A 56,428-nucleotide genomic window follows, 5' to 3' on the forward strand; every position below is an offset into this window, starting at 1 on the left:
CATGGTCCTGCGCGGTGGTACGCGCAAATTGGACAACCTCCGTGTTCGGGCGCGGATGACGGTTGTCGTCCGTGTCGGGTGGGCGTGGGCGACCGTCGAGGGATCGGTGTGGATCGCGGGTCCCGACGACCCGATGCCGGACATCGACGCCGAACGGCTGCGGCAGTTGCTGCGGGAGGTTTTCACTGCGGCAGGTGGCACCCACGACGACTGGGACGAATATGACCGGGTCATGGCTGCCGAGCGCCGCGCAGTCGTTCTCGTCGTCCCGGATCGCATCTACGGCAACGGCTGAGGCGCCGAAGGGACGGGCGGCTATCCGCTGCCGCCTCGGTAGATAGTCGGCATGGAGCCCAGGTCGGCGAAGTTGAGCTTGTTCTGGCCGTCGGTGCTAGCGACGTGGGTGACCCCGTTGATGGTCGCGACCGCGGGTGGCCACGGGCTGGTATCGGCGAATTTCCACCGCTGTGCTTGCCCCCCGTTCAGGTTGTCGATATCGAAGAGCATGTAGATATTGGTGTTCTTGCCGCGGGCGCGGCGATCGGCTGATCAGACGGCCAGAGTGTGCGTCCTGTGAACATGAGTTCCCCCAATACATTTCCGGAGTCCGAACCACTGATTCGGAACCACTGATGGGGCAGCGTAGGTGCCGCGGAATGCGAGGTCAGGATTTCGTGTCGGTCAGTGGACCGCATTCACGGAGAGAGCGGTCGACATCGACAATTCGTAACGTCGGTGCGGTCGCCGAGCAGCAGCGCCGCTGTTCGGACCATTCGGTCACGAGCGCGACCTTGCGGCGTGCAGGGTTGACCATGATCGGGTACGGCTAGTTCGCGCCGACCGAGTTCTGCGCTGACGCAGCAACATTTCAGCATCATCGGTTCACATGAGTCGTGCGCGTGTAGTCGCGTGACGAGCTGCGGCCGCTCGGAACCAGCGAGCACGACGTCACCGGCATTTCGGGTCACAGATTGGTGTCGACTGTGTACTTCTGCTGAATTGCGTACCAGCACCGCCGGATTCGGCGGCAGCAACCTCGATCCCGTGCGACGCTGTAGGCCCCCGGGGCTCGAGCCGGGGAAGTATCGCAGTGTTCGAAAGGGCAGACAATTATGACAACGACCGACGACCGGGCGCGGACCACCGATGACGCCGAGGAGGAGACGACAGCTACCGACGGCGAGGTGGCGGTGACCGAGCCAGAGACGGCCATTGCGGCCGAGGTCGGAGCGCCGGACGCAGCGGGCGAATCCGCGCTCGCTGCGGGCGAAACGGCGGCTGAGAGTGAAGCGGCGGTTGCTGAAGCTGAAGCAGCCCAGGAGATTGCGGTATCGGTGGCTGAGCACGATGTGGCGGCCGAGTGGGAGCCCGCAGCTGTGACCGAGGGCACCGAAGCGCCGCGAGCTGAATCCGCATTTGCTGAGAGTGAACTGACGGAAGGTGAGACCGTCGCCGACGCTGAGTCGGAACCCGTAGCTGAGGTACCCGACGCCAGTGAATCCTCCACCGAGAGCGATCCGGCTGCTGAGGGTGAAGCGGTCACCGAAACCGCCGCACTCGAGGATGAGGCAGCCGCCGAAGACTCGGCCACAACTGAAGATGAAGTGCCGCAACCCGACTCGACAGCCGAGGCCGAAGTTGCCGACTCGATCGAGGAAACAGCAGCGACCGCCGACGAAGACGAAGACGAAACCACCGCCGAGCCTCAACCTGACGCTGAGGCCGAAACTGCGGCGCCGGTCGCCGAAGCCGAGGGTGAGGCAGCCGCCGAAGACTCGGCCACAACTGAAGATGAAGTGCCGCAACCCGACTCGACAGCCGAGGCCGAAGTTGCCGACTCGATCGTCGAGGAAACAGCAGCGACCGCCGACGAAGACGAAGCCACCGCCGAGCCTCAACCTGACGCTGAGACCGAAACTGCGGCGCCGGTCGCCGAAGTCGATGCTGTTGCCGCCGAGACCGAAGCCGATACAGCAGACGAAAATGTAGTGCCGCAAGTCGCGGGGACAGTCGAGGCCGACGGAGTCGAGGTCGCGGATGCGGCTGAGGAAACGGCCGGCGTGGACGCCGAAGACGATGTCGCTGCCGAGAGTGAAGCTGGCGAGGCCCAACCTGACGCTGAAGGTGCGGAGTCGGTGGCGGATACCGCTACCGTGGCTGCGACTGAGGCCGAAGGTGAAGTGCCGGAAGCCGAACCGGCAGTTGAGCCCGAAGCCGAAGTCGAGACCACGGATGACGCCGACACCGGCGAAGGTGATGTCACGGCGGCCGACGAGGTGGTGGTGATGGTCAGCGCCTCCGGCGAGGTAGCTGAAGGCCGTGCGGACGTCACGACCGAAACACCGGCCGAGGTGGACGTCGCCGCAGAAGACGGCAATGCGGTAGTCGCCGAGGCTGAACCGACCGTTGCGGAGGAGGCGGGGGTCGGAGACGAGCAGATCGCTGTGGCGGAGGTGGTCGCTGAAAGCGAGGCGCCCGCACACGGCGAGGAGGCGCCCGAGGCTGAAACAGTTGTGGGCGCAGCCGACGAAGCACATGCGGCCACCGCCCCCGAGGCGGAAGCGTCCGACGTAACAGAGCTGGCGGACGAGGCAGCCGCGGCGGACTCACCCGATGCTGATGCCGCCGGGGTCTTCGAAGCGGTTGAACAGGGGCAGGTGGTAACCGAGGGTGAGCCACCAGCGGCGGCCGAAGCCGAGGCCGAATCTGGCGCAGTGGGCGTGGAAACGGACGAAGAATACGCAGCAGCGGACGATGAGCAGGCCGAAGCATCCGCCGACGTGGTCGCTGCCGAAACCGACTCACCAACCAAGGACCCAGTGGTCGAGGTCGGTGACATCGACGTAGCTGAAGAAGAGAGCACGGCCCAGCTCCCCGAAGTGGAATTCGCCGCCGAAGCACACGCGATAGCCGAGGAAGACCCCGCGGTTGCGCAGACACCAGAACCAGAAGCCGAACCCGTGGCCGAGACCACACCGGTGACCGAGGAAGAGCCTGCGGTTGCGGAGACACCGGAGCCGGAGGCTGAACCGGTGGCCGAGGCTGAACCCGAGGCAGAGGTCGCGGTTGCGGAGGCAGAGGCGGAGGCAGCAGAGCCGGAGGCCGAACCAGCGGCTGAGGCTGAACCCGTGACCGAGGCCGAGCCCGAAGCGGAATCTGCCGCAGTGGGCGTGGAAACAGACGAAGAATACGCAGCAGCAGCAGACGATGAGGAGACCGAAGCATCCCCCGACGTGGTCGCTGCCGAAACCGACGCACCAACCAAGGACCCAGTGGCCGAGGTCGGTGACATCGACGTAGCTGAAGAAGAGAGCACGGCCCAGCTCCCGGAAGTGGAATTCGCCGGCGAAGCACACGCGATAGCCGAGGAAGAGCCTGCGGGTGCGCAGACACCAGAGCCGGAGGCCGAGGCTGAACCCGTGGCCGAGACCGAACCCGAGGCACAGGTCGCGGTTGCGGAGGCAGCAGAGCTGGAGGCCGAACCGGCAGCCGAGACTGAACCCGTGACCGAGGAAGACCCCGCGGTTGCGCAGACAACAGAACCAGAAGCCGAACCGGCAGCCGAGACTGAACCCGTCACCAAGGAAGAGCCCGCGGTTGCGCAGACAACAGAACCAGAAGCCGAACCCGTGGCAGAGACCGAACCCGAGGCAGAGGTCGGGGTTGCGGAACGCGAAGAAGTAGCCGAGGGCAACACCGCTGGTGCGGTCGAGCAAGAAGCTGAGGACGCAGGCAGCCCCATCGAGAGTGACGTACCCGAAGATGCGATAGCGACCGACGACGAGACAGGCGTCGAGTCCGAAGAGAAAGTGGGATTGGTGGCGGTCGGAGCAGAGGACCTGGTGACGTATTCGAGTTCAGTCGTCCTGGCTACCGAGAAACCGGCATCCGCCGGCGAGGGTGCAGCCGCGAGAATCAGTGATCATGCAGCGATCATCAGCGATCAGGCGAGGATCATCGCGAAACTTCGGCGAAGGGTAACGGTTCTCGAAACCATGATCAAAGCGCAGGAGGCCCAAGCCCACTCACTGGTCGGACTCGCGACAACCTACAAGAACGAATTGTCCAGTCTCGCAGCCGATCTCATGGATCTCTGACCTGCCACCACGAAAACACCGGGAAGCGCCTGCACGCGGTAAAGCCCACGGCGCTTCTCGGCCGATTCGCCGAGGCAAAACACGATCTCCGTGCACACCACGATCAGGTGCACGGCCGCCACCCGAGTGACATCGGCGGTGCCGATGAACACGGGATCGTGGGCACGGGTCCACGCCCGGCGGCGTCAGGACGTGCGGCGAACCCTTCCGAACGCAGGTGGACACGAAAGCCGTTGCACAGCAACGGCTTTCGCTCGCTTTCCGGCTCAGATCCGGCCTGGTTGAGCCGGTCACCGAATCGGACCCGCCAGTGCGATCATCTGCCCCTGGCCACCCGAACCGGCGTCCCGCATACGGATCGGCAGCCGCCTTGATTCCACCCTTGCGCGCGGATCAGCCGAGTTCGGACCACCGACTTCCCATATTCGTACGCATGTGCTTACTATATGCACATGCGTACTATTGAAATCCCCGAAAAGCCGTTCGCGGACGGCATCGTGCTCATGCCGTGGAAACCCGGTCCGCGCCAGGACATTTCCGGGCGTGTGTTCATCAGCGTGACCGACTTCCTGGCCCGGTCCGAGGAGGAAGTCCGCAGCATCTACGAGATCGGGCTCGAGCTGGGAAACACCTGGCCGGTCATGCAGGGCGCGGTGGGCCTGTGGCTGTGGGGCAGGCCCACCGCGTGGCGCGGCGGGTCCATCACGGTGTGGGAATCGGAAGATGACATGCGCCGATTCGTGCGATGGCCGGTGCACGCCAAGATCGTGCGGGCCTGGCGCGGGAAGGTGGGCATTGGCACCGACTCGTGGCAGGCTGACCACTTCGAGCCACGACAGGTACTGGAACGCGCGCGGAACACACTCGAACATCCGCATCGCGAGGCCGCATAACCCCGATCGAAACAACCGCCCTACCGCAGGCCGGCCGCACCTGTCAGCCACGTTCGTGGTGAACCGGGCGGTGGTCGGTTCACCCTCCAGACACGACCAGGAGCGGTCGTGGGTCCATGTCCGAGTGATTCGTTTCCAGCCCGATCCCGCGGTTGGATCGGGAACTCGCGGATCTCGCTTCCCAGCACAACCTGGGTAACGGGCGGATGGAATGGAAGTACCTCTTGGCCACCGCACGCCGATCGGCTGACCTGGTCATATGGCGTTGGCCGGACAGCCGGCAAAGACACGGTGGCCCATGCGAGAGTCGTTGCACGGCGGCTAACTATCAGCAGGCGTCAACGGGCGCGATGAAAGAAGCCGAGCCGACTTGACGTTCGCAGCTGCGCAAGTCGCTGCCATTCCACGAATCCCGCAAGCAGCTCGCATCCGCTACCAGCACAGAAGATGGCGGCCGCGAAGGCCACTGCCTATCGGTGCGACTTCGCGGTTCACCGTTCCGGAACGAACTCAGCGCGCAAAGGACACTTCGGGAGTACGAGCGATGAGAAGGCGCCGGACCTTGCCGTCCGCATCGAGCTGTGCGGTGGCGTTGAAGGAAGCCTCGAACGCGCCGCCCCGGGTTGTCCGACCGAGTACCAACTCGTAATCATCCACCACCGCGCCGGTGTCGATGTGATGGACCAGCGTGCTCTTCTCGCGCTGTGCCAAGTAGCCGACCAACCCCTCGCGGTCCCCCACGAACTCGGCGGACAGCCCGGCACCTTTGGAGAACTGCACCGACATCGCGAAGTCGCCCGAGATCATGCCCAGCACGCGGTCAGGTTCGTCCGAATCCATGTATTCGAACCACCGGGCCAACACCGGTGGCGCTGCAATCGTCATCCGACAACTCCATCGACATCTGTTGGTATCAGCGCGAATTCGGCGCTGAATGACACCTGGTAGCGATCGATCAGCCCGTCGGCATCGATATGCATCGCGCCGACGAAGTAACCGGTCGTCGTCACGTCGTTCTCGGTGACGGCGCCGTGCGCGAACTCCACATCGGTGTCGGCGGCCACCCGCAACAGCCGGTGCTTGCGGTTCACCTTCGGCCGGCCCTGCAGATAATCGAGCATGGCCGCACGGCCATGGCCGAGGTTCACTCCGGTGGGCAACAGCATCGCGAACTCGACGTCTTCAGCGAGTAACGCCACCGCGTCGTCCAATCGCCCGCTGTCCAAGGTTGCGTAGTAACCCTCGATGGCCAAACTCATGAAATGAACTTAGTTCAGTAACTCCCTTCTTGTCCAGCGTTCGGCGCGATACTCTCGAACCATCAAACTGAACTCAATTTAGGTAGGTTGGATGCCCTCACTCGCCATAGAAATGCCCTGGCCCCGCACGGACCCACCTGCATTGACACCCGGACCGGAGCAGTCGGACCTGCGCGCGGCCATCCGCGGCTTACTCGCCGAACACAGCGGTATCGAGCGGGTACGAACGGTCACTTCCGCCGGCCCGGGCTATTCGCCACAGCTGTGGAAAACGCTCGTCGATGACATGTCGGTGACCACATTGACGGTGCCCGAAGACCGTGGCGGCCTCGGCTACGGCATGGTCGAGCTGGGGATCATGCTCGAGGAATGCGGTCGCGCGCTGGCATGCGAGCCGGTGTACACCTCGGCAGTCCTCGGTGTCCACGCACTGCTGTCGGCGGATCCCAGCCAGGACGGGGACGTACTCGCCGGAGTTCTGGACGGAAGCCTGATTGCGACGGTCAGCGCCTTGAATACCGACACCGACCACGTGCGTGCGGAGCCGACGCGGGCCGGGTGGCTATTGCACGGTACGGCGACCCACCTGGTAGTCGGCGGTAACGCCGACGTGGCCGTCGTTTCGGCGCAATGCCCGCACGGCCGCCGCCTATTCGCCACTCTACCGGGCGCACCGCTTGCCAGGACCGAGCGTCGAGTACTCGACCCCACGCGCCGTCGAGCCGATCTCTCCTTCGATCGGAGTCCGGCGATCGCCCTCACCGACGTCGATGTCACCGAGGCGACCGCCGCGCGGCTGGGCGAGCTGGCAACGCTGGCGCTGGCGTGCGAGAACACCGGCATTGTCGACCGCGTGCTCGAGATGACCGTGGAGTACGCGCGGACGCGGCACCAGTTCGGTCGCCCCATCGGCTCGTTCCAGGCCGTCAAACATCGGCTGGCCGATCTGCTGGTCACTCTCGAACGTGCCCGATCGGCCTCCCGTTACGCGGCGGCGATTTATGCACAGGACCCAGCATCGGCCGCGTTGGCCGTCGCGGTCGCCGGCGCCGTATGCACCGACGCGGCAGTGCACGCGGCGGCAGAAGCGATCCAACTGCACGGCGGCGTCGGTTTCACCTGGGAACACCCCGCCCACTCCTACTTCCGCAGGGCAATGGGAAACGAAGCGCTACAGGGTGATTCACGTGCGCACCGAGCGCGAATCGCCACCCTCATCGGTATCTGACCCCGCCTACGGCACTACCGCTCCTGTTGACGCGAAGCGGTGTCCCAGGTAAAACTGAATTGAATCCAGTTCAAGTTAGCGAAAGAGGTTCGAGATGGTGGACACCGACCACATCGTGTTGGAGAAGGACGGTGACGTCGCACGCGTGTGGCTCAACCGCCCGCACAAGAAGAACGCCGTCACCGTCGAACTTCTGCACCGACTCGACGAAATCATCGTCGAGGTCGATAACGACCCGGAGCTCAAGATCCTCGTGCTCCGCGGCCGCGGCAATACGTTCTGCTCGGGCTTCGACCTGGACGAACTGCTCGCCAACTACGTCGGCAGCACCAACGCGATGGATGTCGCGGTGCTCTCGGCCAAGGTGTGCGACCGCCTGTACTCGATGAACACACCGTCCCTGGCGGTGCTCGAGGGGCATGTGACGGCCGGCGGATTCGAGCTGATGATCTCCTGCGACTTCGCGGTCGCATCCGAGGACGCGCTGATCGGTGACTTCCACATTCGCCGTGCGCTTTTCGGTGGCGCGGGTCCGATCTACCGGTTGCCCCGCATGATCGGTATCCGCAAGACCAAGGAACTCATGCTGACCGGAAAGCTGCTGTCCGGCAAGCAAGCCGTGGACTTCGATCTGATCAACGCCGCCGCGCCCGCCGACGAGCTCGACGACCTGGTCGCCGAGTTCATCGCACCGATCGTCGACAAGAGCCCGTTCACCATGAAGCTCACGAAGATGACCATCGACCGCGGTCTGGATGCGGACATCCAATCGCTCATGGTGATGGAGCATCTCGCGGTGGGCAATGCCCTGCAGTCCGAGGACGCACGCGAGGGCGTGAACGCATTCCTCGAGAAGCGCGAACCGAAGTGGGTCGGTCGCTGACCAACGCCGCCGGCGTACGACTCGAAGAGGAGATCGACATGGGCGAGCACGCGACGTCGGTGCTAGCAGGTAGCCGGTGCACGGTCTGCGATACGGTCGCATATCCGGCAACCACCATGTGCGCACGATGCGTCCAGCCGACAGCCGTCGCAATGGAGTTGAGCACGCGGGGAGTGGTGTGGGCCTATACCGTGCAACGGTTCCCGCCGAAGTCGCCACCGTATATTCCGCCCGCCGAAGGCTTTTCCCCATTCGCGGTGGGCTATGTCGAACTTCCGGAAGGTATTCGCATTCAAGCAATCCTGGAATGCGAGGACTTCACCGAGTTGGAACGGGCACCGGTGCACCTCGTCGGCACCGCACCGGTGCCCCGGTTCGCGGTCGATCCACAGCAAAGAGAAGCGCAGTGACACAAACAGTTTCGATCATCGGAGCCGGGCTGTCGAAGTTCGGCAGGCAGCCTGGAATCACCGGCCGTCAGATGGCAGTCAGCGCTATCGCCGCCGCGCTCGACGATGCCGGCGTGACCTGGCCCGATATCGAGGTCGCCTACGGCGGTAGCGACGGTTCGGGGCTCGCCGATACCCTCGTCGCCGAACTCGGTTTCACCGGAATACCTTTCAGCAATGTGCGGAATGGCTGCGCCACCGGTGGCAGTGCATTGTTCTCGGCGGTCAACGCGGTCCGTTCCGGGACCGCCGAAATCGCGCTGGCGGTCGGATTCGATAAGCACCCGCGCGGAGCCTTCGATCCGACACCCGCCGAATGGGGACTGTCCGACGGGTACGGCACTGCTGGGCTCATGGTCACCACGCAATTCTTCGGCGCCAAAATCGGACGATACATGCGCGAATACGGGATATCCGGCACGACCTTGGCGAAGGTTGCCGAAAAGGCGTACCGAAACGGCAGCCTGAACCCGAATGCCTGGCGACGTCAAGCGATTTCGGCTGACGAGATCGCCGCCGCCGATATGGTGAACGACCCGTTGACGCGATACATGTTCTGCTCTCCGGGCGAGGGCGGAGCCGCAGTCATCGTCGCCACCGAGGCCACGGTCCGGCGACTCGGTGGTCGCCCGGTCCGGTTGCGTGCGATCAGCCACCACACCCGCCGATTCGGCTCTTTCGAAGTATTCAGTCCGGCCGTCCAAGGCGGGGGTGAACCGACCAGCGTGAGCGCAGACGCGGCCGCAGCCGCCTTCGAACAGGCGGGCATCTCCCCCGCCGATGTCGATGTCGCGCAATTACAGGACACCGAGAGCGGTGCCGAGATCATGCATATGGCCGAATGCGGCTTCTGCGAGCACGGCGAACAGGAGTCGATGATCGCGGCAGGCGACACCGAGATCGGCGGGCGACTGCCGGTCAATACCGACGGTGGCTGCATCGCCAATGGCGAACCCATCGGCGCGTCCGGTCTCCGCCAGGTGCACGAGATCGTCACACAGTTACGCGGCGAAGCCGGGGATCGACAGGTACCCGGGACGCCGAGGGTCGGCTTCACGCACGTGTACGGGGCGCCCGGAATCAGCGCCTGCACCGTGCTTTCGGTGTGACATGACAACACTTTTCGAGGTGAACAAGTGACCACACAGACGCATCCCGACCTCGTCCGCTTCACCAATGAGGCCCTCGCCTGGTTGAGCAGTGTGGCAGCCCCCCGAGCGGAATCGGTCTGGGGTTCGGGTTCGGACTCGGTAGCCGTTTTCGAGAGTTGGAACGCCGAGGAGGAACGCGCGCATACCGACCGGATCCGCGAGTACGAGCGCGCCAAATTCGACGCGGGCTGGGGCGCACTGAACTGGCCCGAAACCTACGGGGGCCGCGGTCTGCCGCTGTCGTACGTCCTTGCCTTCCGGCGCGCCGAAGCGGATTTCGATGTGCCACGGCGCACCGAAATGTTCTCGGTGACACAACAACTGGTCGCTCCCACCATCGAGCAATGGGGCACCGACGAGCAGCGATCACGCTACGTCCGGGCCATGCTGCGCACGGATATCATTGCCTGCCAATTGTTCTCGGAGACCGAGGCCGGTTCCGACCTGGCAGCGGTGCGGACCCGCGCCACCCGATCCGCCGATGGCACGTGGACGCTCGACGGCCACAAGGTGTGGACCTCGGGCGCGCGAGTGTCCGATATCGGCATCGCCGTATGCCGAACCGATAGCTCGGCAGCGAAACACGCCGGGCTCACCGTCTTCCTGGTGCCGATGACCACACCCGGGGTGACCGTTCGCCCGATCCGGCAGATGACCGGTGGCAGCTCGTTCAACGAGGTCTTCCTCGACGATGTCCGACTCGACGACAGCTACCGGCTCGGACCGGTGGGGCAGGGATGGCCGGTAGCTCTCACCGTATTGGCCGCCGAACGCCTCGACGGCGGCAACCTCGGTCTGGCCAACGCGGATCAGGCGGTAGCGCTGGCACAACATCTCGGACGGGAGCTGACCGAGATCGAACGAGACAAGGTCGCAGACCTCGTAATACGCAGCTATCTACAGCGAATCGGCAATATGCGGGTGGCGGGTGCCGTCGTCGCGGGCAAAGACCCGGGACCGGAGGCCTCGATCGGAAAACTCCTGGCGACCGACACGATGGCTCGCACCTCCGAAGTAGTGCGCCTGCTACTCGGGCGCGACCTCACCGTGGACTCCGGTCGCTGGGGAACCTTCGCGTGGGCCGAGCACATTCTCGGCGCACCCGGCTACCGGATCGCCGGGGGAACCGACGAGATTCAGCACAACATCATCGCCGAGCGAGTTCTCGGACTACCGAGGGAGCCACGCCCATGAGTTCAGGTAGCGATTCCGCAGGGGGTCGGGCGACGGATGGACACGACAACCTCGAACGACGCGTCCGTACCCGGTTGCAGTCGGACCTCGACGTCCTGGTGACCGCATTCGAACCGCTGCTCGGCGGACATTCCGGCTTGACGTACCGCGTGCGAACGACCGGCGGTGACTTCGTGGTCAAGGCCGTACCCGAGGGTCAGCAGGCCATCGGCCGACACGACATGCTGCGCCAGGCCCGGATCATGCAGGCATTGGCGCGCACACCTGTTCCTATACCGGGCATCGTCGCGGTCGACGACAACGAACCCGCCTGGTTCGCCATGGAATTCGTGGCCGGGGCGGCGTTGGAACCGGTGCTGGACGATCCGGCCGTCGAAACCGGTTCGGCCGCGGCCCGGATGCGGCGTGCCGTGGAAACTCTGCCGCGCCTGCACGCGATAGATCCGAATGCCGCGCCCGGCGTACAGGCACCGCTCACGCCGGACGCCGAACTCGCACGCTGGGCACGCACCCTCGGTGCGGTCCCACCCGACCTCGTCGCCGGTGGCGACCGGCTGCTCGAGCTACTCGGCCGGACCACACCCGAACCGATTACACCGACACTGGTGCACGGTGATTACCGCCTCGGAAACATCATCTGCGACGGCGTCGAACCGGTCGCGTTGATCGATTGGGAGATCTGGAGCGCGGGCGACCCTCGGGTCGAATTGGGCTGGTTCCTCGTTTTCGCCGACGGCAGCAACTTTCCAGGTGTCGGCCGGGAGGTACCCGGACTGCCTTCGGCGCTAGAGCTGGTCGACCTGTACGTCGGCGACGGACCGATGCTCACCGATATGACGTGGTTCGACGCGCTGGGCCGCCTCAAGATGGCCGCGATCATGGGCCACAACCTGCGCCGCCACCGCGAAGGTCGGCATTACGACCCCGACCAGGAAAAGCTGCCCGCCACCATCAACCGACTGATCGAGACCGGGACCGCGCTACTCGCCGGTTGATGTCGACCGCACCAGTTCAGGAGCCGCACCGTGGATTTCTCCTATTCGCCCCGCACGCAGGATCTGCTCGGCAAACTCGAATCCTTCATGGACGAGTACGTCTATCCCGCGGAGCAGGTGTTCGACGCTCAGATCGCGGCGAACGACAATGCCCATGAGCAGCCGCAAGTCATGCGAGATATGCAGGTCAAGGCCCGCGAATTGGGTCTGTGGAACCTGTTCATGACCCACGACGGCCTCGGCGCCGGACTCACCAATCTGGAGTACGCGCCACTGGCCGAGGTCGTCGGTCGATCCATCATCGGCAACGAAGCCATCAACTGCTCGGCTCCCGACACCGGCAATATGGAGATCCTGGCCATGTACGGGACCGAGAAACAGCGACACCAATGGCTGAAACCATTGTTGGACTGCACTATTCGCTCCGCATTCGCGATGACCGAACCCGCAGTGGCCAGCTCCGACGCCACCAACATCACCTCCACCATCGTTCGCGACGGCGACGAGTACGTCCTCAACGGCCGTAAGTGGTATACCTCAGGCATTCTCGACCCCGACTGCAAGCTCATCATCTTCATGGGCAAATCGGATCCGCAGGCACCGACATATCGCCAGCAGAGCATGATTCTGGTCCCGCGGGAAACCCCGGGAATCGAAGTGCTGCGCGATCTTCCGATGTTCGGCTTCCGTGACCGTCTCGGCCACGGCGAAGTCCAGTTCACCGATGTCCGCGTTCCGGCCGAGAACATGCTAGGCGCCGAAGGTGACGGTTTCGCCATCGCCCAGGGCCGATTGGGTCCGGGCCGGATGCACTACGCGATGCGCGCCATCGGCATGGCCGAGCGTGCGCTCGACATGATGTGCCAACGCTCCCTGGAGCGCATCGCATTCGGCGGTCCACTGGCCGATCGCGGCGTCGTCCGCGAGTGGATTGCCCGCAGCCGCATCGAGATCGACCAGATTCGCCTGCTCGTCCTGAAGTCGGCCTGGCTCATCGACAACTATGGCAACGCGGCTGCTCGATCGGAAGTCGCCGCGATCAAGGTTGCGGCGATGGAAGTGGCACACACCGTCGTGGACCGCGCGGTGCAGACCTACGGTGCCGCCGGTGTCAGCGACGACACCGTCCTGGCCCGCCTGCATGCCATCACCCGGGCGCTGCAGATCGCCGACGGTCCCAACGAAGTACACCTGCGAACCATCGCCCGCCTCGAATTGAAGAAGCACAAATGAGCACAACGGAATTGACCGGAAAGGTCGCCTTGGTTACTGGTGCCAGCCGCGGCCTCGGACTGGCCATCGCGCGCGCACTGCGGGACGCGGGCTGCACGGTGATCGTGTCCAGCCGCAAACGTGACGCGTGCGAGCAGGCCGTTGCCGTACTCGGCGACAGCGAAGGGCCGGGCAGCGCGCACCCGTTCGAATTGCATGTCGGCAAGTGGGATTCGATCGAACCGGCCGTGGATCGGATCATCGCCGATTTCGGCAGTCTCGATATCGTCGTGAACAATGCGGGTATCGCACCGCTGGCCGACAATCTGGTGTCGGTCTCGGAAGCATTGTGGGACAAGACCATCGAGGTCAACCTGAAGGGCCCATTTCGCCTGATGGCGGTTGCCGGTGCCCGGATGGCCGCCGCCGGGGGCGGGTCGATCATCAATATCTCCAGTATCGGGGCCGTCCGGCCGAGTCCGCCCGAGGCGATGTACGCCGCGGCCAAGAACGGACTCAACGCTTTGACCATGGCATTCGCACAGGAATACGCACCAACTGTGCGCGTCAATTGCGTGATGCCCGGCGGATTCGCGACGGATATGGCCGAGAACTGGGACGCCGAGTTCGTCGGGAAGATCATCGATCGCCTGCCCGCGGGTCGGCTGGGGCGGCCGGCGGAAATCGCCGGTCTGGTAACCCATTTGGCGAGCGCCGCCGCCGGTTACACCACCGGTGCGATCATCCCGGTCGACGGCGGCCGGACCGCGGTGTACTGACATGCGAAACGATATGAGTGCCACCAGAACGACGCTGGACGAACTGTTCGGGTTGTCCGGCCGAGTCGCCGTCGTCACCGGCGCGTCGTCCGGTCTCGGGATGGGCCTCGCGAACGCTCTCGCCAGTGCCGGGGCCACCGTGTACGCGGCGGCCCGCAGGCTCGACCGGTTGGCGGCGCTGGCCGCGGATAACCCCCGGCTCGTTCCGGTTCGTTGTGACGTGACATCCGACGAGGACCGCCGAATGCTGGTCGACCGCTGCTATGAGCAGTCCGGACGGCTCGATGTGCTGGTCAACAACGCGGGCAAACCCGGTCCCCCGCATGCCGAAGAAGAAACGGTAGCCGGGTTCGCCTCGATCCTCGAGGTCAACCTGGTGGCCGGATTCCACCTCGCCACGTATGCCGCGACACGACTGCCCGAGGGTGCGCGTGCGTCGTATATCAATATTTCGTCGGTAACCGGGCTGGTCTCGACCGCACCGATCGGCGGCGCGAGCTACGCCGCATCCAAGGCCGGGGTCCTCGGATTGACCAGGGAACTCGCCGGGCAGTGGGGGCGTAAAGGAATCCGGGTGAATGCCGTTGTGCCGGGCTGGTTCGACACCGAAATGACCGATGGTCTGTTCGACAACGAGAAGTCGGCGGGGTGGGTGCGCCGCAACACCATGCTCGGCCGTGGCGGCAATGCCGGTGAAATCGACGGCGCGGTCTTGTTTCTCGCCTCCGACGCGTCGTCCTATATGACCGGGCAGACGCTCATTGTCGACGGTGGCTGGACGGCGCGCTGATGCTGGCCGTCCAATTGACCGAGTGGGGTACCGAACCACGATTGCGTGAAGTTGCCGTTCCAGAGCCGCGTGGGGAAGAGCTCTTGCTACAGGTCACCGCGGCGGGGCTGTGCCGCTCCGATCTGCACGTCATGGATGCCGCCGAATCGAGTTTCGACTATCCGCTGCCACTCACTCTCGGCCATGAAGTCGCTGGCACGGTGATCGATGCCGGTGCCGGTGCGGATCAGTCCTGGCTCGGCGAAGCCGTTGTGGTCCATGGCATCTGGGGATGTGGCCGCTGCCGCAATTGTGCGCGTGGGCGGGAGAACTACTGTTTGACGCTGCGACCGCGGGCCGACGGCAGACTGGCTCCGATCGGCAATGGCCTCGGCTATCACGGTGGTCTGGCACAGGCCATGGTTGTTCCCTCGGCCCGATTCCTTGTTCGCACCGGCGATCTGGAACCCGCCATCGCCGCGCCTCTCGCGGATGCTGGGACGACCGCCTACCACGCCGTGCACCAGCACGCCGATGTCATCGACGAATCCACGATCTGTGTCGTGATCGGTGTCGGCGGGCTCGGTCACCTGGCGATTCAGATCCTTCGCCACTTCGGTGCCGGACGTGTCCTCGCCATCGACAACCGGCCGGAAACACTCCCCGTCGCATTGCGACTCGGCAGCGATGTGGCGGTTGCCGATCTCGCCTCGGCGCTTCCGGCACTCGACGGCGGCGCCGACCTGATCCTCGATTTCGTCGGCGCCTCCGACACGATGGAGTCGGCCGCGCGAGCACTCGCGCCAGGAGGCCGACTCGCGGTCGTCGGCAGTTCGGGCGGCGAGCTGGCCGTGGGCAAACGCATCGGCCTCGCCGCCGGGTGGCAGGTGGACGCACCGTTTTGGGGTGCGCGATCGGATCTGGAGGCCGTGGTCGATATGGCTATCGGCGGGACACTCCACGTCGAGTCAACGACGTATCCGCTCACCGATGCGGTCGACATCTACCAGCGCCTTCGAGCCGGGACCGTCACCGGACGCGCGGTACTCGTGCCGCCTTTGTTGACGAGCCGAGCACCGAAGCAAGTCGAAGCGAGTAGACAGATATCGAGCGTCGCGAGAGAAGTGGGGCGATGAAGACACTTGCGCAGGAAATGATCGTGCGCGCACAGCGCGCACCGGAGCAGATCGCGGTCGTGGACGAATCCGGTCGCCACAGCCTCGGAAAGATCGTCGCAGCGGCCCGAGCGCTGGCCGAGCGGATCGAGTCGATCGATCCGGCCCCGCCCACTGCCCTCATCCAGGCCGATAACACCTGGCACACCGTGGCGGCGGCCGTGGCAATCGGTCTACGTGGTGGTGTCGTCGCGGTATTCGGCGCGCATGCCACCGAATCCGAGTTCACTCTGGCTGTCGAGGATATTGCCCCGGATCTGGTGGTCGCGGCACCGGACTCGCTGCAACGCTGGGGTGTGCGCGACGATCGCTTCCCGATTCGGGAGACCGCCTTCGACGCGCGCGAGTTGCACTCGCGAACGGGCCCGTTCGATTCGGTGGACAGATGGCACGGCGGCACTGCCATTGCGATGACCTCCGGCTCGACCGGGCGTCCCAAATGTGTTGTGCAATCCGAAGAAGCCATCCGCTATGCCTGCCAGTGCACCATCGACACCGTTCGACTGGAGCCGAACGAGGCAGTCGGAGCGTTTGTGCCACTGTCTTCGGTAGCCGCCTTCTGTTTCGGCATGTACCTACCTGCCTATCTCGGCGGCACGATGGTGTCGATCGGCAAATGGGAACCCGCCGCCGCCCTGGCGGCCATGGCGGAGCACCGCGTCGCCTGGACGATGCTGGTTCCGACCATGGCCTTGCAGTTGTCGGTGACCGACGGCTCCGAAGGCACGTTGTCCGCCCTGCGGGCGATGACCGTCGGCGGTGGTCCGATGAACGAACGCGCACTGCATGCGGCCGAGGAAAAGCTCGGCACCACGTTCCTGCGAGTTTTCGGTATGTCCGAATGTCTCGGACACACCACGCCACAACTCGACGACCCGCCCGCCATCAGGCTCGGCCGGGACGGACGACCGTTCCGCGGCACCGTCGTACGGGCGGTCGACAACACTGGGAACGCCGTGGCCGCCGGTGCGATCGGCGATGCACAGGTACAGGGCCCGTCCCTATTCGTCGGTTATGCCCGAGGCGGCGTCGCCATTCCCCCGAAACTCACCGCGGACGGTTTCCTCCCGACCGGCGATCTGGTCGAGGTCGCAATCGATGGCTCCATCCGAGTGACCGGGCGCCAGAAGCAGATCATTATCCGAGGCGGCCGCAATATCGATATCAACGAACTCGAATCCGCGATCGCGAACGTGCCGGGCATCGTGCAGGTGTGCGTGGTCCCGGTACCCGATGCCATGCTCGGCGAACGAGCGGCAGCGCTGGTTGTCACCGACGGCGAATCGCTGACATTGGCCACTGTCACCGATCAGCTCGCGGCGGCGGACTTTCCCAAGTCGAAGTGGCCCGAGTACCTGTTCACGGTGCAAGACCTGCCGCAGAACACCGTCGGCAAGTTGTCCCGGACCGACGCGGTGCGGCTGGCGACACAGCTGGCCACCGGAGTTGACCCGAGTTCACCTCAGTTCCGGTAGAGTCATGTCGAATCCACACCATCGAATGCGGGGGTATAAGACCTGATGACCGTCGACTCGGAGGTCCGCCGGGAAAGCGCGCGCTCGAAGCGAAGCGGAATCCTCACCGCCGCGATCAAGCAATTCGGGAAAGTAGGTTACGAGCACACCAAATGGGCCTCGATCGCCGACGAGGTCGGCATCGGCCAGACCGCGCTGTACCACTATTTCGAGTCGAAGGCCCACTGCCTGCTGACGATCATGCGACTCGAACTGGCCGACTCGGCCGAAAGGTTCAACGCCGCGGTCGCCGATCAGGCCGACCCGGAGCAAGCGTTGCGCGCCGCCATCGCCGCGGCGCTGACCGCCTCGCCGACCGATGCCTTGCAGCGCCGCATCCTGCAGAACCATATGGATTTGCTCGCCGCCCCGCGTCAGTCGGCCAAGGAGGAGGCCGAACGCCTGCGGTCGCGCGAGCTCGTGCGGCAGATCGAGCAGAACTGGACCGGGCTGATTTCGGAGGGAATCGAGGCCGGTGTCTTCACCCCGGGCGATCCACGCATGCTCGGCCGAATGGTCCTGGGCCTGGTGATCAGCGTTTGGCGCTGGTACCGGCCGAAGGGCAGCGTCACCCTCGCCCAGATCACCGAGTCGGTCACCGAAGCAGCAGTACGGATCGTGCGTAGCTGAGAAACCACATCCCACATCGTGGGATCTCTACGCTCGCCGAAACTGAACAGAATTCAGTTAGGAGTCGCATGTACAACCTGATCGTCCTCGCATCGCGTCCCAATGATTGGACCCACGAGCAGTTCATCGAATGGTGGCGGGGTGAACACGCGGAGGTGACCTACCCGTTGCCCGGCCTGCTGCGCTGGCAGCACACCGAACTCCTCGAATCCTTCGACGAGAAGTCGTCCGGCTGGGACGGCCTGTCGATTCTGAGTTTCGAATCCCGCGACGCACTCGACGCCGCATTGGCGAGCCCGGAATGGAAGGCCGCCGTCGAGCACGTGGGCACCATGCGGGGACGTCGCATGATCTGGTACGGCGAGGAGCAGACGATGGTGCCACCCGCCCCGGCGGTCGAATGAGCGCCGAATGGGCCGAACCCGGGTGTTATCCGATAGCCGAAGGGATTCACCGTATCCCGCTGCAGATGCCGCAGGACGGCCTGCGCGCGGTCAACGTGTACGTCCTGGAAACCGACGACGGCCTGGTACTCATCGACGGCGGATGGCATCGGCCCGACACCTACCGGGAGCTCTCCGACGCGCTGGCCCGAATGGGCCGGTCGGCGACCGAAATCCACGATGTCTTCGTCACCCATATCCACCGCGATCACTACACTTTCGCCATCGAACTGCGTCGTCGGCACGGCTGTCGAGTTCATCTCGGTGCCGATGAAGCCGGCGGACTCAGCGCCATCCACCGGCTGAACAGCAATGTCCCCGACAGTTCGCTGCGGGAACTGCGGCGGGCCGGCGCGGACGATATCGCACAACGAGCTCATGCGGCAGGCATCGCCGAACCGTTCGAACGCGACGATTGGGAACAACCCGACCACTGGCTGCGCCCCGGCGCACTGGCCATCCCCGGGCTGGATCTGCACGCGGTAGCGACACCCGGACATACCAAGGGCCATATGATCTTTCAGGATCGTGAGAAGGGGCTCGTCTTCACCGGAGACCACGTGCTACCCACGATCACCCCATCGATCGGATTCGAATTGGGCCCGTGGGAACTGCCATTGGACAACTTCCTCCGGTCATTGATACTGCTGCGCGACGATGACGGGCAGCAGATGTTGCCCGCGCACGGCCCCACCGGAGGCAGCGTCGGGCAACGCGCTCGTGAACTTCTCGCCCATCACGACCGCCGGTTCGAGCAAATCGTCACTGTCGTCGGCGATCTTGGTCCGTGCACCGGCATGGCGGTGGCCCGAGCATTGACGTGGACGCGGCGCGACCGCGCGTTCAGCACGCTCGACGACTTCAATCAGATGGTCGCGACCTGCGAGACAATGGCGCATCTGGATGTCCTGGTCGCCCGAAACACGTTGTCCGCGAAGGATGTGGACGGCGTTATGGCCTTCCGGGTGGCCGTATGAGGCGCTGAGCGCGGACACAGCGCGCATATCGTGCCGATCCCACACAGAAAGCCCGTACCTCGGATGTGATCGAGGTGCGGGACTTTCCGCTGTGCGGGGATCGCCGCACTATCGTCGGCGACGCCAACAGCTTCGCCGGTCAGGCGCAGGTCCAGCCGCCGTCCACGTAGAGTTCGGTGCCGGTGATGAAGGTCGAATCGTCGCCTGCCAGGAACGCGACGGCGGCGGCGACCTCTTCGGCGCGGCCGAGTCGGCCCATCGGTGTGTTCGCGACCATCGCCTGGTGCCGCTCGGTGCCCTCGTACCGTTCGAGCAGCTGTGGCGTTTCGATGAATCCCGGGTGAATCGAGTTGACCCGCACTCCCCTTGTCGCCCAATGCAATGCGGCGTTCTTCGTCATGCTGCGCACGGCACCCTTCGCCGCGGCGTAGGCCACGCTGTTGCCGAGACCGCCGACAGTGCCGAGGATCGAGCAGATATTGACGATCGATCCGCCGCCGGTTTGCTCGATCAGCGCACCCGCGTGCTTCATACCCAGCCAGGTGCCGGTCTGACTCACCTCGATCACCCGGTTGTACCGATTCAGATCCTCGTCCACCACCGACGCCAGGCTGCCGATGGCACCGTTGTTGACGACGGCATCCAGACTCGGGAAACGTTCGGACACCGCGGACATCGCCTGTTGCCACTGCGACTCTCGGGTGATGTCCAATCCCAGAACCTGATGCCGCGCACCGTGTTCCAGGCCGGCGCTCAGCTTCTCGCACGCCTCGACGTCGACGTCGGTTACCACAACCGAGGCCCCCTCCTCGGCCAGGCGGCGCACGATTTCCACGCCGATCCCACCTGTCGCACCGGTCACCAACACGACCTTGCCATCGAGCCTCGAAACACCGAGAACCATTGCTGTGCAGTCCTTTCGAAGTCGGAGCTGGGCTCCGACGGTCAGAGCTTGCTGAGTACGTTGCGGCCGCCGACCAGCATGGCGAGTGCGACGCCGATCGTGGTCACCGCTGTCATGAGCAGCGCCATCGCCGCGACGAGCGGGTAGGAACCGTTCTGCCACATGTCGAACAGCAGGGTCCCCATCACCTGGGTGGTCGACGCGCGCACCAGCAGCGAGGCCGCGAATTCGTGTGTCAGCAGGATGAACATCAACGCGACCGCGCTGAGAATGGTGGGACGCATCAACGGCAGCATGATCCGCGCGTTCGTCACGAATGGTGATGCTCCGCTGGTCGCCGACGCCTCGGTGTAGGTATTGCCGAGCGACAGCATCGCGGTCATCTGCATGCGCGTCGCGAAGGGCAACATCAGAACCACGTAGACGAGGATGATCACTGTTCGCGTGCCGTACAGAATCAAGGGCGGCTCGGTGTAGGTGAGCAAGAAGCCGACGCCGAAGATCACCGCCGGGATGCCGAGCGGCAATGCCGTGATGAAATCACCGATGAGCGCCAATATTTTGTGGCGTCGGCCTCGTACCAGCAGGTTGGCCATCACGTAGCCGACGGGTACACAGATCGCCACCGCGCCGAGCGATGTCAGCACACTCGTGACCACCGATTCGACGATCGCATCGGTGGCCGCCAACTCTCGAAAATTGTCGAGCGTGAACAGGTTCCACGACAGCGAGCCCGACCAGTACCGCGTCGAGGCCACGATGATCAACCCGACCAAGGGGATGACGAGGGCGAACAACGCGTAACCGACAACCGTCACTACTGCCCAGGTAGCGCGGCCGGTGGATGGTGCGAATGCCTTGCCGCCGTGCGTGACAAAGCGAGTCTGGTTGCCGAGCAAGGCCTTCTGGAGCAACACCAGGACGAGCCCGAAGATCACCAGTGGCGAACCTGCCGCAGCTGCCGCGGCGAAGTCGGACGGTGACTCGGACACTCGCCGATACATCTCGGTGGTGAGCACCTTGACGCCACTGTTCTGACCAAGGAGCAGTGGACCGGTGAACTGGCCGAGGCCCAGCAACAACGCGATTCCGCCGCCGTAGATCAACGAGGGGCGCAGCAACGGCAGCACCACCCGAAAGAAAACGCCGAGCGTGGACGACCCGCTCACCTGTGCGGCCTCGAGATGTTCCGAGCTGACGTTCTGCATGCCCGCACTGACGAATAGGTAGACGAACGACGTGAGCCCGAAAGCGGTGAGAATGATGATCCACGGGACGGTGTAGACATCGATCGGTCCGGAATCCGATCCGCTCCACCACGGCAACTTCCTGAGCACCAGGTTCAAGTAGCCCGGCCCTGGCGACAGCAGAAAGGCCCAGCCGACGACGTTGGCAACCGCGGGCATGACGATCGGCAGGATCGGAATGATCCGCAGAAAGCCGAGGCGGTCGGGCAGTCTACTCGCCGCGAACGCCAGCACCGTGCCGAGCACCATCGCGATCCCTAGCGAGCCGAGGGCCAGTGCGATGGTCGTCCCGATCGTCTCTGCGATATCGAAGCGCCCGTATTGATTTCGATAACCCTGCGCGCCGTTTTCGAAGGCCAGCGATTGCAGCCGGATCATCGGCAATACGACCAGATAGGCGAGAATCGCCAGCAAGGCCAGATATCCGATTCTGGCCCGCCACCGCGCGGGTATGGCAATGGAGCGGCTGCCCGTGGCGGTGAGCGTGGCCATCACGACTGTCCTCCCACACCCGCGGTCGCCAGCTCCGGCACATCCGCGGCGGCACCGTCGGGATGTGCGAATACACGCAGGCTCGCCGGGGAGAAACTGACGATCATGGGATCTCCGGGACGGCTTCGGCGCAAGGTGGCGCCATGGGTGGCCGCATCGACCCGCACCGCGAGCTGTTCACCACCTGTGCGGACAGTCACGTCGAAGTGGCGGCCGCCGTATTCGTAGGTCACCAACTCGGCATGCAGTGCCACATCGCCCTGTGGCACTTCGTCGATCGACGAATGCACGACGACATCGTCGGGACGTAGCCGCGCGACCGCGGACGTACCTTCGTCGGCTCGTCCACGCACCACCGCACGCGTCAGGTCGATATCGTCGCCGGCCGAGGTCATCCAGCCACCGGGACCGCGGCGCAGTTCCAGCCGGTTGGCCATACCGATGAACGCGGCCACGTACTCCGATACCGGATGCTCGAAAACCTGCTCGGGCGCATCGTACTGTTCGATCTTGCCCGCCTTCATAATGGCGACGCGATCGCCGAGGGCGAATGCCTCGGCCTGGTCATGTGTGACGAAAACTGCCGTGAATCCGAGACTTCGATGCAGCTGATGGATTTGCGTACGCACCTGATCCCGCAATCTGGCATCCAGATTGCTCAACGGTTCATCGAAGAGCACCAGATCGGGCCGGGCCACCAGGCCACGGGCCACTGCGACGCGCTGTTGCTGTCCACCGCTGAGCTGCGCCGGGTACCGGTCGAGCAGCTGTGCGCAATCGACCATGGCAGCAGCAGTTTCGACGGCGCCGCTGGAAATCTCCTTCCGCATTTTGCGGACCCGCAGCGGATATCGAATGTTCTTGCGCACGGTCATATGTGGCCACAGCGCATACGACTGGAACACCATTCCGATATTCCGTTTGTGGACAGGCACATTCAGCTTCGCCTCGGCGTCGAAGACGCGCCGGTCCTTGAAGGTGATCGAACCATCCTGGGGCGTCTCCAATCCGGCGAGGCAGCGCAAGGTAGTTGTCTTGCCGCAGCCACTCGGGCCGAGTAGTACGAGGAGTTCGCCTTCCTCGATCGCGAGGTCGAGCCGGTCGACTACGACATTCGATCCATAGGTCTTGGTGAGACCGGAAACTGTGAACTGCGAGTTCATCTCATGCCTTCTAGGTCTGCTTCTTGGGTGTGCGGACGCCGGCGGCGATACCGCCATCGACCAGCAAGTCGATCCCGGTGACATAGCTGCTGTCGTCACCGGCAAGGAACAAGATCGCCTTCGCGACCTCCATGGGGCTGCCGCGCCGCTGCATGGGGATGGATCGCACATAGGCTTCGACATCGTCGGCGGCGAAGTCGGGAATCGCGGTGATCTCGGTGTCGATGCTGCCCGGACACACCGTGTTGACGCGGATGCCGCGATCGGCCAATTCCAGTGCCGCGACTTTGCTCAAGGCGCGGACACCGAACTTCGACGCGCCGTAGGCGCCGAGTTCAGCGGTCGCGAGCACGCCCCGCAGCGACGAGATATTGATGACCGCCCCGCCGCTGACCATCGCCGCGGCGGCCGCCTGCAGTCCGAGGAAGGTGCCGACCAGATTGAGGTCGATCATCCTGCGGAACTGCTGCAGCGTGGTTTGCGTCAGCGGGGCTTTCATTGCCGCTCCAGCACTGTTCACCAGCACCTGGAGGGGGTGTCCCGCACGATCCATATCGGAAGTGACCGCCTGCCAATCGGATTCGGCCGTCACGTCGAGACGGCGGTAATGCGCGGTCGGCCCAAGTTCGTGTGCGCGGCGCTCCCCCGCCGCATCGTCGAGGTCGGTGAGGTACACCGTCGCGCCCTTGCTGGCGAACAGTTCGGCGGCCGCGCCGCCGATTCCGCCGGACGCGCCGGTGACCAATACGTTGACTCCGCGCAATGCAGTACTCCTGTCCATTGTCAGCTCTGGAAAAGTTGTGACCACTCTTGGGAGTACTTCTCGATCTTCTCGGGCGTCAGATCACTGGTGTCGGGTGCGGCGATGTCCTGAGCCCGGGCCACCGCGCCCGGGATATCGGCCAACGCCGCCGCGTATCCCCCGTTGAGCGCTGTCTGTCCTTCGCGGGTGACCATGAAATTCGCCAGTACCTGAGCGGCATTGGGATGCGGCGCCACACTCGTCACCTGGCTGTACCAGGGGGTGCCCCACGGCGCAGGTGGCAGAGCCCAATTGACCGGCGCACCCGCGGCTACTTCGGTCACCAAGGGCTGCACCGAAGGCGTCACGACTATTTCACCGGAGGTCAGTGCCTGGGCGACACCCAGCGCGCTCGGGTAGATTCGCGGCTTCAGGGCGGCGAGTTGCTTCCAGTAGTCCGCGCCGTAGACGCGCGCGTAGTACCGGTACAGATCGACGTAGGAGGCGATGCCGGACGGATTGACGATTCCGATCTTGCCCCGATAGGCGGGATTCACTATGTCCTGGGGAGATTTCACGCCGTTCGGGACCGCACCGGTGTTCCAGCCCAGTGCGAAAACCGCCGCGCTCGACAGGAAGAACCGGTTGTTGAGCACACTCTTGTCCGGCTGATACTCGGGCGCTTTCAGGTCCGGCCCGACCAACTCGGTGGAGTACGACCCCGATTTCGCGGCATTGGCAATCCACGCCGCATCGGTCAGCATGTGCACATCGGCGGTGCCCTTCCCGGTCTTCTTCTCGGTCTCCACTCGCGGGTTGATGTCGGCGTCGGTACCGCGCACGAAGTCCAGTTTGATCCGCGGATACTTTGCTTGGAACGCGGTCTTCAGGGCTTCGAGGTTGGCAGGCTTCTGGCTCGAGTAGAGCATCACGGCGCCCTCCTCGTCGGCCGCGGCGACCACGTCCTCCCAGCTCCCTTCGATGGGCTTCGAGGCGGACGAACTCCCACCGCAGGCGGCAAGGCCGAATGTCGAGGCAACAATCGCGAGAGCCGCGACCGCCTTGGTCAGCGATTTCATGAGGGATCTATTTCCTTACCTGATCGAGAAGAGCGGCCAGATCGTTCGGGATCGAGACCATCGGCATGTGGCCCGATTCGAGAAAACGGGTGCTTCCGCCGACGAGGTCGGCGGACCGCGATTGCAGATGCGGCGAATAGCACGCATCTTCGGTGAGGCGAATGTAGGTTCGCGGAAGGTCGGCCGACAGGCCCGAGAGATCTACCGTTTCCTCGAGCAACGCCGCCGAATCATCGATTACCTGATCAGCAGTCCATGCCGTCTGCTCGGGTGACATGTCGTTGCACAACATGGCAATCGCGGCGGCGCGATCCTGGTGATAAACCCCGCCGACGATCGACTGCTGCACCGCGGCCCGGACAGCCGGATCGATCTGGTCGAGAACGCGTGTCCCGTGCGGCGGCACGACAGCGGACAGGAATACGACGTGCTGGATGCGATCCGCGAGCTCCGGCAGCACCCTCGGAACCGACACTCCGGCGAACGAATGCGCGACCATCACAACGTCGGTGAGATCGGCCGCGTCCTCGACGATGGCTTTGGCACAGTCGTCCAGGGTGACCCCGCGAATATCACGGTCGGACCGCTTCCCGCGGCCGGGCAGGTCCACGGCGACCGCCGGCCCACTGAGCAACGGCAGTAACCGATCCCAGCAGGAGGCGGCCATACCCGCGCCGTGCACGAGCAAAAAAGACATCGAACCTCCGAAACTGAACTGACCTCAGTTTGAGAATTTATCCGCAGCCCCTTGTGGTGTCAATCACATGGAGGCAAACTCATGAAGTGAATCCAGTTCAAGAAGATCTTGTACCCACTCGCCAGGCGTCCCGGCCGCTGCGGATCGCCGCAGTACAACTGCGTAATCGCCTGGTGGCCACCGCGCACGGATCCGGAGTGGTCGCCGGCGGGCTGGCACAGCCCGGGGACGCGGAGTACTGGCGGCGCTGCGCCGCCGGAGGCGCGGCGATGGTGATCGCGGGTGGCACGGTCGTGAGTCCGGAATCGGCGAATCGAATCGGCAATATCACCGAGGCATGGCGGCCCGAGGCGATCGGCGGGCTACGGGCGCGAGCGACCGCGATCCGGAGCGAGGGTGCGGTACCGGTATGTCAGCTCGTGCACCTCGGACGCGAAACACTCGGAGCCGAGATCTGGGAGCACCCGATCGCGCCGTCGAGCATCAGATCGCCGCGGGAGCCGGTGCGCGCCAGGGCGATGGCCGAAGCCGATGTCGATCGGATGATCGCGAGCTTTGTGGTCAGTTCCCGCCATGCCATCGAAGCGGGGTTCCCCGCGATCGAACTGCATGCGGCCCATGGCTATTTGCTGGCTCAGTTCCTTTCGCCCGCTTCCAACACCCGAGCGGAGTCCGGCGCGGTTGCGGGGCGGGTGCAGGTTCTGCACCGGCTGCATGCCGAGATCACGGCGTCGTGTCCGGAAGTGGTGCTCGGGGTGCGTGTTTCGATCGATGGTGCGGAAGAGGCCGGTCTGGACCTGGACGGACTCTGCGAGCTGATGCCGTTGCTCGATATGTTCGACTATGTGAATGTGACCGCGGGCGTGCGGACCACATACGTGCGCGATATGGCAACATCCGAGCCGCCCCTGCTTACGCACGTACGGAGGCTGCGCACGGCAACGGCGCGGCCGTTGCTGGTGTCGCAGGCGTTTCGCTCCAGCCAGGACATCGAATCCGCATTGGTGGCCGGAGCCGATTTGATCGGGCTGGCTCGGCCGCTCATCGCCGATCCACAACTGCCGCAAAAGTTGCTGCGGGGCAATGACTCTCAGATCCGTCCGTGCGTATCGTGCAATGAGGACTGCCGCACATTCACTCCGGTCCTGCTGTGTTCGGTGAATCCGATCTTGGCCCCGCCCGGCCACGACGCCCGCCCGGCATCGCCGCTCCAGTTCGGCCCGCCACCGGCGGCGTCGCGGCGAGTGGCAGTAGTGGGCGCCGGACCCGCCGGTCTGGAGGCCACACTCCAACTCACCGCGACGCACGAGGTGACGCTTTTCGAGGCGCACGAGCGAATCGGCGGGCAGTTGGCGGTGGCGGCGCAGGCGCCGAACCGAGCGGGCTGGTCGAAGTTGCTTCGGTTCTACACAGACAATCTCGGGAACGCCGATGTGCGACTCGGACACCGCGTAACGCTTCATGAACTGGGCGATTTCGATGAGGTCATCGTCGCTTCCGGCGCTACTGAACTCCGCACGCCCGGTGCGCTGTCCTCGACAGGTCTCATCGCCGATCGGCATGCGATATCACCGGGAGATGGGGTGGTCATCGCCGACGACGGCTTCGGCACATGGCTTACCGTCGGCGCGCTGGAAGCCGCGCTGGCAGCAGGAGCCGCACAGGTGACCGTGGTGGTCCCGGGACCCGCATTTGCGGCAACCATCCCGCCGGAGAGCCGGGTCCAACTGATGAAAAGGCTCGCCGGGAGCCCAGTGGAGTTCATCGTCGGCGCGGCCGTTACGGAGATGCGAACAAACGGCGCAGGCACTATGGTCTGGTGCCGACATCTCCTGTCGGGCAGGACATTCGAGCTTACCTGCGACCGCGCTGTTGCCGTCGGAGAAAGAATCGCCTCCGACTGGCATGACATCGCGCAGGCCCCTGCGCGAGCACGAGTGCAGGTGATCGGGGATGCCGTCGTGCCACGCCGGGTCTCGCACGCGGTGGCGGAGGGATACGCTGCGGCGCAGGCGATCACGGACACGGCTGTCCGATCGGGCCGGCTCGTGTGAGCACGGCACCGCTCATGGTTTCACCTCGGCCATCACCAGCGACTCGGGAAACGGCTGGTCCTGCCCCGATGGCTTCGCCAGACCCGGGGCTCGTGCGCGGCTCTGGCCGGGTTGCAGACGCGGACCGACGCTATTTTCCCACCATGGGCGGAACTCACCTGCGGCGTGCCGCGACCGAGCGATTGCTGCCCGGTCGCGGCTCATCTCCATGCGCTGACGCATGGTCAACCGACGCAGACCACACCTGGTGCGCCGCCCTCGTGCGGCGCACTCTGCGCGTCATACCGACGACACTGCGTCCGATGCCGCACATAGTGGCCGTATACCTACGCACGCCCCGCCCGGCAAGGGATCCGGGCGGGGCGTGAGCTTGACCGTTGCCTACTGTCGCACTCGGCGAACTACTTCGGGGCGGGCATCGGCTGGTTGATGGTGGTGAAGTACTGGATCGCCGCACCGATCGCGACCGGCGCGGTTACCAGGATCTGACCGGCCAGCGTGCCCAGCGCGCCGATGGCGACGATGCCGCCCAGGCAACCGACGGCTGCGGCCGGAATGAACGGACCGAACAAGCCGACGATGGTGGCCGCGGCGACCGTGGCTCCGGCGATGCCGCCGAGTACGCAGCCCGCCGCGCCGCCGGCCAGACCGCCGACCAGCGTGCCGATCGTGGCACCCGCACTGATGGTGCTGGTCAGGCGGTTCCAAGCGGCCTGCTCACGGTCATACTGGGTCTTCCACGGCGCCTGATCCTCATATGGCAACGCAACCGGCTTGTAGGTCGCGTGTGCCATATCGAATTGGGGGCTCAGGGTCGCCGTGCGGTCGTTGATCTCCGCCGCGATCGGGAACTCGAAATCATCAACACGGAACCGCAATTCGGTACCGGCCAGGGTGGCCCCATCGGCTGCCTTGATCTTGAATACACCGTCCTCGACAACCATCGATCCCGCGCTGGTCGTGATGATCGTGGACCGGTCGGTCGCCGAAGCGGTGAAATCGACGTCACCGTGGCCGGAGGTGGGCGCGGCATGGGCGGTCCCGGCGCTGATACCGAGTCCGGTGGTCACCAGCGCAGCCGTTACCGCGAACTTCTTGAATTTCATTGCTTGAATCCTCATCGCTTCTTCATGTGTCGAAACAAGTTGGCATTACTACTGATTCTGGAATCAGGCGGTAATGCCCGGACCGTGTCCGACGGGTACGCCGGATACGACTTCTTCGGGGAGGTCGAGGCTGGGATCGATGGAGATGGTCTTCTCCAGCAGGTACTCCTGTACCGCGCCGACGCCGTGCTCGCGCCCGAGGCCGGACTCTTTGTAATCTCCGAAAGGAGATCCGAGATATGCGGCGAATGTGTTCACCGAGAATGTTCCTGTTCGAATTCTGCGTGCGAGCTCGAAACCATGTGCGGTGTCGGCGGTGAAGACCGATCCGGCAAGACCGTAGCGACTCTGATCGGCGATCCGGACGGCATCGTCTTCACCGTTGTGCGCGATCCTTGACGACGAGGCTCTTGCCCGCCATCGGGATGACGCCGACCGCATCCCCCGATCCCGCAAACGGGGACAGGTCGCTGACACGGAGCTCGCTGGTCTGTAGCGACTTCGCTACTTCGGCGACGTAATTCAGGCTCATTGTCGGCGCGACGGCCTGGTACACCTGGGAGAGCAGACGGCTGCAGCCCAGTTCGTCGGTGATGAGCTCGGCGAGTTCCTTCCGGTGTGCGGCGATCGCCGCGGCAAGGCGAACGAGGTACTCACCGCGCTGCGCTGGAATAAGTTTCGGCCAGTCGGACCCATCGAAAGCCTCTCGGGCGGCGGCAACGGCCGCGTCGATATCCGCTTGGGTGGCCGCGGGCACCGAACCGATCGGCTTGCCGCTCGCCGGCGAAATCACCTCGAATCGGTCGTCGGAGGACGTCTTTCGCCAAGATCCCCCGATAAAGAATCCAGTGAATTCGCGATCGATCACGCGAAGCTCCTCTCGAAGGCAAGGTTCCCAATCGTCGGCGCGCTGTCGCCGAACCAAACTGAGTTGAACTCGGTTCGGGGCTCACCGTACATGCGCCGTGATCCACTTCACAAGCAAATTCGGCACTTGAACTGACTTCAGTTTTAGAGTTAGGGTGGGCAGCATCGCGACGCGTGAGGAGCATCGAATGCCAGAGGTCCACACCGACGTACTCGTCATCGGCGGCGGGATGGCCGGGCTAACCGCGGCGGCTCGATCGCTGCATCGAGGCAATTCGGTGATCGTCGTCGAAAAAGCCGCCGCAGTAGGCGGATCCGCGCAATTCGCGGGATATGCCTGGACCGCCCCCTCCCACGCGATCATGGACCAGGTCAACCCGCGCGGCGATATCGAGCTGCGCCGCGCACTTGTCGACGGATTCGGCCCTGGTATCGCTTGGATCAGGTCGCTCGGCGTCGAATGCGCGGATGCGGTTACCGTCCTGCGCTACGGTTCCGGCCATCAATTCGACACCAACCGGTACATAGACGAATGTCGCCGACGGATCCGTGCCGAGGGCGAGTTGCTCACCGACGCCGACACTCGAGCCCTGCTCACCGAGGACGGTTCCGTCGTCGGCGCTCGTGTGCGACTTCCGGATGGCACCGAACGCGAGTTTCGCGCTGGCGCAACGATACTCGCGACCGGCGGGTTCCAGGCGAATCCGGAGCTGGTCGACAGATACATCCATCCCGATGCGAGCGCGATACAGTTGCGGTCCAACCCGACCAGCATCGGCGACGGACTTCGGCTTGCCGAGTGCGTCGGGGCCGCGACAGGCACGCAACGCTCCGGTTTCTACGGCCACCTCATTCCCGCCGGGGTAGAGTTTCGCGACCCGTCCGACTTCGTCGCGCTGTCGTTGTACTACAGCGAGCACGCCCTGCTGTTCAATCTCGACAACCGCCGGTTCACCGATGAAACCGTCGGCGATCACCTGACCACCATGGAACTGCTGGACCAACCCGAGTCCCGAGGATTGCTCGTCGCCGACGAGCGGGTCTACCGCGACTGGATCACCGGAAGTTACGTCGAAGGCGCGCAAGCGCTCGACAAGTTCGATCTGGCACAACGCCGCGGCGGCCGTTGTGGCATCGCCGAAAGCCTCGACGACTTCGCATATCTGCCCACCGAATGGGGGTACGACGGCGTCGGCATCGCCGCGCAGATCCGGGCTGTCAACGCAGCGGGCGCAGCAGCGCAGCCCCCGCGCACCTACGACGCGCGAGCGCTCGACCACGGCCCGTATTACGTCATCGAGGTGTGCCCCGCCCTGACATTTCCATTTCACGGCATTCGCATCGACCGATACAGCAGGGTCCTCGCCGCAAGTGGCGGAACCATCAAAGGACTCTTCGCGGCGGGCGCCGATATCGGCGGTCTCTACGACCACGCGTACACCGGCGGAATTGCCGCCGCTCTCGTATTCGGACTCGCCGCGGCTGACCGGGCGGCAGCCGACCGTGCCGTCGCCGCTTGCTGACCGCTATGGTTCACCTCCTCCGTAGTGCACGTAAGCCTGCGGCCATGAACTCCGGTGTCGCCTCGGCCGCGCCGTTCCCGGCGTCGGCACCTTGCCGAGCCCGGTGGGTAATTCCCGCACCGATGACCGCGAGCTTGAAGTTGGCGAGAGCGAGACGGACGATCTCCGGTCCAGCCAGATCGAGAATGGTGTTGTCGATCCTGAAGTCGCCGTGATCGACTCGCTCGAGAACACCTCCGGCAATTTGTAGATGTCGCGTACCGCGTCATGACGGGTGGACACCCAGTAGCCCTGGGCGAAGGTGTTGAAGAAGACCGGGCTCGTCTCGCGCAGTTCGTCCGAGCACTCGGGACCCGACCCGTCTCGATCGGGACCGGTCACCAAATCGGACCCTTTGGGACGATCATCAGCCTCGCGGACCGTCCGAACAGCTTCGCGCCTCGGGATCGGCCGCCGCAAAGAGAGACGATGAATTAGTCCGTCCGACCCAGTTGCACGGGCCATCGACCAGGAAATGGCCGCCGTTGAGTCGGTCGGCCGAGGACTACAACGAGGAGTGTGCGATGACTGGAATGACAGTTGGTTTCGTCGGGCTCGGCGCGATGGGGCAGGGCATGGGCGCCAGCCTGCTTCGGGCAGGTTATCGGCTCCTGGTCTGGAACCGCTCCCCCGAACCGGTCGCCGCCCTGGTCGCACAGGGCGCCGACGCGGCCGGGCACCTCGCAGACGTGTTCGCCGCCGAGACGGTCGTCTCCATGTTGGCCGACGACCATGCCGTGGAGCAGCTGCTGGACCCGGCGCTGCTGGCAAACGCGAAGGCAGCCGTGCACCTCAACATGGCGACGGTATCGATCGCACTCGCCGAGCGGGCCGAAGCCCTGCACACCGAGCACGGCATCGGGTACGTCGCCGCGCCCGTCCTGGGCCGGCCCCAAGTAGCCGCCGTCGGCGAACTGAACATTCTCGCCGCCGGCGACGAGACGGCGCTGGCGAAGGTCGCACCGCTGCTGTCCGCGATGGGCCGGCACACCTGGCATTTCGGCACCCGCCCGAGCCACGCCAACGCCGCAAAGATCAGCGCCAACTTCCTGATCGCCTGCGCCATCGAGTCCATGGCCGAGGCGTGCAGTTTGGCGGAGTCCCACGGTGTCCGGCCCACCGACCTGGTCGAAATGCTCAGCGGCACACTGTTTCCTGGGCCGATCTACTCAGGCTACGGCGCAATGGTCGCCGAACGGCGCTACGAACCAGCTGGCTTCCGGCTGCCACTCGGCCTCAAAGACGTCAACCTCGCGCTCACCGGCGGCGCCGCGGCGAACGTCCCGCTGCCCTTCGGCAGCGTGCTGCGCGACGCCTTCCTCGACGCCCTCGCCCACGGCGACGGCGATAAGGACTGGGCCGCCGTCGCCGCCGTGGCTCGGCGCCGGGCCGGGCTGCCAGCGTAGCGACGTCGAGCCATCTCCCAGCATCAGCCGCGATAGGAATCATCAGCAAAGCGCTTCATTCAAGATCAACCGGGCACCGAACCGCCCGTTACCGGTCGAAACTCGAGCTAGTCGGCGATGCGCGTTCCGTTCACGGGATGGAACAGATGAATCGAGGCGGGGTCGCTGACCTGTAGCGTGACCGATTCGGCCAGTTTGGCTGGGGCGCGGGTTGCCGAGCGGGCGACGAAGGTGAACGGTTCGCCGTCGAGGCCGGTGATCGGCGCACCCGGTATGCGCGCGTACACATACGATTCGCTGCCGAGTTCCTCGACGAGTTCCACGGTGACGGTGAAACCCGTTCCGTCGCGGCGCAGTTCGAGCTGTTCTGGCCGGATGCCGATGGTCACCGTGTCCAGGCCCATTTCGGCGAGGCGGGTCACTTGTTCACGCGGCAATTCCATTGTGGTGCCTGCGATGTCGACGCCACCGGGGGTGAGGGGCACCTGGAACAGGTTCATCGACGGGGACCCGATGAATCCGGCGACGAACGCGTTCGTAGGCCGGTCGTAGAGCTCGGCTGGGGTGCTGAACTGCTGCAACCGGCCGTCGCGCAGTACCGCCACCCGGTCCCCCATGGTCATGGCCTCCACCTGGTCGTGGGTGACATAGACGGTGGTGGTGCCCAGCCGCCGCTGTAGCGCGGCGATCTGGGTGCGGGTCTGTACGCGCAACTTGGCGTCGAGGTTGCTCAGCGGCTCGTCCATGCAGAACACCCGCGGCTCACGCACGATCGCGCGCCCCATCGCCACCCGTTGCCGTTGTCCGCCGGACAGTTTCGCCGGTTTGCGGTTCAGATACGGAGTGAGACCGAGCAGTTCGGCGGCCTCGGCGACGCGGCGTTTGCGTTCGGCTACCGGCACTTTCATCATCTTCAATGCGAAACCCATATTTTCGCCGACGGTTTTGTTCGGGTAGAGCGCGTAATTCTGGAACACCATGGCGATATCGCGGTCCTTGGACGACACACCGACCATGTCCTGACCGTCGATACGGATGGAGCCGCCGTCGATCTCCTCCAGGCCGGCGAGCATACGCAATGCGGTGGATTTACCCGAGCCCGACGGCCCGACCAGGACGATGAACTCACCATCGGCGATATCGAGGTCGAGCGAGTCGACCGCGAGCGTTTCCGCGCCCGGATAGACACACGATGCGGAGTCGTAATGGATTGTGGCCATGAGTTTTCCTTACTTGATGGCGCCGAAGGACAGGCCGCGCACCAGCTTGTTCTGTGCGAGCCAGCCGGCGAGAACGACGGGCAGGGCGCTGAGCACCGCGGCCGCGGACAGCCGCGCCCAGTACAAGCCCTCACCGGTGATGAAGCCGACCAGGAACACCGGAATCGTCTGTGCCTGTACGGCGGTCAAGTTCACCGCGAAGAAGAATTCGTTCCAGGAGAATATGACGCAGATCAGCGCGGTGGCGGCGATGCCGGGTGAGACCAGCGGCAGGATCACCTCGCGCACCGCGGTCCACAGGCTCGCGCCGTCCATGCTCGCGGCCTCGAGCAGTTCGCCGGGAACCTCCAGGAAGAACGAGCGCATCATCCACACCGCGATCGGCAGATTCATCGCGGTATAGAGGATGACCAGCGCCCAAATATTGTCCAGCACACCGATATTGCCGACGATCACATACAGCGGCACGATTGCCGCCACGATCGGCAGCATCTTGGTGCCGATGAAGAACATCAGCGCGTCACGGGAGTTACGCACCGGGCGCAGCGACAGCGCGAACGCCGCCGGAATGCCCAGGGCCAGAACGAGAATCGTCGACATCCCGGTGGCGAAGACGGAGTTCAGCAGCGTGGTGCCGATGCCGCTGTCGAGGACCGCGGAGAACTGGTCCATGGTCGGGGTGAAGAACAGCTTCGGCGGATCGGTGTAGGCGTCGCCCTCTTGTTTGAACGCCGTCAGCACCATCCACAGCACCGGGAAGAACATTCCGATGCCGATCACCCAGGCCAGCGCACCCCACAGCATGCCGCCCCGGTTGCGCCGACGACGTATCGGAACCTGCTGTGCCGCAGTGGGTTTGTCGGCAAGCGCATGCGCGTTCATGCGGCTTCCTCTTTTCCGGTGAAGGACTTGAAAAGCAGTCGCAGCGCGAACGTCGCGACGATGGTGGTAGCGATTACGGTGACGACCCCCATCGCCGCGGCCTGACCGATATCGAAACCGAGGAAGGCGCGCTGATAGATGTAGAAGGGCAGATTGGAGCTGGCGATGCCCGGCCCACCTGAGGTCATCATGTACACCGCGTCGAAGGTGTTGACCAGGTAGATCGCCCCCAGTACGGCCCCCAGTTCGATGAACCGACGCAGGTGCGGGAGGGTGAGCTCACGGAAGACCTGCAGTGAGTTCGCGCCGTCGACGCGGGCGGCCTCGACGATATCGCGTGGCATCGATTGCAGCCCGGCCAGGATCAGCAGCATCATGAACGGCGTCCACTGCCACACCAGATCCGCCATCACCGCAGGCAGCGGATACTTGCTCACCCAGTCGACCTGGCCGGCGCCGAACGGCTTCAACACGAAATTCACCAGCCCGAACACCGGGTCCAGCATGGTGGTCTTCCAGATCAGCGCCGCCGCGACGGGAGTCACCAGAAAGGGCGTGATCAGCAGGGTGCGGACGATGCCGCGGCCGAAGAACGCGCGATCGAGCAGCAGGGCCAGCAGTAGTCCGAGGATCACCGAGATGACGACGGTCCCGACGATCATGACGACGGTGTTGAGTGTCACCTGCCGGAACTGGCTGTCACGGAAGACATCCGCGTAGTTCTGCAATCCGATGAAATGGCGCGAGCCCGGCCGGACCAGGTTCCACGATTGCGTCGAGTAATACAGCGTGAAGACGAACGGCACCTGGGTGACCACAACCATGAAGATCAGCGCGGGCAGCAGCAGACCACGCCTGCGCCAGCCTTCGGCCCGTGCGAGCCGGTCGCGCCGCGCGCGGATCGATGGTGGTGCTTCTTCCGTGGTCGACTCGGAATCTGCTGGTGCTGTGATGGTTTCAGACATGACTACTGGTTCTCTCGATACGACCGGCCGACCGCGTCGGCATATTGCTGGGCTTGGTCGAGTGCGTCATGGACGCTGATCCGACCCGCGACGGCGGCGCTGATCTGCTGGCTCACTCTGGTTCCGAGGTCTTGGAACTCCGGGATGGCGAGGAACTGAATTCCGGTGTAGGGCACCGGCGCCACGGTGGGATGTTCCGGATCGGCTCCCTGCATCGACGCGAGCGTCAACGGTCCGTATGCCTTCGATGCCGCGGCGTATTGGGGAATCTCATAGGTCGACATCCGGCTGCCCGGTGGCACATGTGACCAGCCGAGCTTCTCGCCGACCATCTTGATGTAGGGCCTACCGGTCATCCACGAGATGAATTTCCAAGCCGCATCGGGTTTTTCACTGGATTTGGGAATCCCTAGCGACCAGGTGTAGAGCCAGCCCGAGTTCGGCTTCTGCATGACCGGTGCCGGCGCGTACCCGATCTTGCCGACCACCTTGCTGGATGCGGGATCTTCCAGCACCGAGACTGCCGAGGTCGCGTCGTACCACATGGCGGTGTTGCCCTGGGACAACTGTGTGGCGCATTCGCTGAATCCACTGGCGGCCGCGCCGGGTTCACCGTGTTCGCGCACCAGGTCGATGTAGAACTCGACGGCACGAATCACTTCGGGACTGTTGAGTTGGGCATGCCAGTTCTCATCGAACCAGCGTCCGCCGAAGGTGTTGATCACGGTATTCAACGGTGCGAGCGATTCACCCCAGCCAGGCTTACCGCGCAGGCAGATACCGGAGCGACCACCGGCGGGATCGTCGAGTTTCGCGGCGGCCTGGGCGATTTGATCCCAGGTCGGTTCGGCGGGCATGGTCAGGCCCGCCTGTTCGAACAGATCCTTGCGGTACATCAGGAACGAGGATTCGCCGTAGAACGGCACGGAGTACATATCGCCCTGGTAGGACAGGGATTTCTGCAGCGACGGGATGAAATCCTGGGCATCGTAGCCGGGGGTCTCGCGCTCGTAATTCGACAGGTCGACCAGCCAGCCGTTCTTGGCCCACTGCGGGGTCTCGTAGTTGCTGATCATCACCACATCGAATTCGCCACCGTGGGTGGCGACCGAGGCGGTGATCTTGGCGCGGGCCTGATTCTCCGACAGCGAGACGAATTTGAGTTCGATCCCGGGATTTTCGCGTTCGAACTCACCGGACAGCGCGATGGCGTCCTGCATCTGTGAGTTCGAAACCATCGCGATGGTGACGGTGTCGCCGCTGGAGCTGAAAGATCCGGCGCCCGCACAGCCGCCCACCCCCATCACGGCCGCGACAGCCAGTGCCGCAGCGGCTTTCGCATGATGTCTGTTCATCGGCCAGAACTCTCCTTCTTTTCCAGCAGCCACCGTGCGCACTCGATATCGGTGACGAGAATGGTGGCCAGTCCGCCCCGCAGCGCACCGAGGACGGCTTCGTGCTTGGCCGCTCCGCCGGAAATCAGCAGCGAAGTCGAGCAGGCCCGGATAGCGTCGAGGCCAACCGAAACCGTGCGTGCGGCGAGTGATCCCGCGACATCGCTGCCGTCGGAGCGGAAGAATCGGCCGCCGATTTCGCCGACTGCGCCCAGTTCGCGTAGTTCGTCGAGAATCGCGGTGTCGAGATAGCTGCCCTCGAACAGAGTGGTGGCGGTGGAGACCGGTCCGACGCCGAACATCATTACGTCGGCATCGCGCCCCAACGACATGGCACGGCCGACCAACGAATCCTGTTCCAGCGCGGTCACGGTCGCCGGATCCGCGTAGAGCGGTGCGTGCAACCGAACGGGAGTGGCCTGCAACTGTGTGGCGCAGCGGCCGAGGGTGTAGTCCACGCCGGTCTGGTAGTCACCTGAGGTCATCGAACCGTCCAGCTGGACAACGGTCGCACACCGCGCCGACTTCGTCCACAGTTCATGCGCGACCGCGATGGTGTCCGGCCCCCATGTGAATCCAAGGGTGTCCGTCGTCCGCAGTCGACGGTTCAGGACGCCGACCGCTGCGCGCCCGAACGGGAGCAGGCTTGCCTGGGATCGATCGGGCACCTCACCGAGCACCACCGCTTCGGTGAGCCCGAACCTCGCTTCGAGCTCACTCTCGACATCGGCGTGTACGGCCGAACGCAGCTCGTCCGGGACATTGATCTCGATGCGCACCAGCCCTTGCGCCCGGGCGCGGGCGATGAGCCGCCCCGCGGTTGGGCGGGAAACACCCAGCTTGGCGGCGATTTCCGCCTGGGTGGCGCCTTCGAGGTGATAGAGCTGCGCAGCCCGCAATGCCAACCGGACATCGTCCGGATTCCCCGGCCGGGACGCTTCGGTAGCCACTGCGCTCCTCATTGAGGTGTGATCATTTGCTCAGTAGGTGAGCTATTGTTCAGGAGGCTACCATCGGAATGTGACGCACACAACAGTCGAAGGGTCGTTATGAACGGAGCCACAACCACGGCACTACGTGCCGACACGATCGACGGGCTCGCCCCGGAAGTTTCGGTGCCGACCTACGAGCGCAGTCGTGTCCGCACCGGGATAGTCCACTTCGGTGTGGGCGGGTTCCACCGCGCCCATCAGGCGATGTACATCGATCGGCTACTGGAGCAGGGCGGCGCGACCGACTGGGGAATCTGCGGAGTCGGAGTGCTGCCCGCCGATCGGCGCATGCGCGATGTGCTCGCCGCGCAGGACGGTCTGTACACCCTGTCGGTCACCGAGCCGGACGGCACCTGGCGGACTCGCGTGATCGGCTCGATCATCGAATACCTTTACGCACCAGATGATCCGGAAGCGGTGATCGAGAAGCTGACCGATCCGGCAACCCGGATCGTCTCACTCACCATCACCGAGGGCGGATACAACTTCTCCGCGACCACCGGCGAATTCGACGCTGCTGCTCCGGCGATTCGGGCCGATCTCGCGCCGGACCGTCTGCCCCGCACCGTATTCGGGCTCGTGACCGAGGCGCTGGTACGCCGCCGGGCGCGGGACATCGCACCGTTCACCGTCATGTCGTGCGACAACATCGAGGGCAACGGACACATCGCGCAGGCCACCTTCGCAGCGTTCGCGCGGTTGCGTGATCGCGAGCTCGGTGATTGGGTCGAAAGTTCGGTGCGGTTTCCCAACTCGATGGTCGACCGCATCACGCCCGTGACACCCGCCGAGGCCTCCGCCGAGCTCTCGCGCCGCTATGGCCTGGAGGATCGGTGGCCGGTGGTGACCGAGCCGTTCACCCAATGGGTGCTGGAGGATTCGTTCACCCTCGGCCGTCCCGACTTGGATCAGGTCGGGGTGCAGTTCGTGGCGGATGTCGCACCGTATGAGCTGATGAAACTGCGCTTGCTCAACGCGAGCCACCAAGCACTGGCCTATCTGGGATATCTGAGCGGCTACCGTCTCGTGCACGAGGCGGCCCAGGATCCGGACTTCCGCCGATTCCTATTGCGCTACATGGACCATGAGGCAACACCCACCCTGCGTCCGGTGCCCGGCGTCGACTTGGACCGCTACAAACACACCCTCATCGACCGGTTCTCCAACCCTGCGATCGGCGACACCATTGCCAGACTGTGCGCCGAATCGTCGGACCGCATCCCGAAATGGCTGCTTCCGGTCATCCGTCAACAGCTCGGTAGTCACCGTGGTACCAGCGAGATCGACTGTGCCGCAACAATCATCGCCGGTTGGGCGCGTTATGCCGAAGGCATCGACGAGCACAACGCGCCGATCGAGGTCATCGACCGGCTCCGCGACCAGTTGACACCGCTGGCCCGCCGCCAGCGCGACGACCCCACCGCATTCCTCAGCAACAGAACAATATTCGGTGATCTGATCGACCAACCCCGATTCGTCGACGCCTACGTCACGGCACTGCGTTCACTGCATGCTGGTGGCGCCAAGGCGACGGTGGCCGAGTTGGCACGCAAAGAAACGCGGTGACACTGATGCGCTCAGCGGTCTTGGAAGCGGTCGGGAAGATCGCGATCGTAGAACGTGCCGTACCCGATCCTGGTCCGGCCGAGGTACTCATCGAAGTCAGCGCGGTCGGTGTCTGCGGCTCCGACGTGCACTATTTCCAGCACGGACGGATCGGCGACCACGTCGTCGACCAACCGTTGGTGCTCGGCCACGAAGCCTCAGGTGTGGTGGTCGGATTCGGCGCCGGCGCGCGCCACCATCACCTCGGGCAACGAGTCTCGCTCGAGCCAGGGGTACCGGACTTCACCTGCCGTCAATGCCGAGCGGGCCGCTACAACCTGTGCCCGGACATGCGGTTTTTCGGCACACCCCCGATCGATGGCGCATTCTGCGAATATGTGGTCCTGCACCAGGAATTCGCGCATCCGGTGCCGGATTCGCTGACCGACGAGGCGGCCGCGCTGCTCGAACCGTTATCGGTCGGCGTGTGGGCGTGCCGTAAAGGACGGGTTGGTGCGGGCGACCGCGTGCTGGTGAACGGCGCGGGCCCGATCGGGCTTGTCACCGCGCAGGCCGCGCTGGCTTTCGGTGCGTCCGAGGTCGTGATCACCGATGTGAATCCGCAGCGGTTGGCACTGGCCATCGAATCGGGCTGCACACAAGCGGTGGACGTCGGCCGTACTCCACTGCGCGACATCGGATTCGAACCGAATGTCCTCCTGGAATGCTCCGGACATCCCACGGCAATCGCCCACGCGGTGCGCACGGTCGCGAGGGCCGGGCGGGTGGTGCTCGTCGGCATGGGCGGCGACAATATTCCACTCCCCCTGCCCCACCTGCAGGAACACGAACTGGAGCTGACCGGGACATTCCGCTACGCGAACACCTGGCCGACCGCGATCGACCTCGCCGCCACCGGACGAGTCGATCTCGACCGCCTTGTCACCGGACGCTTCGGCCTCGATCAGGTGGCCACGGCATTGACCAGCGGCCGGGACAACCGCGGCTCGATCAAACCGATCGTGCTGCCGGGCAGTTGATTCGCCAGTGGTCGGTGACCTCGCCAGATTCACCAGGAAATCCGTCGGCGCGGCAGGCCGATGCATCCGAAAAACCCGCGGCGCCCAGTTCAGAGCAGTCAGAGTTCCCACCACCTACCGCCCGAACCGCTGACTGATCTACCGGGTAGCAGGCTAGCGGTCAGCCTGGTCTCATCTTCAGGCTGCACCGCCAGGGGCGGACGTGCCCGCCCGGCGCGAGCGCATGAACTGAAACCCTTGCTCGGACAAGGGGTTTCAGCATCAGGTAGCAGACTACTACGCCGGACGCGCCTGCAGGTAATCCGTCGCCGACAGCACCTTCAGCGCCTGCCGGATACCGAGTGGCGCCCAGGCCGCCGACGTATCGTGCACTACCACCGGATCGATGAGCAGTACGACGGTGCCCTTGGTCTCGAGCTCGAAACCCCCAGCGGCCGTTATGTTCTTGACCCAGTCCACGTCACGACCGTACGTAAGCGCGATCCGGTACACACCGCCGGATTCGAACGCCCACACCGGAGTTCTATAGGCCCGCCCCGATTTTCGTCCCTTGTGTACGACCATGCTCATCGGGGGCACTTTTCCGGCCAACCGACCGAGGATCGGATTCGTCACGTGCCGGTTCAATTTCGCCAGTGTGCGCGGAAGCACCATCTGGGGCGGTCCTCTCTCGGGTGGCGTGCGCAGATCAGGTTACTCTCGACCGGTGTTCGTGCACCCTCAGTCGGAGATGATCGCGGTCTATGACGCCGCGGGCCGCCAAATCGGCGCGGCCGACCGGGCCACCGTCTATCGCGACGGCATCTGGCATGCCAGTGCGGGTGTGCTCGTTCGCTCCGGCGACGGCGAACGCATCTATGTGCACCGTCGCACCGATACCAAGATGGTCTTCGCCGGTATGCACGACTGCCTGGCCGGTGGTGTCGTCGACCCCGGCGAGACACCGGCGCAGACCGCGGTCCGTGAACTCGCCGAGGAACTCGGCATCGTCCTGCCCGCTGACCCACCACCGCTCCCCCTGCGGGCCGGCGCGTCCTGGGACGGCACCTGGCAGGGGGCGCCGATGCGCTGCCATCTGTTCGCCTACGAGTTGCGCTACGACGGGCCCATCCGGCACCAGCCCGAGGAGATCGTGGACGGCTGGTGGTGGACCGATGCCGAACTGCGCGCACATCTGGCCGACCCGACCTGGCCGTTCGTCCCGGACACCCGAATCCTCACCGACCAGCTGCTGGGTTGAAACGCCATCGGCCCACCAGGTCGAGGACCTGATGGGCCGATGAGCCTGCGTTCGGTCAGGCGGCGCTACCGCTCATAGCACCCATGACCTGGGTGAAGAGGTTCGCGACGACTTCGAGGAGCTCCATGTACATTCCCTTGCTGGACCCGATATGAAAGTTGCATTCTGCATGGGTTAGGTGTCCGGCAGGTAAGGGGGTCGTGAAAACCGGTGACTAACCCGAGGACGCCACCGAGCCCGCCCAGGCCGCGAAGGCGCCCGGATTACGGGTCTGGAGCAACACCCGGCCCGGGCCGGTGAAGTCGAAAACGAAGCCCTCGCCCGACTTCAGCGACTGGATCGACCGCCCGGATACCGCGCGCCGGATGGTGAAGTTCATGGCCAGGTCATAGGCCACCACATGGCCGGTATCGATGGTGATCGGCTCGCCCGGCTGCAGATCGATCACATCGATCGCGCCGAATACACCGACGACCACCTCACCCTCGCCATGCGCGCGCAGACCGAAGCCGCCCTCGCCGCCGAACAGATTCGCGAAACCGCCCCATTTGCCCTCGACCTGGACGCCGTGCGAGTTGGCGATCCAACCGCCGCGGCTGATGAAGAACGGCCGATCAGGGGTGATCTGCAGATTCAGCATGTCGCCGGGCAGTGCGGGCGCCACATCCACCCAGCCGCCCTGCGGCGGTGCGGTGAAGGTCGAGACGAAAAACGATTCGCCCGCCAGCACCGAACGCTTCAGCCCGGCGAGAATTCCGCCTTCGGCCTTGGCCTGCAACGAAACTCCCGCCGAATGCGCGACCATGGCGCCGCTCTCGACCCGCATCGGCTCGCCGCCGGCCAGCAAGCACCGCGCGACCGCGGAGGCCGGACTATGACGCAGTTGTACCTTCATAAATGCCGACCCTACCGGCTATTTCGGCTACGAAGGGTCCAGCGATTCCAAGGTCTGCTCATCGCGCGCGACGACCGCGCCGCCGTCGGGTGTGAGCACGATCGGCCGCTGGATCAGCTGCGGATTCGCCGCCAGCGCCTCGATCCAGCGGTCCCGGTCCGCTGCGGTGCGTCCCCAGCCGGATAGGCCCAGATCCTTGGCGATCTGCTCGCCGGTGCGGGTGATATCCCACGGCTCGGCGCCCAAGCGCTTCAGCACGGTCCGCAATTCCGCCGCCGTGGGCGGATCGTCGAGGTAGCGCCGGACCGTGTATTCCACGCCCGCCTCGTCCAGGTGTGCGGTGGCATTGCGGCTCTTGCTGCACCGCGGGTTGTGCCAGATCTCGGTTTGCCCAGATGTCATGGTCGCAGCGTACCTACAGGTGCATCCAGGTCGGCCACACCTGCGACCACGGGTGGCGCAGGTCGGCACATTTCCACACGGTTACGCTCTGGGTGTTGCCCGGATAGCCGATTCGACTGTCCACCTTCGCAACCGGTTCGACCTGGTCGAAATCCCAGTGCGGAAAGGCATCGTTCACGCCGACGGCAATGACAGCCGAGGCATTCTCCGGTGGCACTCCGAAGTAGCCGAAACCGCGGCTCGGACTGTAGAACGGGGGAAGGCGATCACGGTCGAATTGGTCGAGGGCGCTGGCCTGCCAGTAGGCGTCGGTCACGATGACGGCGTCGGCAGAAACGGTGAGGTCGCGTAGCCGAGGGCCGCCAGCACCTGGGCCGCCGCCGAGTTCGCGCGCGATCACCGCGCACAGCACGATGCCGAGGACGGTCAGCGCGACAACGGGCAGCCGCAACACGAAGAAGTTTCCGGGTGCGATCGCGTCCATCGACCGCGCCGGCATCGGCAATATCGGACCTTGATCGACATAGCCGAACGACAGGCGATTCACCCCACGTATTCGTCGGCGACCTCCAACACCTCGTCGACGATCTCCAGCCCCGTGCGCAGCTCGTCGGCCGAGGTGGTCAGCGGCGGCGCGATCTGGAAGCGGTTGCCCGCATTGAACGGCCACAGCCCACGGTCCTTGGCGGCGGCGGTGACCCGGTTCATCGGTTCAGCGGCGGGACCAGCGGCCGCGAACGGAATCAGCGGCTCGCGGGTATGCGGATCGCGCACCAACTCCAGTGCCCAGAAGAACCCGAGGCCGCGCGCCTCGCCGACGCTCGGATGTCGAGACGCCAACTCCGCCAAGCCCTTTCCGAGGACATCCGCGCCGACCGTGCGCACATGGTCGAGAATGCCGTCGCGTTCGAAGACATTGATCGAGGCGATGCCCGCGGCACAGGCGAGGGGATGTCCGGCATAGGTGAGTCCGCCGGGATACACCGTATTGTCGTAGCGCTGCGCGATCCGCTCGGCCATCAGTACGCCGCCGAGCGGAACATAGCCGGAGTTCACGCCCTTGGCGAAGGTGATGATATCGGGTGCGACATCGAAGGCCTGGACGGCGAACCACTCACCGACCCGGCCGAATCCGACCATCACCTCATCGGCAATGTAGACGATGCCGAATTCGTCGCACAGTTCCCGGACACCGGCCAGATAGCCCGGCGGCGGTACGAGCACACCATTGGTGCCGACCACCGTCTCCAGGATCAGGCCCGCAATGTGTTGCGGTCCTTCCAATTCGATGACCTGGCGCAGGTGTTGCAGCGCCGCTGTCGCCTCTTCCTCGGGTGTGCCGGAGCCCCATGGTGATCGGTAGGGATACGGCCCGAAGAAGCGGACGACGTCGACATTGGTGGGCTCGGCACCCCAGCGGCGCGGCTCACCGGTGAGCCCGATCGCGACGCCGGTGCCGCCGTGATAGGAGCGATAGGCGGCGAGCATCTTGGTGCGGCCGGTATAGCTGCGCGCCAGCCGCACCGCATGTTCGACAGCCTCCGCACCGCCGGTGGTGAACAGAATCCGGTTCAGCTCGCCCGGCGCGCGTTCCACGATCAACCTGGCCAGTTCGCTGCGCGCCTCGTTGCCGACAGTCGGCGAGATGGTCGCGAGTTTCTGTGCCTGATCGATAATGGCCGCGACGATATCCGGATGCTGGTGGCCGATATTGACATTCACCAGTTGGGAGGAGAAGTCGAGGTACCGTTTGCCGCTCTCCTCCCAGAACCACGAGCCCGACGCGCCGACGATCGGCACCGGATTCAGGGTCGCCTGGGCGCTCCATGGATAGAAGACGTGATCGACCACCTATTTACCGCCTTCGGTCAGTGTCACCTGCTGCGGTGCGAATCCCGTTCCGGTGACGTCGATTCCACCGGATTTCAGTAGGTCCAGCGCCTTCGTGACGTATTCGTTGCTGAACGCGCCCGCATCGGGATCCTGCTTCAGCACCGTGACCCCCTCCTGGTTCTTGGTCTCCTTGGCGATCTTCACAGTGCGGTCCCATGCCGACTTGTCGATCATGCCGATGCCGTTGGGCGAAGGCCAGATCAGCTTGTTGACCTCGTTGATCTGCCACTGCTGGTGGCTGGCGCCGAGCGTGCTGCCCGCGGCGACGGTGATATCGCGGCATTTGTCGACATTGTCGCGGCAGAACGCCCAGCCCTTCAGCGAGGCCGCGATGAATTTGACGGTCTGGTCCTGGTATTTCGCATCCTTCAGCTTCTCCGAATTCGCCCAGATCGCGTCCTGCAGCATGGCCACGCCCTCGTCGTTCCAGTCGATGGTGGCGAAATCGTCTGCGGTATAGAGCTTTCCGGTGGCGGGATTCTTCGTCTCCAGCAGCTGGGCGTATTCGTTGTAGGACATGGCCTGGGCGGCCGTGATGTCCTTGGCGAGGAAGGCGTTCATATCGAACTGCTGCTGGACCAGCTTGACATCCCGCGACGGGTCGATACCGGCCTTGGTCATGCCCGCGAACAGCTCGAATTCATTGCCGTAGCCCCAGTTTCCGACGGTCTTACCGCGCAGTGCGGCTGGGCCGGTGATGTTGTCGGACTTGAACGAGACTTGCTTTGTGCCCGAGCGCTGGAACACCTGCGCCACATCGGTGATACCCGCCCCGGCCTCACGGGACGCCAGCGCCTTGGGTACCCAGGCGATCGCGTAATCGGCCTGTCCCTGGGCCAGTACCGTCTGCGGCACGATATCGGTTCCGCCATCGAGGATTTCGACGGACAGCCCCTGCTCCTTGTAGAAGCCCTGGTCCACGGCGGCCAGATAACCGGCGAATTGCCCCTGTTTGAACCACTGCAACTGCAGGCGGACCTTGGTCAGGCCGTCCGCGGTGGTTCCGGAGCCGTTGTCGGTGGTGCTGCAGCCGGTCAGCGCGGCCGCCGCCAACGCCGTCAGCGCGAGACAAGCGCGTAAACGCCCTGTAGCAGTTCTCATTTCGATCTCCCAAAAATGTCGCGGATCAGGATGGTCCGGGGTCGGCGGGCCAGTAGTTCGAGAATCAGGACGACGGCGAGGAACAGCAGGCCGACGATCATTGCGCCGACCACATACGCCCACGCGCGTGGATAGGCGGTATTCGCGGCGGCGGAGGTGATTCGGCTGCCGAGGCCGTTCTGCAGGCCGCCGAAGTATTCGGCGATGATGGCCGCGATCACCGCGCCCGGCGCCGCGATCCGCAGCCCGGTGAACAGGTAGGGCAGTGCCGCGGGCAGCCGCACCGTGCGGGTGATCTGCCAGCCGCCCGCCGCATACGAGGTCATCAGATCGGCGTGCACCTGCGGCACCTGCCGCAGGCCACGGGCGGTACTGACGAACATCGGGAAGAACACCACGATGGCCACCACCATGCGGCGCGGGGTATCGGTGGTCGTCGAATACATCGAATTCAGCAGCGGGGCGAGCGCGACGATCGGCACCGCGGCGGCCGCAGCGGCCAGCGGCGTCAACAGCCCCTCGACCAGCCGGAACCGCACCGCGACCATGGCCGCCACAACGCCGAGGACAGCACCGATCAGCAGGCCGATCAGGGCGTTCGTACCGGTCGCGGTGGCGGCATCGACAATGCGATCGAAGTTCTCGGTGAACTGTTTCGCGATCGCGGTCGGTGCGGGCAGCAGGAAAGACGGCACACCCGCGGCGACGGTCAGCACCTGCCACAGCGCCAATCCGCCGACGCCGAATACCACCGGTGGTAGCCACGTCTTCATCGCAGCTCCGGTCCCGCAACGATGATGTCCGCGGTCTCGTGTCCGCCGCGCAGCGCGGTGCGGACCGCGGCGACAGCCTCGAAAAACGCCTCGCTGGAACGGATATCGTCACCGCTGACCCCCGCCTCGCGACCCCAGCCGCCGGTCGGCACGATCTCGGTGATGCGGCCGGGCCGCGGCGACATGACCACCACGCGGTCGGACAGGAACACCGCCTCCGGAATGGAGTGCGTCACGAAAACCACTGCGGCACCGGTCTCTGCGGCGATGCGCAACAACTCGCCCTGCATGCGTTCGCGGGTCATCTCGTCCAGTGCGCCGAACGGTTCGTCCATGAGCAGCAGCGAGGGTTTGCGTGCCAATGCTCTGGCGATCGCCACGCGCTGTTGCATGCCGCCGGACAGTTCCGCCGGATAGCGGTGTGCGAAATCGGTGAGACCGGCCATTTCGAGCAGTTCGGCACTGCGAGCGCGTCTTTCGGCCTTCGGAACCTTGTGTAACTCGAGCGGTAATTCGACGTTTGCCTGTACAGTGCGCCAGTCCAGGAGTCCCGCCTGTTGGAAGGCGATGCCATAGTCCTGATCGATTCTGGCCTGCCTGGCGGACTTGCCGTGTACGGTCACGCTGCCGCTGCTCGGCCGTTCCAGATCGGCGATGATCCGCAGCAAGGTGGATTTGCCGCAGCCCGACGGGCCGATCAGCGAAACGAACTCCCCGGCAAGGACTTTCAGAGTCACATCCGACAGTGCGGTCACCGAGCCCGCGTCGAAGATCTTGCCGACCTCCATGAGGTCGACCGCCGCGACGTCTTCCGGCTTGTCCCCGACGGGAGCCGGATCAGCTGCCTCGATCCGCTCGTCGGTGTCCGTGGTGGCCGATTCCACTTTCCCGGTCAACGGGTACCTCCTGACGAACCGCGCGCCCCGGCGGGACGGCTGTAACGACGCAGTGCCACTTCGGCCAGGCCGACGACGGTGGTCACGGCGACACCGAGCAATGCCGCGGCGAGAACGGCCGCGTAGAGCCGGGCCGCGTCGCCGGTGGCCTGCTGGGAAAAGACGATGATCTGGCGGCCGATACCACCCGCGGTGCCGGTCGAGATCTCCGCGACCACCGCACCGATCACCGATGCAGCCGCGGCCAGGCGCAAGGCAGGCAGAAAATGCGGCACCGCGGCGGGAAAGCGCAAGTGCACCAATGTCTCCCACCAATTGGCCGAGTAGCTGTGCAGCAATTCCACCGATGCCTTCGACGGCGCCTGCAAGCCGCGCAACATTCCGACCGCGACCGGGAAGAAGGCCAGATACGACGCGATGACCGCGATACTCATCCACGGCTGCCACGGCTGCCCAGCGATGACGATCTTGCCGCCCCATCCGGCAACCAGCGGCGCCAAGGCGATCAGCGGAACCGTCTGCGAGACAACGATATAGGGCAGCAATCCGCGCTCGACGAAGGCGAAGCGTTGCATCACCACCGCGAGCGCCACGCCGACGACGGTGCCGATCGCCAATGCCAGCAGGGCGAGTCCGAAGGTGAATCCGGCTGTGCGCAGCAGTGTCGCGCCGACGGTGCTTGTGCCGTCCTTGTCACCGAGCACGGTGATGACCGACCAAACATGCGGCAGCGCAGCATCACTCGTGCGCGGCAAAATCCGGGTGTCACCGATACTGGCCCCGTGCTCGGGTACGAAATACTTGACGAGCTCCCAAACCGCGACCACCAGCACCAACACACCGGCTGCGTAGCCGACCTGCCGCGCCCGCGACACTCCCGCTCTCATCGATCACCCGCCGACACCGGAACCGGCTCCGCCTCGGACTCCGCGAGACGCCTCCCGACCAGCTCACCGCAGACCGCCGCGAGCGCGAGCGCCGCCACCGTGGCGATCACTCGGCACCCGCCGTCGCCGTGACCGGGTGCGCCAACCGCGGCAGCACAGACTCCCCGTATGCCTCCAGCGTGGCCGTCTTGGCGTCGTGCTGGAGGTAGACCGCGAACTGGTCGACGCCGAGCTTCTCCAGTTCGTGGAGCCGGACAAGCTGCTCGTCGGGCGTGCCGATCAGGCAGAAGCGGTCCACGATCGCATCCGGCACGAATTCGGCGTGCGTATTGCCCGCGCGGCCGTGCTCGTTGTAGTCGTAGCCCTGACGGCCCGCGATGTAGTCGGTGAGCGCGGCAGGTATATCACCGTCGGTACCGTATTTCGCCACGATATCGGCGACGTGATTGCCGACCATGCCACCGAACCAGCGGCACTGTTCCCTGGCATGTGCGGTCGCGGCATCGGAGCCGTCGGTGACATAAGCCGGAGCCGCCACACAGATTTTCACCGATCCGGGTGCGCGCCCCGCCTTCTCGGCGGCCGCCCGCACCCGGGCGATGGTCCACGCGGTGATATCCGGGTCGGCGAGTTGCAGGATGAATCCGTCTGCGACCTCCCCGGTCAGATCGAGTGCGCGTGGACCGTACCCGGCCACCCACACTTCGAGCCGGGAGGCGCTCGCCCACGGGAAGCGCACCACGGTATCGCCGAGGCGGGCACTGCGGCCATTGCCGAGTTCCCTGATCACCTCGATGGATTCGCGCAGTGTGGCCAAGGTGGTCGGTTTGCCGCCGAGGGTGCGCACGGCGGAATCGCCGCGGCCGATACCGCAGATGGTGCGGTTGCCGAACATATCGTTGAGCGTCGCGAAGGTAGACGCTGTTACCGTCCAGTCCCTGGTCGCCGGATTGGTGACCATCGGCCCGACGACGATCTTGCGGGTGGCGGCGAGAATTTGGCTGTATATGACATAGGGCTCCTGCCACAGCAGGTGCGAATCGAAGGTCCACACATGCGAAAAGCCGTGTGTCTCCGCCTGTCTGGCCAGTTCGACCACCCGCGATGCGGGGGGTGTGCATTGCAGCACCACACCGATATCCATGCGGCACTCTCCATTCCGGTCAGATCAGGTCAAATCAAGTTCTGCGACAGCTCGCGCGCGATGAACCGGCCGTGACCGGCACTGCCCAGATACGCGCCGTCGTCGACGATCACGCGGCCGCGCGAGAGCACCGTGTCGACGTGTCCGTCGATCTCGAATCCCTCCCAGGCCGAATGATCCATATTCATGTGATGGGTCTTGCCGAACCCGATGCTGGTGTGCCCGTCCGGGTCATAGATGACGATGTCGGCGTCGGCGCCCGGACTGATGACGCCCTTGCGCGGATACATGCCGAACATGCGCGCCGGAGTGGTGCAGCAGACCTCGACCCAGCGCTCCAGCGATATCAGCCCGTTCTTGACGCCCTGGAACATCAGATCCATCCGATGTTCGACGCCGCCGATCCCATTCGGGATCTTGCTGAAATCGCCGAGCCCCAACTCCTTCTGATCCTTCATGCAGAACGGACAGTGGTCCGTGCTGACCGAGGTGACATCACCGGTGCGGATAAAGCGCCACAGCTCGTCCTGATGTCCCTCTGCCCTCGACCGCAGCGGCGTCGAGCACACCCACTTCGCCCCTTCGAAACCCGGTGCGCCCAAATGCTCTTCGAGCGAGAGGTACAGGTACTGCGGACAGGTCTCCCCGAAGACGTTCTGCCCGTTGCCCCGCGCGGCGGCGATCTGTTCCATCGCCTGCTTGGCCGAGACGTGCACGACATACAGCGGCGCATTCGTCAACTGTGCCAACATGATCGCGCGATGGGTGGCCTCCTCCTCCATCTGCCACGGCCGAGAGACGCCGTGGTGATAGGGCGATGTCTCACCGCGGGCCAGTGCCTGCTCGACCAGCACATCGATGGCAATGCCGTTCTCCGCGTGCATCATCAGCAACGCGCCCAGATCGCCCGCCGATTGCATGGCCCGCAGGATCTGACCGTCATCGGAGTAGAAGACACCGGGATAGGCCATGAACAACTTGAAGCTGGTGACTCCCTCGGCCACCAATTCGCTCATCCCCTTGAGGGATTCGTCGTTCACCTCCCCGATGATCTGGTGGAAGCCATAGTCGATCGCGCAGTTGCCCGCGGCCTTCTCGTGCCACAGACCAAGGGTGTCCTGCACCCGCTCCCCCGGCTTCTGCACCGCGAAGTCGACAATAGTCGTGGTGCCGCCCCAGGCGGCCGCGCGGGTGCCGGTCTCGAAGGTATCGGATGCCTCGGTGCCGCCGAAGGGCAGCTGCATATGGGTGTGGCCGTCCACGCCGCCGGGAATCACATACTTGCCGGTCGCGTCGATGACCACTTCGGCGGACTCGGCGAGATCGGCGCCCAATGCGGTGGCGCCGGGCTGCAGGACCGCGACGATGGTCTCGCCGTCGACAAGCACATCGAGCAATTGCGAGCCGGTGGCCGAGACCACCGTGCCGCCGTGAATGAACGTCTTCGTCATATCGATATCACCAGCCTCAGGGAGCCACCATCGGTCCGTAGGCGTCGGGGCGGCGATCGCGATAGAACGCCCAGCGGTCGCGCACCACCTTGATCAGATCCATATCGAGGTCACGGATCACCAGTTCCGGATCGGTGTCCGAGGCGACGTCTCCGACGAATTTACCTTCCGGATCCACGAAGTAGCTGGTTCCGTAGAAATCGTCATCGCCGTATTCCTCGATGCCGACCCGGTTGATGGCGCCGATGAAGTATTCGTTGGCGACCGCGGAGGCCGGTTGCTCCAGCTTCCACAGGTAGCCGGACAGGCCACGCGAGGTCGCCGAGGGGTTGAAGACGATTTCGGCGCCGGCCAAGCCCAGGGCGCGCCAGCCCTCCGGGAAATGCCGGTCGTAACAGATGTAGACGCCGACCTTGCCGACCGCGGTATCGAAGACCGGCCAGCCCACATTTCCGGGCCGGAAGTAGAATTTCTCCCAGAATCCGTTGACGTGCGGAATGTGGTGTTTGCGGTATTTGCCGAGGTAACTGCCATCCGCATCGATGACCGCGGCCGTGTTGTAGAGCAGACCCGGCTGTTCCTGCTCGTATACCGGCAGGACCATCACCAAACCCAATTCCTTTGCCAGGGCGGCGAATCGCTCCGTCGTCGGACCGGGCACCGATTCCGCGTAGTCGTAGAACTTGGTGTCCTGCAACTGGCAGAAGTACGGGCCGTAGAACAACTCCTGGAAGCAGATCACCTTGGCGCCCTGTGCGGCGGCCTGGCGTGCGTAGTCCTCGTGCGCCTTGATCATGGACTCTTTATCACCCGTCCAGTTGGTCTGGACGAGCGCCGCTCGAACGATTCCCATGCTTTGTTATACTTCACCGAGATTCAATTCGGTTGTGTTACAAGATTGCGGAAACAGTTTCGTAGCCGTAAACCTTGGGGCCGGTCTTCGTTCCGGCGCTGTGCCCGACGCAGAATGACGCTGTGAACTTCGATCCGACGACCGCGCCGCAGGTGCCCGCAGACGACCTGCGAGACACCATGCCCGCACCGGTCACAGCCGGGTCGGGGCTGTTCAACGTGGATCTCGAAGATCGCACCCCGGCCGGAATCGCGGCCGCGGTGAGCCGCCGGATTCGCTCCGGAGCAATCGAACCCGGATCGCGGCTCCCGACCGTGCGTGAAGTCGCCCGCGAATTGCGGGTCTCCCCCGCTACCGTCAACCAGGCTTGGCGCGCGCTGGCCGCCACCGGCGCGATAGTGGCGCGGGGGCGTGCCGGAACCTTCGTCCGCGAACGCAGCGCCACCCGCGCATCCACGCCAACGGGCCGCTATCAGCGCCTGCACCCTCCTTCGGACAGCGCCTTCCGCATCGATCTGTCCCGGGGCACCCCCGATCCGAACCTGCTACCGGATCTGGTCGCCGCACTGCGCGCGATCACCGAGCGCGGACGCGGCAATGATCTCGCGGCGGACTATCTGAGCGAGGCCGTGCTGCCGGAACTGGTCGCCAAGGTGCGCACAGATTGGCCCTTCCGCGCCGAACGAGTCGCGGTCGTCGACGGGGCGCTCGACGCCATCGACCGACTGCTCACCACCCATGTGCGATTGGGCGATGCGGTGGCTGTCGAAGATCCCTGCTTCCCACCGTTCCTCGACCTGCTCGCCCGGATCGGCGCTCGGCCTGTTCCGGTCCGCATGGATGAATCCGGTCTACTGCCAGACGATCTCGAGCGGGCCCGTGGCGCCGCAGCGCTGATCCTGCAGCCGCGCGCACAGAATCCGACGGGCGTCTCGCTCACCGCCGCACGCACCCGCGAACTGACCGAAATCCTGACCGGCACAGACACTCTCGTCATCGAGGACGACCACTCCGCGGGCATCGCATCCACCACACTGCGCTCCCTCGGCTCGCGACTGCCGAGCCGAACGGTACATATCCGCTCCTACTCCAAATCGCACGGCGCGGACCTGCGCATCGCCGTGGTCGGCGGCCCCGCCGAATTCCTGGATCCGATGATCGAACGGCGCATGCTCGGCCCCGGCTGGACCAGCCGACTGCTGCAACGCTTGCTGCTCACCATGCTCGACGACGACACCGCCGTGCGCACCGTAGCCGCCGCCCGTACCGAATACCGCAGGCGCTCAACCGAACTCCGCCGCGCGCTGGCTCGCAAGGGCGTCGCCGTCGCCCGTGGCGACGGCATCAACCTGTGGCTCCCCGTCGCCGACGAGAACGCGGCCATGATCTCGCTTGCCGCCGCGGGTATCAAGGCCGCCCCCGGCCGTCCCTTCGAGGTCGAGGACCACCCGCACGGCGATCACCTGCGCATCACCGTCGCCGCGATCACCGACGGCGAGCTGGACTGGCTCACCGGCGAGCTCGCCGCCGCGACCACCGCGGCCCCCACCTACCGTCGTGTTCGCCGCGCCTAGGATCCCGGCTCGATATCGAAGCTGGTGGCGCCGTCGTGACCGGCCGGGATGACGGGCACGATCACCGAGGACGGGTGCTCGGCATCCTTATAGATCGTCTGGGTCGCGGGCTGTGTCCGGACGCTGTCGCCGAAGGGTTCACCGGTATTCGGGTTCGGCGCATACTGCGGGTAGTCACTGCTGCTGATGGCCACCCGGATTCGATCGCCCGCCTTGAACTGATAGCTGGTCGGCCAGATCTTGATGGTGAACGGATAAGGCCGGCCGGGCACCAGCGGGGTCGGATCCGATAACGAATCCCGGAACGCGGCACGGATGATGCCATTGTTGAGGTTGACGGCCGATCCATCGGGTGAGACGACCTCCAGCCGCGCGACGAAATCGGTATCGGGCGCGGTGGACGAGGCCCACAGTTTCACCGTAATCGGGCCGGTCACCTCGGTATCGGCGCCGAGCGGGTCGGTGGTGTAGGTGAGCACATCCGAACGCTGCTCGACCGCGGTCTGGTCGAACGGGCCCTGCGGACCCGATCCGACCGAGCAGCACGAATGTCCGCCGATACTCGGTACAGGTGCGGCCGGGTCGTAGACGTACCGGTCGACCGCCGCCAGCCCGCTCGGCGCGTGATCGACGAGTCTGCCGACCCGGCCGAGAACACCGTTGGCGCCGCTGTCGGTGAAGAAGTATTCCTTCCACTGCGTTTGCGGCAGTGGCCAACTCGGTGCCGACTTCCATCGATTGGCACCCATGAGAAAATAGTCGACACGAGGCTTGCCCGCGACGCCGTTGCCCATGCCCTTGAGGAAATGGTCGAACCACGCCAGCATCAACTCGTTGATCGGGCTGTCGCCGACCGGCCCGAGTTGCTCGAGCCGGGGCGCGATCATCGATGTGGGTCGTCCCCAGCCGAGGTGGTCCCAGGGACCGATCACCAATCGCTGGTCCTGCCGTGCCGTCGCGCCGCCGCGCTCGACCATTCCGGTGAAGTTCTCGATGCCGCCCGCGAGGAATGCGTCGTACCAACCCTCGATATCGAGCACCGGCACTTGCACATTCGGATAGCGGTCGCGGATGCTCCACTGCTTCCAGTAATCGTTGCGCGTCGAGTTGCGGATCCAGTCGAAGTACCACGGCGCGACGGCCGGATTATTCGGCTGCAGCGGCGGGAAGTCCTTGTAGGGACGATAATTCAGCCACGAGGTGATGTTCTGCAAATCCGCGCGCAGCTGGTTGGCGGTGGCCTTGTCGTCACGTCGGTCGGCGGATTCCGCGCCGATGGTGCCCATGGCCCATGGTTCGACGAAGCCGAGGCGGAAGGCGCCGCCCTCGTAGGTCCAGCCGTCGTAGTAGTCGGAGGCGGTATTCGCGGGCACGATCGTGGTCAGATGCGGCGGCGTCTCGATGGCGGCCAGCCATTGTGTCGCACCGACATATGACGAGCCGTACATGCCGACCTTGCCGTTCGAACCGGGCAGTTGCGCGGCCCATTCCACGGTGTCGTAGCCGTCGTGGGTGTCATTGCCGAATTCGGTGAATGTGCCGTCGGAGCTGCCGAGACCGCGAATGTCCTGGATGACCACCAGGTAGCAGTGCGAGGCGAACCAGTCGGGTGTGCGATAGCGCGAGGGCTGGATCTGCGCGGCGGCCTTGCCGTACTGGGTGCGCATCAGGATCACCGGCACCGGATCGCTCGTCTGCGGGCGGTACACGTCGGCGCGCAACACCGTGCCGTCGCGCATCGTTGCCGGAACATCGGCCTGCTTGTCGACCGCACATGTGCCACGGTCATCGCTCGGTGGCCAGGCACCCGTTTGCGTGGTCGATTTCGTCTCGGCGCCGACCGTGCATCCGCCCACCAGTGCGCCTGCACACACCACCGCGGTACACCAGCGAAATACGTATCCGGACAAGCTGATACACCTCCCGTGGAGGCGATGTCACCGGAGAGTCGATGCGTGCCGAGCCAGTTAGCCGATCAGATGCGCCTCCGTCGCAGCCATGCTAACCGACCACCCGCCGCACATCCGCGGATTTCCATTGCCACACAGTCGCAATGCGCATCTCGTTCCGCTGGAAGCGTCGAGATGGAATGATCCGCTCAGCATCACCCGATGCGATACACAACAGAAGGAGACCCTGACCGGTGATCAGCGAAGTGCAGGTGCGGCAATTCGACCACCATCAGCCCATCAGGCAGCATCGCAGAGTCGGGAATGTCCTGCTACGGGGCCTCGGTGTACTCGCCGTCGGCACCACCCTCGCGATCTTCGCCGCGGGCGGGGTCTCGGCGGATCCGGGCACACCGGTCGCCGGA

The 56,428-nt window shown here is 64.7% G+C and carries 56 protein-coding genes and 1 pseudogene (2 of these 57 cut by a window edge); 26 read left to right on the forward strand and 31 right to left on the reverse strand.

The genetic code is table 11. The features are described 5' to 3' along the window. Nucleotides 1–295: the 3' portion of a pyridoxamine 5'-phosphate oxidase gene (locus tag ACQPYR_RS24715; protein ID WP_433621333.1), read on the forward strand. It extends 149 nt beyond the left edge of the window; 295 of the gene's 444 nt are visible here — the last part of the coding sequence; its start codon lies off the left edge, out of view; the stop codon is at nucleotides 293–295. A gap of 20 nt (nucleotides 296–315) precedes the next feature. On the opposite strand, the gene ACQPYR_RS24720 is transcribed toward ACQPYR_RS24715, so the two are convergent. After that, the gene (locus ACQPYR_RS24720) at nucleotides 316–507 is read right to left on the reverse strand and encodes a hypothetical protein (protein WP_433621335.1); all 192 of its coding nucleotides are present in this window, start codon (nucleotides 505–507) and stop codon (nucleotides 316–318) included. A 605-nt stretch (nucleotides 508–1,112) separates the two neighbouring features. On the opposite strand from ACQPYR_RS24720, the gene ACQPYR_RS24725 reads away from it, so the two are divergent. Together ACQPYR_RS24725 and ACQPYR_RS24730 are read left to right on the forward strand one after the other, a co-directional pair. Continuing rightward, on the forward strand, nucleotides 1,113–4,097 hold the full coding sequence (locus ACQPYR_RS24725; RefSeq protein ID WP_433621336.1) for a hypothetical protein: 2,985 nt from the start codon (nucleotides 1,113–1,115) through the stop codon (nucleotides 4,095–4,097). Nucleotides 4,098–4,549: 452 nt separating this feature from the next. After that, complete coding sequence (locus ACQPYR_RS24730) at nucleotides 4,550–4,990, forward strand: hypothetical protein (protein WP_433621337.1); 441 nt, start codon at nucleotides 4,550–4,552, stop codon at nucleotides 4,988–4,990. Nucleotides 4,991–5,500: 510 nt separating this feature from the next. Here ACQPYR_RS24730 and ACQPYR_RS24735 read toward each other — a convergent pair. After that, a complete protein-coding gene (locus tag ACQPYR_RS24735; RefSeq protein ID WP_433621338.1) occupies nucleotides 5,501–5,875 on the reverse strand; it encodes a hypothetical protein in 375 nt (124 codons plus the stop codon). Beyond that, nucleotides 5,872–6,249, reverse strand: coding sequence for a nuclear transport factor 2 family protein (locus tag ACQPYR_RS24740; protein ID WP_433621339.1), 378 nt, complete (start codon nucleotides 6,247–6,249; stop codon nucleotides 5,872–5,874). Before ACQPYR_RS24740 ends, ACQPYR_RS24735 begins: the two co-directional genes overlap by 4 nt. 142 nt (nucleotides 6,250–6,391) lie before the next feature. Here ACQPYR_RS24740 and ACQPYR_RS24745 point away from each other — a divergent pair, with 142 nt between their 5' ends. The 14 genes from ACQPYR_RS24745 to ACQPYR_RS24810 all read left to right on the forward strand — a co-directional run bounded on the left by ACQPYR_RS24745 (nucleotide 6,392) and on the right by ACQPYR_RS24810 (nucleotide 19,648). Then, a complete protein-coding gene (locus tag ACQPYR_RS24745; protein ID WP_433621340.1) occupies nucleotides 6,392–7,477 on the forward strand; it encodes an acyl-CoA dehydrogenase family protein in 1,086 nt (361 codons plus the stop codon). 94 nt (nucleotides 7,478–7,571) lie between these two features. Next, on the forward strand, nucleotides 7,572–8,360 hold the full coding sequence (locus ACQPYR_RS24750; RefSeq protein ID WP_433621341.1) for an enoyl-CoA hydratase/isomerase family protein: 789 nt from the start codon (nucleotides 7,572–7,574) through the stop codon (nucleotides 8,358–8,360). A gap of 38 nt (nucleotides 8,361–8,398) precedes the next feature. After that, nucleotides 8,399–8,770, forward strand: a complete 372-nt coding sequence (locus tag ACQPYR_RS24755; protein ID WP_433621342.1) for a Zn-ribbon domain-containing OB-fold protein — start codon at nucleotides 8,399–8,401, stop codon at nucleotides 8,768–8,770. Further along, the gene (locus ACQPYR_RS24760; RefSeq protein ID WP_433621343.1) at nucleotides 8,767–9,918 is read left to right on the forward strand and encodes a thiolase family protein; all 1,152 of its coding nucleotides are present in this window, start codon (nucleotides 8,767–8,769) and stop codon (nucleotides 9,916–9,918) included. The genes ACQPYR_RS24755 and ACQPYR_RS24760 overlap by 4 nt, the downstream gene beginning before the upstream one ends. A gap of 27 nt (nucleotides 9,919–9,945) precedes the next feature. Continuing rightward, nucleotides 9,946–11,154: an acyl-CoA dehydrogenase family protein gene (locus tag ACQPYR_RS24765; protein WP_433621344.1), complete on the forward strand. Its 1,209-nt coding sequence runs from the start codon at nucleotides 9,946–9,948 to the stop codon at nucleotides 11,152–11,154. Further along, entirely contained in the window at nucleotides 11,151–12,149 is a 999-nt protein-coding gene (locus tag ACQPYR_RS24770; RefSeq protein WP_433621345.1) for a phosphotransferase family protein, read from the forward strand. The genes ACQPYR_RS24765 and ACQPYR_RS24770 overlap by 4 nt, the downstream gene beginning before the upstream one ends. Before the next feature lie 30 nt (nucleotides 12,150–12,179). Continuing rightward, nucleotides 12,180–13,382, forward strand: coding sequence for an acyl-CoA dehydrogenase family protein (locus ACQPYR_RS24775; protein ID WP_433621346.1), 1,203 nt, complete (start codon nucleotides 12,180–12,182; stop codon nucleotides 13,380–13,382). Next, on the forward strand, nucleotides 13,379–14,140 hold the full coding sequence (locus ACQPYR_RS24780) for an SDR family NAD(P)-dependent oxidoreductase (protein WP_433621348.1): 762 nt from the start codon (nucleotides 13,379–13,381) through the stop codon (nucleotides 14,138–14,140). The genes ACQPYR_RS24775 and ACQPYR_RS24780 overlap by 4 nt, the downstream gene beginning before the upstream one ends. Before the next feature lie 13 nt (nucleotides 14,141–14,153). Beyond that, the gene (locus tag ACQPYR_RS24785) at nucleotides 14,154–14,930 is read left to right on the forward strand and encodes an SDR family NAD(P)-dependent oxidoreductase (RefSeq protein ID WP_433621349.1); all 777 of its coding nucleotides are present in this window, start codon (nucleotides 14,154–14,156) and stop codon (nucleotides 14,928–14,930) included. Next, nucleotides 14,930–16,045, forward strand: coding sequence for an NAD(P)-dependent alcohol dehydrogenase (locus ACQPYR_RS24790; protein WP_433621350.1), 1,116 nt, complete (start codon nucleotides 14,930–14,932; stop codon nucleotides 16,043–16,045). Before ACQPYR_RS24785 ends, ACQPYR_RS24790 begins: the two co-directional genes overlap by 1 nt. Further along, nucleotides 16,042–17,559, forward strand: coding sequence for a class I adenylate-forming enzyme family protein (locus tag ACQPYR_RS24795; protein ID WP_433621351.1), 1,518 nt, complete (start codon nucleotides 16,042–16,044; stop codon nucleotides 17,557–17,559). Before ACQPYR_RS24790 ends, ACQPYR_RS24795 begins: the two co-directional genes overlap by 4 nt. Nucleotides 17,560–17,604: 45 nt before the next feature. Then, on the forward strand, nucleotides 17,605–18,228 hold the full coding sequence (locus tag ACQPYR_RS24800; protein ID WP_433621352.1) for a TetR/AcrR family transcriptional regulator: 624 nt from the start codon (nucleotides 17,605–17,607) through the stop codon (nucleotides 18,226–18,228). 68 nt (nucleotides 18,229–18,296) lie between these two features. Beyond that, nucleotides 18,297–18,632: an EthD domain-containing protein gene (locus ACQPYR_RS24805; RefSeq protein ID WP_433621353.1), complete on the forward strand. Its 336-nt coding sequence runs from the start codon at nucleotides 18,297–18,299 to the stop codon at nucleotides 18,630–18,632. Continuing rightward, nucleotides 18,629–19,648, forward strand: coding sequence for an MBL fold metallo-hydrolase (locus ACQPYR_RS24810; RefSeq protein WP_433621354.1), 1,020 nt, complete (start codon nucleotides 18,629–18,631; stop codon nucleotides 19,646–19,648). The genes ACQPYR_RS24805 and ACQPYR_RS24810 overlap by 4 nt, the downstream gene beginning before the upstream one ends. A 139-nt stretch (nucleotides 19,649–19,787) precedes the next feature. Here the strand turns inward: ACQPYR_RS24810 and ACQPYR_RS24815 are convergent, their stop codons facing one another. The 6 genes from ACQPYR_RS24815 to ACQPYR_RS24840 are packed head-to-tail and all read right to left on the reverse strand — an operon-like array spanning nucleotide 19,788 to nucleotide 25,972. Next, a complete protein-coding gene (locus tag ACQPYR_RS24815; protein WP_433621355.1) occupies nucleotides 19,788–20,552 on the reverse strand; it encodes an SDR family NAD(P)-dependent oxidoreductase in 765 nt (254 codons plus the stop codon). Nucleotides 20,553–20,593: 41 nt separating this feature from the next. Continuing rightward, entirely contained in the window at nucleotides 20,594–22,291 is a 1,698-nt protein-coding gene (locus tag ACQPYR_RS24820; protein ID WP_433621356.1) for an ABC transporter permease, read from the reverse strand. Next, on the reverse strand, nucleotides 22,291–23,454 hold the full coding sequence (locus tag ACQPYR_RS24825; RefSeq protein WP_433621357.1) for an ABC transporter ATP-binding protein: 1,164 nt from the start codon (nucleotides 23,452–23,454) through the stop codon (nucleotides 22,291–22,293). The genes ACQPYR_RS24820 and ACQPYR_RS24825 overlap by 1 nt, the downstream gene beginning before the upstream one ends. A gap of 10 nt (nucleotides 23,455–23,464) precedes the next feature. Next, entirely contained in the window at nucleotides 23,465–24,235 is a 771-nt protein-coding gene (locus tag ACQPYR_RS24830; protein WP_433621358.1) for an SDR family NAD(P)-dependent oxidoreductase, read from the reverse strand. 2 nt (nucleotides 24,236–24,237) lie between these two features. Next, on the reverse strand, nucleotides 24,238–25,275 hold the full coding sequence (locus tag ACQPYR_RS24835; protein ID WP_433621359.1) for a substrate-binding domain-containing protein: 1,038 nt from the start codon (nucleotides 25,273–25,275) through the stop codon (nucleotides 24,238–24,240). A 7-nt stretch (nucleotides 25,276–25,282) separates the two neighbouring features. Continuing rightward, entirely contained in the window at nucleotides 25,283–25,972 is a 690-nt protein-coding gene (locus tag ACQPYR_RS24840; RefSeq protein ID WP_433621360.1) for an alpha/beta fold hydrolase, read from the reverse strand. 86 nt (nucleotides 25,973–26,058) lie between these two features. Here ACQPYR_RS24840 and ACQPYR_RS24845 point away from each other — a divergent pair, with 86 nt between their 5' ends. After that, nucleotides 26,059–28,026: an FAD-dependent oxidoreductase gene (locus tag ACQPYR_RS24845; protein WP_433621361.1), complete on the forward strand. Its 1,968-nt coding sequence runs from the start codon at nucleotides 26,059–26,061 to the stop codon at nucleotides 28,024–28,026. A gap of 401 nt (nucleotides 28,027–28,427) precedes the next feature. On the opposite strand, the gene ACQPYR_RS24850 is transcribed toward ACQPYR_RS24845, so the two are convergent. From ACQPYR_RS24850 to ACQPYR_RS24860, 3 genes are all read right to left on the reverse strand, one after another. Further along, nucleotides 28,428–29,132, reverse strand: coding sequence for a hypothetical protein (locus ACQPYR_RS24850; RefSeq protein ID WP_433621362.1), 705 nt, complete (start codon nucleotides 29,130–29,132; stop codon nucleotides 28,428–28,430). Nucleotides 29,133–29,195: 63 nt separating this feature from the next. Then, on the reverse strand, nucleotides 29,196–29,573 hold the full coding sequence (locus tag ACQPYR_RS24855) for an aldehyde dehydrogenase family protein (RefSeq protein WP_433621363.1): 378 nt from the start codon (nucleotides 29,571–29,573) through the stop codon (nucleotides 29,196–29,198). Next, nucleotides 29,509–30,000, reverse strand: coding sequence for an aldehyde dehydrogenase family protein (locus tag ACQPYR_RS24860; protein WP_433621364.1), 492 nt, complete (start codon nucleotides 29,998–30,000; stop codon nucleotides 29,509–29,511). Before ACQPYR_RS24860 ends, ACQPYR_RS24855 begins: the two co-directional genes overlap by 65 nt. Before the next feature lie 187 nt (nucleotides 30,001–30,187). Here ACQPYR_RS24860 and ACQPYR_RS24865 point away from each other — a divergent pair, with 187 nt between their 5' ends. After that, on the forward strand, nucleotides 30,188–31,522 hold the full coding sequence (locus tag ACQPYR_RS24865; RefSeq protein ID WP_433621365.1) for an FAD-dependent oxidoreductase: 1,335 nt from the start codon (nucleotides 30,188–30,190) through the stop codon (nucleotides 31,520–31,522). 10 nt (nucleotides 31,523–31,532) lie between these two features. Here ACQPYR_RS24865 and ACQPYR_RS24870 read toward each other — a convergent pair. Beyond that, nucleotides 31,533–31,676: pseudogene (locus ACQPYR_RS24870) on the reverse strand (phosphotransferase family protein); the annotation flags it as partial. Here ACQPYR_RS24870 and ACQPYR_RS24875 point away from each other — a divergent pair. Then, on the forward strand, nucleotides 31,626–31,772 hold the full coding sequence (locus ACQPYR_RS24875) for a hypothetical protein (RefSeq protein ID WP_433621366.1): 147 nt from the start codon (nucleotides 31,626–31,628) through the stop codon (nucleotides 31,770–31,772). The pseudogene ACQPYR_RS24870 and the gene ACQPYR_RS24875 overlap by 51 nt on opposite strands. Before the next feature lie 274 nt (nucleotides 31,773–32,046). After that, nucleotides 32,047–32,967: an NAD(P)-dependent oxidoreductase gene (locus tag ACQPYR_RS24880; protein ID WP_433621367.1), complete on the forward strand. Its 921-nt coding sequence runs from the start codon at nucleotides 32,047–32,049 to the stop codon at nucleotides 32,965–32,967. A gap of 107 nt (nucleotides 32,968–33,074) precedes the next feature. On the opposite strand, the gene ACQPYR_RS24885 is transcribed toward ACQPYR_RS24880, so the two are convergent. The 5 genes from ACQPYR_RS24885 to ACQPYR_RS24905 are packed head-to-tail and all read right to left on the reverse strand — an operon-like array spanning nucleotide 33,075 to nucleotide 38,390. Beyond that, nucleotides 33,075–34,187 carry an ABC transporter ATP-binding protein gene (locus tag ACQPYR_RS24885; protein WP_433621368.1) on the reverse strand — a complete coding sequence of 371 codons (1,113 nt, stop codon included), beginning with the start codon at nucleotides 34,185–34,187 and terminating at the stop codon, nucleotides 33,075–33,077. A gap of 9 nt (nucleotides 34,188–34,196) precedes the next feature. After that, nucleotides 34,197–35,069, reverse strand: a complete 873-nt coding sequence (locus ACQPYR_RS24890; RefSeq protein WP_433621369.1) for a carbohydrate ABC transporter permease — start codon at nucleotides 35,067–35,069, stop codon at nucleotides 34,197–34,199. Further along, on the reverse strand, nucleotides 35,066–36,034 hold the full coding sequence (locus ACQPYR_RS24895; protein WP_433621370.1) for a carbohydrate ABC transporter permease: 969 nt from the start codon (nucleotides 36,032–36,034) through the stop codon (nucleotides 35,066–35,068). Before ACQPYR_RS24895 ends, ACQPYR_RS24890 begins: the two co-directional genes overlap by 4 nt. Nucleotides 36,035–36,036: 2 nt before the next feature. Then, complete coding sequence (locus ACQPYR_RS24900) at nucleotides 36,037–37,389, reverse strand: ABC transporter substrate-binding protein (protein WP_433621371.1); 1,353 nt, start codon at nucleotides 37,387–37,389, stop codon at nucleotides 36,037–36,039. Beyond that, entirely contained in the window at nucleotides 37,386–38,390 is a 1,005-nt protein-coding gene (locus ACQPYR_RS24905; RefSeq protein WP_433621372.1) for a sugar-binding transcriptional regulator, read from the reverse strand. The genes ACQPYR_RS24900 and ACQPYR_RS24905 overlap by 4 nt, the downstream gene beginning before the upstream one ends. An 87-nt stretch (nucleotides 38,391–38,477) precedes the next feature. On the opposite strand from ACQPYR_RS24905, the gene ACQPYR_RS24910 reads away from it, so the two are divergent. Further along, a complete protein-coding gene (locus tag ACQPYR_RS24910; protein ID WP_433621373.1) occupies nucleotides 38,478–39,986 on the forward strand; it encodes a mannitol dehydrogenase family protein in 1,509 nt (502 codons plus the stop codon). Nucleotides 39,987–39,991: 5 nt separating this feature from the next. After that, nucleotides 39,992–41,005 (forward strand): NAD(P)-dependent alcohol dehydrogenase, encoded by a 1,014-nt coding sequence (locus ACQPYR_RS24915; RefSeq protein WP_433621374.1) that lies wholly within the window; start codon nucleotides 39,992–39,994, stop codon nucleotides 41,003–41,005. Nucleotides 41,006–41,281: 276 nt separating this feature from the next. On the opposite strand, the gene ACQPYR_RS24920 is transcribed toward ACQPYR_RS24915, so the two are convergent. Continuing rightward, complete coding sequence (locus ACQPYR_RS24920) at nucleotides 41,282–41,659, reverse strand: nitroreductase family deazaflavin-dependent oxidoreductase (protein ID WP_433621375.1); 378 nt, start codon at nucleotides 41,657–41,659, stop codon at nucleotides 41,282–41,284. A 76-nt stretch (nucleotides 41,660–41,735) separates the two neighbouring features. On the opposite strand from ACQPYR_RS24920, the gene ACQPYR_RS24925 reads away from it, so the two are divergent. After that, nucleotides 41,736–42,245 carry an NUDIX hydrolase gene (locus tag ACQPYR_RS24925; protein ID WP_433635234.1) on the forward strand — a complete coding sequence of 170 codons (510 nt, stop codon included), beginning with the start codon at nucleotides 41,736–41,738 and terminating at the stop codon, nucleotides 42,243–42,245. A 214-nt stretch (nucleotides 42,246–42,459) separates the two neighbouring features. Here the strand turns inward: ACQPYR_RS24925 and ACQPYR_RS24930 are convergent, their stop codons facing one another. From ACQPYR_RS24930 to ACQPYR_RS24980, 11 genes are all read right to left on the reverse strand, one after another. After that, nucleotides 42,460–43,140: a TIGR00266 family protein gene (locus tag ACQPYR_RS24930; RefSeq protein WP_433621376.1), complete on the reverse strand. Its 681-nt coding sequence runs from the start codon at nucleotides 43,138–43,140 to the stop codon at nucleotides 42,460–42,462. A gap of 27 nt (nucleotides 43,141–43,167) precedes the next feature. Then, nucleotides 43,168–43,542: an arsenate reductase family protein gene (locus ACQPYR_RS24935; RefSeq protein ID WP_433621377.1), complete on the reverse strand. Its 375-nt coding sequence runs from the start codon at nucleotides 43,540–43,542 to the stop codon at nucleotides 43,168–43,170. A 13-nt stretch (nucleotides 43,543–43,555) separates the two neighbouring features. Next, nucleotides 43,556–44,041, reverse strand: a complete 486-nt coding sequence (locus tag ACQPYR_RS24940; RefSeq protein WP_433621378.1) for a hypothetical protein — start codon at nucleotides 44,039–44,041, stop codon at nucleotides 43,556–43,558. Between the two features lie 44 nt (nucleotides 44,042–44,085). After that, a complete protein-coding gene (locus tag ACQPYR_RS24945) occupies nucleotides 44,086–45,393 on the reverse strand; it encodes an aspartate aminotransferase family protein (RefSeq protein ID WP_433621379.1) in 1,308 nt (435 codons plus the stop codon). Then, entirely contained in the window at nucleotides 45,394–46,536 is a 1,143-nt protein-coding gene (locus ACQPYR_RS24950; RefSeq protein ID WP_433621380.1) for an ABC transporter substrate-binding protein, read from the reverse strand. It abuts the gene before it with no gap. Next, complete coding sequence (locus ACQPYR_RS24955; RefSeq protein WP_433621381.1) at nucleotides 46,533–47,309, reverse strand: ABC transporter permease; 777 nt, start codon at nucleotides 47,307–47,309, stop codon at nucleotides 46,533–46,535. Before ACQPYR_RS24955 ends, ACQPYR_RS24950 begins: the two co-directional genes overlap by 4 nt. Then, a complete protein-coding gene (locus ACQPYR_RS24960) occupies nucleotides 47,306–48,205 on the reverse strand; it encodes an ABC transporter ATP-binding protein (protein ID WP_433621382.1) in 900 nt (299 codons plus the stop codon). The genes ACQPYR_RS24955 and ACQPYR_RS24960 overlap by 4 nt, the downstream gene beginning before the upstream one ends. Then, nucleotides 48,202–49,092 carry an ABC transporter permease gene (locus ACQPYR_RS24965; RefSeq protein WP_433621383.1) on the reverse strand — a complete coding sequence of 297 codons (891 nt, stop codon included), beginning with the start codon at nucleotides 49,090–49,092 and terminating at the stop codon, nucleotides 48,202–48,204. The genes ACQPYR_RS24960 and ACQPYR_RS24965 overlap by 4 nt, the downstream gene beginning before the upstream one ends. Nucleotides 49,093–49,198: 106 nt before the next feature. Beyond that, nucleotides 49,199–50,236 carry a TIGR03842 family LLM class F420-dependent oxidoreductase gene (locus ACQPYR_RS24970; RefSeq protein WP_433621384.1) on the reverse strand — a complete coding sequence of 346 codons (1,038 nt, stop codon included), beginning with the start codon at nucleotides 50,234–50,236 and terminating at the stop codon, nucleotides 49,199–49,201. A 29-nt stretch (nucleotides 50,237–50,265) separates the two neighbouring features. Further along, the gene (gene hydA / locus ACQPYR_RS24975; protein WP_433621385.1) at nucleotides 50,266–51,687 is read right to left on the reverse strand and encodes a dihydropyrimidinase; all 1,422 of its coding nucleotides are present in this window, start codon (nucleotides 51,685–51,687) and stop codon (nucleotides 50,266–50,268) included. 16 nt (nucleotides 51,688–51,703) lie between these two features. Further along, nucleotides 51,704–52,540: a nitrilase-related carbon-nitrogen hydrolase gene (locus tag ACQPYR_RS24980; RefSeq protein ID WP_433621386.1), complete on the reverse strand. Its 837-nt coding sequence runs from the start codon at nucleotides 52,538–52,540 to the stop codon at nucleotides 51,704–51,706. A 122-nt stretch (nucleotides 52,541–52,662) separates the two neighbouring features. Here ACQPYR_RS24980 and ACQPYR_RS24985 point away from each other — a divergent pair, with 122 nt between their 5' ends. Further along, on the forward strand, nucleotides 52,663–54,114 hold the full coding sequence (locus tag ACQPYR_RS24985; protein WP_433621387.1) for a PLP-dependent aminotransferase family protein: 1,452 nt from the start codon (nucleotides 52,663–52,665) through the stop codon (nucleotides 54,112–54,114). Here the strand turns inward: ACQPYR_RS24985 and ACQPYR_RS24990 are convergent. After that, on the reverse strand, nucleotides 54,111–55,853 hold the full coding sequence (locus ACQPYR_RS24990) for a CocE/NonD family hydrolase (protein ID WP_433635235.1): 1,743 nt from the start codon (nucleotides 55,851–55,853) through the stop codon (nucleotides 54,111–54,113). The two genes, ACQPYR_RS24985 and ACQPYR_RS24990, sit on opposite strands and share 4 nt — an antisense overlap. Before the next feature lie 404 nt (nucleotides 55,854–56,257). Between ACQPYR_RS24990 and ACQPYR_RS24995 the strand changes: the two genes are divergently transcribed. Further along, a protein-coding gene (locus tag ACQPYR_RS24995; RefSeq protein WP_433621388.1) for a peptidylprolyl isomerase crosses the window boundary here: on the forward strand, nucleotides 56,258–56,428 show its beginning. 549 nt of this gene lie beyond the right edge of the window; the window shows 171 of its 720 coding nt (coding positions 1–171); it begins with the start codon at nucleotides 56,258–56,260; its stop codon lies beyond the right edge, outside the window.

This window comes from Nocardia sp. CA-120079, assembly GCF_050955745.1.
Classification (GTDB): Bacteria; Actinomycetota; Actinomycetes; order Mycobacteriales; family Mycobacteriaceae; genus Nocardia.

Coding starts and splice junctions, on each gene's coding strand:
- ACQPYR_RS24805 (WP_433621353.1), top strand. CDS start 18,297: ATGTACAACCTGATCGTCCTCGCATCGCGTCCCAATGATTGGACCCAC.
- ACQPYR_RS24820 (WP_433621356.1), bottom strand. CDS start 22,291: ATGGCCACGCTCACCGCCACGGGCAGCCGCTCCATTGCCATACCCGCG.
- ACQPYR_RS24850 (WP_433621362.1), bottom strand. CDS start 29,132: ATGAAATTCAAGAAGTTCGCGGTAACGGCTGCGCTGGTGACCACCGGA.
- ACQPYR_RS24885 (WP_433621368.1), bottom strand. CDS start 34,187: ATGGCCACAATCCATTACGACTCCGCATCGTGTGTCTATCCGGGCGCG.
- ACQPYR_RS24990 (WP_433635235.1), bottom strand. CDS start 55,853: ATGCGCGACGGCACGGTGTTGCGCGCCGACGTGTACCGCCCGCAGACG.
- ACQPYR_RS24840 (WP_433621360.1), bottom strand. CDS start 25,972: ATGTCTTTTTTGCTCGTGCACGGCGCGGGTATGGCCGCCTCCTGCTGG.
- ACQPYR_RS24810 (WP_433621354.1), top strand. CDS start 18,629: ATGAGCGCCGAATGGGCCGAACCCGGGTGTTATCCGATAGCCGAAGGG.
- ACQPYR_RS24800 (WP_433621352.1), top strand. CDS start 17,605: ATGACCGTCGACTCGGAGGTCCGCCGGGAAAGCGCGCGCTCGAAGCGA.
- ACQPYR_RS24865 (WP_433621365.1), top strand. CDS start 30,188: ATGCCAGAGGTCCACACCGACGTACTCGTCATCGGCGGCGGGATGGCC.
- ACQPYR_RS24725 (WP_433621336.1), top strand. CDS start 1,113: ATGACAACGACCGACGACCGGGCGCGGACCACCGATGACGCCGAGGAG.
- ACQPYR_RS24790 (WP_433621350.1), top strand. CDS start 14,930: ATGCTGGCCGTCCAATTGACCGAGTGGGGTACCGAACCACGATTGCGT.
- hydA (WP_433621385.1), bottom strand. CDS start 51,687: ATGACGAAGACGTTCATTCACGGCGGCACGGTGGTCTCGGCCACCGGC.
- ACQPYR_RS24815 (WP_433621355.1), bottom strand. CDS start 20,552: ATGGTTCTCGGTGTTTCGAGGCTCGATGGCAAGGTCGTGTTGGTGACC.
- ACQPYR_RS24940 (WP_433621378.1), bottom strand. CDS start 44,041: ATGCCGGCGCGGTCGATGGACGCGATCGCACCCGGAAACTTCTTCGTG.
- ACQPYR_RS24955 (WP_433621381.1), bottom strand. CDS start 47,309: ATGAAGACGTGGCTACCACCGGTGGTATTCGGCGTCGGCGGATTGGCG.
- ACQPYR_RS24785 (WP_433621349.1), top strand. CDS start 14,154: ATGAGTGCCACCAGAACGACGCTGGACGAACTGTTCGGGTTGTCCGGC.
- ACQPYR_RS24900 (WP_433621371.1), bottom strand. CDS start 37,389: ATGAACAGACATCATGCGAAAGCCGCTGCGGCACTGGCTGTCGCGGCC.
- ACQPYR_RS24855 (WP_433621363.1), bottom strand. CDS start 29,573: ATGCGGTCGGCGTCATCCCGATGGCGGGCAAGAGCCTCGTCGTCAAGG.
- ACQPYR_RS24970 (WP_433621384.1), bottom strand. CDS start 50,236: ATGGATATCGGTGTGGTGCTGCAATGCACACCCCCCGCATCGCGGGTG.
- ACQPYR_RS24930 (WP_433621376.1), bottom strand. CDS start 43,140: ATGAAGGTACAACTGCGTCATAGTCCGGCCTCCGCGGTCGCGCGGTGC.
- ACQPYR_RS24915 (WP_433621374.1), top strand. CDS start 39,992: ATGCGCTCAGCGGTCTTGGAAGCGGTCGGGAAGATCGCGATCGTAGAA.
- ACQPYR_RS24905 (WP_433621372.1), bottom strand. CDS start 38,390: ATGAGGAGCGCAGTGGCTACCGAAGCGTCCCGGCCGGGGAATCCGGAC.
- ACQPYR_RS24750 (WP_433621341.1), top strand. CDS start 7,572: ATGGTGGACACCGACCACATCGTGTTGGAGAAGGACGGTGACGTCGCA.
- ACQPYR_RS24920 (WP_433621375.1), bottom strand. CDS start 41,659: ATGGTGCTTCCGCGCACACTGGCGAAATTGAACCGGCACGTGACGAAT.
- ACQPYR_RS24965 (WP_433621383.1), bottom strand. CDS start 49,092: ATGAGAGCGGGAGTGTCGCGGGCGCGGCAGGTCGGCTACGCAGCCGGT.
- ACQPYR_RS24755 (WP_433621342.1), top strand. CDS start 8,399: ATGGGCGAGCACGCGACGTCGGTGCTAGCAGGTAGCCGGTGCACGGTC.
- ACQPYR_RS24895 (WP_433621370.1), bottom strand. CDS start 36,034: ATGTCTGAAACCATCACAGCACCAGCAGATTCCGAGTCGACCACGGAA.
- ACQPYR_RS24795 (WP_433621351.1), top strand. CDS start 16,042: ATGAAGACACTTGCGCAGGAAATGATCGTGCGCGCACAGCGCGCACCG.
- ACQPYR_RS24950 (WP_433621380.1), bottom strand. CDS start 46,536: ATGAGAACTGCTACAGGGCGTTTACGCGCTTGTCTCGCGCTGACGGCG.
- ACQPYR_RS24730 (WP_433621337.1), top strand. CDS start 4,550: ATGCGTACTATTGAAATCCCCGAAAAGCCGTTCGCGGACGGCATCGTG.
- ACQPYR_RS24890 (WP_433621369.1), bottom strand. CDS start 35,069: ATGAACGCGCATGCGCTTGCCGACAAACCCACTGCGGCACAGCAGGTT.
- ACQPYR_RS24770 (WP_433621345.1), top strand. CDS start 11,151: ATGAGTTCAGGTAGCGATTCCGCAGGGGGTCGGGCGACGGATGGACAC.
- ACQPYR_RS24825 (WP_433621357.1), bottom strand. CDS start 23,454: ATGAACTCGCAGTTCACAGTTTCCGGTCTCACCAAGACCTATGGATCG.
- ACQPYR_RS24735 (WP_433621338.1), bottom strand. CDS start 5,875: ATGACGATTGCAGCGCCACCGGTGTTGGCCCGGTGGTTCGAATACATG.
- ACQPYR_RS24720 (WP_433621335.1), bottom strand. CDS start 507: ATGCTCTTCGATATCGACAACCTGAACGGGGGGCAAGCACAGCGGTGG.
- ACQPYR_RS24910 (WP_433621373.1), top strand. CDS start 38,478: ATGAACGGAGCCACAACCACGGCACTACGTGCCGACACGATCGACGGG.
- ACQPYR_RS24780 (WP_433621348.1), top strand. CDS start 13,379: ATGAGCACAACGGAATTGACCGGAAAGGTCGCCTTGGTTACTGGTGCC.
- ACQPYR_RS24935 (WP_433621377.1), bottom strand. CDS start 43,542: ATGACATCTGGGCAAACCGAGATCTGGCACAACCCGCGGTGCAGCAAG.
- ACQPYR_RS24740 (WP_433621339.1), bottom strand. CDS start 6,249: ATGAGTTTGGCCATCGAGGGTTACTACGCAACCTTGGACAGCGGGCGA.
- ACQPYR_RS24830 (WP_433621358.1), bottom strand. CDS start 24,235: ATGGACAGGAGTACTGCATTGCGCGGAGTCAACGTATTGGTCACCGGC.
- ACQPYR_RS24835 (WP_433621359.1), bottom strand. CDS start 25,275: ATGAAATCGCTGACCAAGGCGGTCGCGGCTCTCGCGATTGTTGCCTCG.
- ACQPYR_RS24925 (WP_433635234.1), top strand. CDS start 41,736: ATGATCGCGGTCTATGACGCCGCGGGCCGCCAAATCGGCGCGGCCGAC.
- ACQPYR_RS24980 (WP_433621386.1), bottom strand. CDS start 52,540: ATGGGAATCGTTCGAGCGGCGCTCGTCCAGACCAACTGGACGGGTGAT.